Source organism: Streptococcus phocae (genome assembly GCF_001302265.1).
GTDB classification, from domain to species: domain Bacteria; phylum Bacillota; class Bacilli; order Lactobacillales; family Streptococcaceae; genus Streptococcus; species Streptococcus phocae.
On sequence record NZ_LHQM01000005.1, the window covers coordinates 1 to 55048 of the forward strand.

The 55048-nt window shown below is 38.4% G+C and carries 60 protein-coding genes, 1 tRNA gene and 2 pseudogenes; 30 read left to right on the forward strand and 33 right to left on the reverse strand.

Going from position 1 to position 55048, the window contains the following annotated elements; all coding sequences use genetic code 11:
* Together AKK44_RS01150 and AKK44_RS01155 are read left to right on the forward strand one after the other, a co-directional pair.
* Positions 1-338, forward strand: a 338-nt coding sequence (locus tag AKK44_RS01150; RefSeq protein ID WP_236686635.1) for a DUF2089 family protein, incomplete at its 5' end; no start/stop codon positions are given.
* Between the two features lie 4 nt (positions 339-342).
* Positions 343-615, forward strand: a complete 273-nt coding sequence (locus AKK44_RS01155; protein ID WP_054278154.1) for a hypothetical protein — start codon at positions 343-345, stop codon at positions 613-615.
* 328 nt (positions 616-943) lie between these two features.
* Here AKK44_RS01155 and rpmG read toward each other — a convergent pair whose 3' ends face one another.
* Positions 944-1093, reverse strand: a complete 150-nt coding sequence (gene rpmG / locus AKK44_RS01160; protein ID WP_002982147.1) for a 50S ribosomal protein L33 — start codon at positions 1091-1093, stop codon at positions 944-946.
* A 15-nt stretch (positions 1094-1108) separates the two neighbouring features.
* Positions 1109-1291: a 50S ribosomal protein L32 gene (gene rpmF / locus AKK44_RS01165; RefSeq protein ID WP_037594970.1), complete on the reverse strand. Its 183-nt coding sequence runs from the start codon at positions 1289-1291 to the stop codon at positions 1109-1111.
* Between the two features lie 230 nt (positions 1292-1521).
* Between rpmF and hisS the strand changes: the two genes are divergently transcribed.
* The 5 genes from hisS to AKK44_RS01190 all read left to right on the forward strand — a co-directional run bounded on the left by hisS (position 1522) and on the right by AKK44_RS01190 (position 7560).
* Entirely contained in the window at positions 1522-2799 is a 1278-nt protein-coding gene (gene hisS, locus AKK44_RS01170) for a histidine--tRNA ligase (RefSeq protein WP_054278215.1), read from the forward strand.
* A 212-nt stretch (positions 2800-3011) separates the two neighbouring features.
* Positions 3012-4760 carry an aspartate--tRNA ligase gene (gene aspS, locus AKK44_RS01175; protein ID WP_054278155.1) on the forward strand — a complete coding sequence of 583 codons (1749 nt, stop codon included), beginning with the start codon at positions 3012-3014 and terminating at the stop codon, positions 4758-4760.
* Positions 4753-5694: a YitT family protein gene (locus AKK44_RS01180; protein ID WP_037596150.1), complete on the forward strand. Its 942-nt coding sequence runs from the start codon at positions 4753-4755 to the stop codon at positions 5692-5694. The genes aspS and AKK44_RS01180 overlap by 8 nt, the downstream gene beginning before the upstream one ends.
* A gap of 17 nt (positions 5695-5711) precedes the next feature.
* Positions 5712-6593 (forward strand): YitT family protein, encoded by an 882-nt coding sequence (locus AKK44_RS01185; protein WP_054278156.1) that lies wholly within the window; start codon positions 5712-5714, stop codon positions 6591-6593.
* A gap of 55 nt (positions 6594-6648) precedes the next feature.
* Positions 6649-7560 carry a YitT family protein gene (locus AKK44_RS01190; protein ID WP_037596152.1) on the forward strand — a complete coding sequence of 304 codons (912 nt, stop codon included), beginning with the start codon at positions 6649-6651 and terminating at the stop codon, positions 7558-7560.
* Positions 7561-7625: 65 nt separating this feature from the next.
* Here AKK44_RS01190 and argS read toward each other — a convergent pair whose 3' ends face one another.
* Positions 7626-9317, reverse strand: coding sequence for an arginine--tRNA ligase (gene argS, locus AKK44_RS01195; protein ID WP_054278157.1), 1692 nt, complete (start codon positions 9315-9317; stop codon positions 7626-7628).
* A gap of 266 nt (positions 9318-9583) precedes the next feature.
* On the opposite strand from argS, the gene argR reads away from it, so the two are divergent.
* The 3 genes from argR to mutS are packed head-to-tail and all read left to right on the forward strand — an operon-like array spanning position 9584 to position 12925.
* Positions 9584-10021: an arginine repressor gene (argR, locus tag AKK44_RS01200; RefSeq protein WP_054278158.1), complete on the forward strand. Its 438-nt coding sequence runs from the start codon at positions 9584-9586 to the stop codon at positions 10019-10021.
* Positions 10018-10368 carry a YlbF family regulator gene (locus AKK44_RS01205; protein WP_054278159.1) on the forward strand — a complete coding sequence of 117 codons (351 nt, stop codon included), beginning with the start codon at positions 10018-10020 and terminating at the stop codon, positions 10366-10368. Before argR ends, AKK44_RS01205 begins: the two co-directional genes overlap by 4 nt.
* Positions 10355-12925 (forward strand): DNA mismatch repair protein MutS, encoded by a 2571-nt coding sequence (mutS, locus tag AKK44_RS01210; protein WP_054278160.1) that lies wholly within the window; start codon positions 10355-10357, stop codon positions 12923-12925. Before AKK44_RS01205 ends, mutS begins: the two co-directional genes overlap by 14 nt.
* Positions 12926-13017: 92 nt before the next feature.
* Here the strand turns inward: mutS and AKK44_RS01215 are convergent, their stop codons facing one another.
* On the reverse strand, positions 13018-13221 hold the full coding sequence (locus AKK44_RS01215; RefSeq protein WP_037596162.1) for a cold-shock protein: 204 nt from the start codon (positions 13219-13221) through the stop codon (positions 13018-13020).
* A 349-nt stretch (positions 13222-13570) separates the two neighbouring features.
* On the opposite strand from AKK44_RS01215, the gene AKK44_RS01220 reads away from it, so the two are divergent.
* Complete coding sequence (locus AKK44_RS01220) at positions 13571-13819, forward strand: hypothetical protein (RefSeq protein WP_054278161.1); 249 nt, start codon at positions 13571-13573, stop codon at positions 13817-13819.
* A 255-nt stretch (positions 13820-14074) separates the two neighbouring features.
* On the opposite strand, the gene AKK44_RS09175 is transcribed toward AKK44_RS01220, so the two are convergent.
* From AKK44_RS09175 to AKK44_RS01315, 20 genes are all read right to left on the reverse strand, one after another.
* Positions 14075-15793, reverse strand: a complete 1719-nt coding sequence (locus AKK44_RS09175; protein WP_236686636.1) for a serum opacification factor — start codon at positions 15791-15793, stop codon at positions 14075-14077.
* The gene (locus AKK44_RS09180) at positions 15780-16436 is read right to left on the reverse strand and encodes a vWA domain-containing protein (protein ID WP_236686639.1); all 657 of its coding nucleotides are present in this window, start codon (positions 16434-16436) and stop codon (positions 15780-15782) included. Before AKK44_RS09180 ends, AKK44_RS09175 begins: the two co-directional genes overlap by 14 nt.
* Before the next feature lie 101 nt (positions 16437-16537).
* Positions 16538-17056 carry a hypothetical protein gene (locus tag AKK44_RS09185; protein ID WP_054278163.1) on the reverse strand — a complete coding sequence of 173 codons (519 nt, stop codon included), beginning with the start codon at positions 17054-17056 and terminating at the stop codon, positions 16538-16540.
* Between the two features lie 798 nt (positions 17057-17854).
* Positions 17855-18583, reverse strand: coding sequence for a hypothetical protein (locus tag AKK44_RS01240; protein WP_054278164.1), 729 nt, complete (start codon positions 18581-18583; stop codon positions 17855-17857).
* Between the two features lie 98 nt (positions 18584-18681).
* Positions 18682-19059 (reverse strand): ArpU family phage packaging/lysis transcriptional regulator, encoded by a 378-nt coding sequence (locus AKK44_RS01245; RefSeq protein ID WP_054278165.1) that lies wholly within the window; start codon positions 19057-19059, stop codon positions 18682-18684.
* On the reverse strand, positions 19034-19396 hold the full coding sequence (locus AKK44_RS01250; protein WP_054278166.1) for a sigma factor-like helix-turn-helix DNA-binding protein: 363 nt from the start codon (positions 19394-19396) through the stop codon (positions 19034-19036). The genes AKK44_RS01245 and AKK44_RS01250 overlap by 26 nt, the downstream gene beginning before the upstream one ends.
* Positions 19397-19779: 383 nt before the next feature.
* Positions 19780-20268, reverse strand: coding sequence for a hypothetical protein (locus AKK44_RS01255; RefSeq protein ID WP_054278167.1), 489 nt, complete (start codon positions 20266-20268; stop codon positions 19780-19782).
* Positions 20269-20342: 74 nt separating this feature from the next.
* On the reverse strand, positions 20343-20900 hold the full coding sequence (locus AKK44_RS01260) for a hypothetical protein (RefSeq protein ID WP_054278168.1): 558 nt from the start codon (positions 20898-20900) through the stop codon (positions 20343-20345).
* A gap of 1 nt (position 20901) precedes the next feature.
* Positions 20902-21075, reverse strand: a complete 174-nt coding sequence (locus tag AKK44_RS09060) for a hypothetical protein (RefSeq protein WP_169750798.1) — start codon at positions 21073-21075, stop codon at positions 20902-20904.
* 7 nt (positions 21076-21082) lie between these two features.
* On the reverse strand, positions 21083-21256 hold the full coding sequence (locus AKK44_RS08575; RefSeq protein WP_082385496.1) for a DUF2758 domain-containing protein: 174 nt from the start codon (positions 21254-21256) through the stop codon (positions 21083-21085).
* A 296-nt stretch (positions 21257-21552) separates the two neighbouring features.
* Positions 21553-23244 (reverse strand): DNA primase family protein, encoded by a 1692-nt coding sequence (locus AKK44_RS01270; RefSeq protein WP_054278170.1) that lies wholly within the window; start codon positions 23242-23244, stop codon positions 21553-21555.
* The gene (locus tag AKK44_RS01275; RefSeq protein ID WP_054278171.1) at positions 23213-24073 is read right to left on the reverse strand and encodes a primase alpha helix C-terminal domain-containing protein; all 861 of its coding nucleotides are present in this window, start codon (positions 24071-24073) and stop codon (positions 23213-23215) included. The genes AKK44_RS01270 and AKK44_RS01275 overlap by 32 nt, the downstream gene beginning before the upstream one ends.
* A complete protein-coding gene (locus AKK44_RS01280; protein WP_054278172.1) occupies positions 24074-24346 on the reverse strand; it encodes a hypothetical protein in 273 nt (90 codons plus the stop codon).
* A 2-nt stretch (positions 24347-24348) separates the two neighbouring features.
* A complete protein-coding gene (locus AKK44_RS01285; RefSeq protein ID WP_054278173.1) occupies positions 24349-24681 on the reverse strand; it encodes a hypothetical protein in 333 nt (110 codons plus the stop codon).
* 11 nt (positions 24682-24692) lie between these two features.
* Positions 24693-24887, reverse strand: a complete 195-nt coding sequence (locus AKK44_RS01290; protein WP_054278174.1) for a hypothetical protein — start codon at positions 24885-24887, stop codon at positions 24693-24695.
* Positions 24884-25216: a hypothetical protein gene (locus AKK44_RS01295; RefSeq protein ID WP_054278175.1), complete on the reverse strand. Its 333-nt coding sequence runs from the start codon at positions 25214-25216 to the stop codon at positions 24884-24886. Before AKK44_RS01295 ends, AKK44_RS01290 begins: the two co-directional genes overlap by 4 nt.
* A gap of 215 nt (positions 25217-25431) precedes the next feature.
* Positions 25432-26070, reverse strand: a complete 639-nt coding sequence (locus tag AKK44_RS01300; RefSeq protein WP_082385497.1) for a Rha family transcriptional regulator — start codon at positions 26068-26070, stop codon at positions 25432-25434.
* Between the two features lie 12 nt (positions 26071-26082).
* On the reverse strand, positions 26083-26490 hold the full coding sequence (locus AKK44_RS01305; protein WP_054278176.1) for a hypothetical protein: 408 nt from the start codon (positions 26488-26490) through the stop codon (positions 26083-26085).
* 20 nt (positions 26491-26510) lie between these two features.
* Entirely contained in the window at positions 26511-27116 is a 606-nt protein-coding gene (locus AKK44_RS01310) for a BRO-N domain-containing protein (protein ID WP_054278177.1), read from the reverse strand.
* 46 nt (positions 27117-27162) lie between these two features.
* Entirely contained in the window at positions 27163-27369 is a 207-nt protein-coding gene (locus AKK44_RS01315) for a helix-turn-helix transcriptional regulator (protein ID WP_082385498.1), read from the reverse strand.
* Positions 27370-27491: 122 nt separating this feature from the next.
* Here AKK44_RS01315 and AKK44_RS09370 point away from each other — a divergent pair.
* A pseudogene (locus AKK44_RS09370) lies at positions 27492-27704 on the forward strand (helix-turn-helix domain-containing protein); the annotation flags it as partial.
* A gap of 1032 nt (positions 27705-28736) precedes the next feature.
* On the opposite strand, the pseudogene AKK44_RS01325 reads toward AKK44_RS09370, so the two are convergent.
* Positions 28737-28877: pseudogene (locus AKK44_RS01325) on the reverse strand (DUF3102 domain-containing protein); the annotation flags it as partial.
* Between the two features lie 457 nt (positions 28878-29334).
* Between AKK44_RS01325 and AKK44_RS01330 the strand changes: the two are divergent.
* The 15 genes from AKK44_RS01330 (at position 29335) to nrdG (ending at position 43981) form a co-directional block, all read left to right on the forward strand.
* A complete protein-coding gene (locus tag AKK44_RS01330; RefSeq protein ID WP_054278179.1) occupies positions 29335-30480 on the forward strand; it encodes a tyrosine-type recombinase/integrase in 1146 nt (381 codons plus the stop codon).
* Between the two features lie 94 nt (positions 30481-30574).
* Positions 30575-32515, forward strand: a complete 1941-nt coding sequence (gene mutL / locus AKK44_RS01335) for a DNA mismatch repair endonuclease MutL (protein WP_054278217.1) — start codon at positions 30575-30577, stop codon at positions 32513-32515.
* 74 nt (positions 32516-32589) lie between these two features.
* A complete protein-coding gene (ruvA, locus tag AKK44_RS01340) occupies positions 32590-33183 on the forward strand; it encodes a Holliday junction branch migration protein RuvA (protein WP_054278180.1) in 594 nt (197 codons plus the stop codon).
* A gap of 149 nt (positions 33184-33332) precedes the next feature.
* Positions 33333-34604, forward strand: coding sequence for a competence/damage-inducible protein A (locus AKK44_RS01345; RefSeq protein WP_054278181.1), 1272 nt, complete (start codon positions 33333-33335; stop codon positions 34602-34604).
* A gap of 112 nt (positions 34605-34716) precedes the next feature.
* Positions 34717-35850 carry a recombinase RecA gene (recA, locus tag AKK44_RS01350; protein ID WP_054278182.1) on the forward strand — a complete coding sequence of 378 codons (1134 nt, stop codon included), beginning with the start codon at positions 34717-34719 and terminating at the stop codon, positions 35848-35850.
* Positions 35851-36117: 267 nt separating this feature from the next.
* Positions 36118-36516, forward strand: a complete 399-nt coding sequence (spx, locus tag AKK44_RS01355) for a transcriptional regulator Spx (protein ID WP_037596172.1) — start codon at positions 36118-36120, stop codon at positions 36514-36516.
* 115 nt (positions 36517-36631) lie between these two features.
* A complete protein-coding gene (locus AKK44_RS01360) occupies positions 36632-36901 on the forward strand; it encodes an IreB family regulatory phosphoprotein (protein WP_037596174.1) in 270 nt (89 codons plus the stop codon).
* Positions 36898-37317, forward strand: a complete 420-nt coding sequence (gene ruvX / locus AKK44_RS01365; protein ID WP_054278183.1) for a Holliday junction resolvase RuvX — start codon at positions 36898-36900, stop codon at positions 37315-37317. Before AKK44_RS01360 ends, ruvX begins: the two co-directional genes overlap by 4 nt.
* Positions 37318-37327: 10 nt before the next feature.
* Positions 37328-37627, forward strand: coding sequence for a DUF1292 domain-containing protein (locus AKK44_RS01370; protein ID WP_054278184.1), 300 nt, complete (start codon positions 37328-37330; stop codon positions 37625-37627).
* A gap of 90 nt (positions 37628-37717) precedes the next feature.
* Positions 37718-39277, forward strand: a complete 1560-nt coding sequence (locus AKK44_RS01375) for a glycosyltransferase family protein (protein WP_054278185.1) — start codon at positions 37718-37720, stop codon at positions 39275-39277.
* Between the two features lie 134 nt (positions 39278-39411).
* Complete coding sequence (gene nrdD, locus AKK44_RS01380) at positions 39412-41610, forward strand: anaerobic ribonucleoside-triphosphate reductase (RefSeq protein WP_054278186.1); 2199 nt, start codon at positions 39412-39414, stop codon at positions 41608-41610.
* Positions 41611-41741: 131 nt separating this feature from the next.
* Positions 41742-41891, forward strand: a complete 150-nt coding sequence (locus AKK44_RS09065; protein ID WP_162832925.1) for a hypothetical protein — start codon at positions 41742-41744, stop codon at positions 41889-41891.
* 22 nt (positions 41892-41913) lie between these two features.
* Positions 41914-42855 (forward strand): Gfo/Idh/MocA family protein, encoded by a 942-nt coding sequence (locus tag AKK44_RS01385; protein ID WP_054278187.1) that lies wholly within the window; start codon positions 41914-41916, stop codon positions 42853-42855.
* Between the two features lie 2 nt (positions 42856-42857).
* Entirely contained in the window at positions 42858-43352 is a 495-nt protein-coding gene (locus tag AKK44_RS01390; RefSeq protein ID WP_054278188.1) for a GNAT family N-acetyltransferase, read from the forward strand.
* A 14-nt stretch (positions 43353-43366) separates the two neighbouring features.
* Positions 43367-43981, forward strand: a complete 615-nt coding sequence (gene nrdG / locus AKK44_RS01395; RefSeq protein WP_054278189.1) for an anaerobic ribonucleoside-triphosphate reductase activating protein — start codon at positions 43367-43369, stop codon at positions 43979-43981.
* Positions 43982-44159: 178 nt separating this feature from the next.
* Here nrdG and yaaA read toward each other — a convergent pair whose 3' ends face one another.
* Positions 44160-44891: a peroxide stress protein YaaA gene (gene yaaA, locus AKK44_RS01400; RefSeq protein WP_054278190.1), complete on the reverse strand. Its 732-nt coding sequence runs from the start codon at positions 44889-44891 to the stop codon at positions 44160-44162.
* A gap of 466 nt (positions 44892-45357) precedes the next feature.
* On the opposite strand from yaaA, the gene AKK44_RS01405 reads away from it, so the two are divergent.
* Entirely contained in the window at positions 45358-47253 is a 1896-nt protein-coding gene (locus AKK44_RS01405) for a M13 family metallopeptidase (protein WP_054278191.1), read from the forward strand.
* 103 nt (positions 47254-47356) lie between these two features.
* Here the strand turns inward: AKK44_RS01405 and tsf are convergent, their stop codons facing one another.
* From tsf to ahpC, 4 genes are all read right to left on the reverse strand, one after another.
* Positions 47357-48397 carry a translation elongation factor Ts gene (gene tsf / locus AKK44_RS01410; protein ID WP_037594092.1) on the reverse strand — a complete coding sequence of 347 codons (1041 nt, stop codon included), beginning with the start codon at positions 48395-48397 and terminating at the stop codon, positions 47357-47359.
* Positions 48398-48577: 180 nt separating this feature from the next.
* Positions 48578-49348, reverse strand: coding sequence for a 30S ribosomal protein S2 (gene rpsB / locus AKK44_RS01415; protein ID WP_037594094.1), 771 nt, complete (start codon positions 49346-49348; stop codon positions 48578-48580).
* A 260-nt stretch (positions 49349-49608) separates the two neighbouring features.
* Positions 49609-51141 carry an alkyl hydroperoxide reductase subunit F gene (ahpF, locus tag AKK44_RS01420; protein ID WP_054278192.1) on the reverse strand — a complete coding sequence of 511 codons (1533 nt, stop codon included), beginning with the start codon at positions 51139-51141 and terminating at the stop codon, positions 49609-49611.
* A 24-nt stretch (positions 51142-51165) separates the two neighbouring features.
* A complete protein-coding gene (ahpC, locus tag AKK44_RS01425) occupies positions 51166-51726 on the reverse strand; it encodes an alkyl hydroperoxide reductase subunit C (protein WP_037594097.1) in 561 nt (186 codons plus the stop codon).
* A gap of 294 nt (positions 51727-52020) precedes the next feature.
* On the opposite strand from ahpC, the gene AKK44_RS01430 reads away from it, so the two are divergent.
* Positions 52021-52091: transfer RNA gene (locus tag AKK44_RS01430), tRNA-Cys, on the forward strand.
* A 106-nt stretch (positions 52092-52197) separates the two neighbouring features.
* Here AKK44_RS01430 and AKK44_RS01435 read toward each other — a convergent pair.
* From AKK44_RS01435 to AKK44_RS01445, 3 genes are all read right to left on the reverse strand, one after another.
* Positions 52198-53271 (reverse strand): site-specific integrase, encoded by a 1074-nt coding sequence (locus tag AKK44_RS01435; protein ID WP_054278193.1) that lies wholly within the window; start codon positions 53269-53271, stop codon positions 52198-52200.
* A 119-nt stretch (positions 53272-53390) separates the two neighbouring features.
* Complete coding sequence (locus AKK44_RS01440; RefSeq protein ID WP_054278194.1) at positions 53391-53858, reverse strand: hypothetical protein; 468 nt, start codon at positions 53856-53858, stop codon at positions 53391-53393.
* A 1-nt stretch (position 53859) separates the two neighbouring features.
* A complete protein-coding gene (locus AKK44_RS01445; RefSeq protein ID WP_054278195.1) occupies positions 53860-54627 on the reverse strand; it encodes a LexA family transcriptional regulator in 768 nt (255 codons plus the stop codon).
* Between the two features lie 173 nt (positions 54628-54800).
* Here AKK44_RS01445 and AKK44_RS01450 point away from each other — a divergent pair, with 173 nt between their 5' ends.
* Positions 54801-55019: a helix-turn-helix domain-containing protein gene (locus AKK44_RS01450; protein ID WP_054278196.1), complete on the forward strand. Its 219-nt coding sequence runs from the start codon at positions 54801-54803 to the stop codon at positions 55017-55019.
* Positions 55020-55048 lie beyond the last annotated feature (29 nt).

Genomic DNA, 55048 nt, shown 5'->3' on the forward strand with positions numbered 1-55048 from the left:
TAATATTATTTAGGTTTATAATAATTTATAGAAAGAAGGTGATTGCTATAGTTGAGGAAAATCATCCAAAATGGTTAAACTTGCTAAGTCAAGAAGACTTTGAATTTATAAGACAATTTATTCTTAATTCAGGCTCTTTGAAGAACATGGCAACATACTATAATATTTCTTATCCTACCATTCGTTCACGTCTAGATAAATTAATTGAGAAACTTTCTATTGTGTCAGAAGAAAGGGATAACTTTATTGCTTTGATTAAGCGTCTAGCACTTGAAGGTGAAATGAGCTATGAAGTTGCTAAAATCCTTATTAATACTTATAAAGAAGAAAAGAGGTAATATTATGAAAATAATTATTTTACTCCCATCCTTATTGTTATTTTTACTAGAGTGGTTCATCATACGGCATACAAGTATCAAGAGTTATGTTCCGATTTTGATAACATTTTTAATTGGTTTACCGATCGGTTTATTTTATGGATTACATTTAGTTGCCTTTCCAATGTTCGTTGTTCTAATAGCGTGTCTACTCTGCAAGATTGAAGATGAGGTAAAAAAATACTTTAATCGTAAAGGAATGACTGAAGAAGAAAAAGCTATGTTAAAAGATTTGTAGTAAAAATAAGTTTTGTAACCTAAAGTGGACGAAATACATCTTTGAAAAATAAAGCCTGGAAATATTGATTTCTCAGGTTTTTTACTATATTTAATTCATGACAGTTTACAATTTTAAACGGCTAAAAAATGTTAACCTTTCATAACAATCTCAGTTTGATGTCAATTGATAGTAACTCCCATTTTTCAGAGTAAGTCTTGATAGTTTCAACTGAATATAGAATGATGAAGTGAGGGAAATCTTAATCAGACAAAAATCAGACGAAACCACATTTTAAGCAAGCAAAAAAGCCTAGAAATTTTAATTTCACAGGCTTTTCTTATCTCAATTATTTTACTTCTGTAAATGTTACGTGCTTACGTAATTTTGGTGAGTATTTTTTCAATTGAAGACGGTCTGGGGTGTTACGTTTGTTTTTTGAAGTAAGGTACAAGCGTTCACCAGATTCTTTGTGTTCAAGTGTAATATTTACGCGCATGGTATCTCCCTTCTATTATTTAGCTTCGTTAGCTTTGGCGATTTTACGTCCTTTATAGTATCCTTTAAGTGATACACGGTGAGAACGTGAGTAATCTCCAGTAGTTTCGTCGAATTGTACAGATGGAGCTGTTAATTTGTAATGCGTACGACGTTTGTTCTTTTTAGATTTTGACGTGTGACGTGCAGGAACTGCCATTTTTTCTATCCTCCGATTATATTCAAATATACTTGATTTTCATCAACTTAAATATAGTATCATATCTTTTTTGTAAAGTAAAGTTACTTGACAGTTTTTTTAGAAAAAAGCGTCGCAGTTCTACAAAAATGGTCCTAAAAATGATAGAATGGTAGAAACTATTGAGAAAAAGAGAGGAAGGAGGGTTAATGAGAGCTCTACGAAGTTCGTCTAAACCCTTTATATCTACTATGAAACTTCAAAAACCAAAAGGAACACAGGATATTTTACCTGCTGACAGTGCCAAATGGCAATATGTTGAGAGCGTTGCACGTGATACCTTTAAGCAGTATCATTATGGGGAGATCCGCACCCCTCTATTTGAGCACTATGAGGTGATTTCACGCTCAGTGGGTGACACGACAGATATCGTTACCAAAGAGATGTACGATTTCTATGATAAAGGAGACCGTCATATTACGCTACGTCCAGAAGGAACTGCTCCTGTGGTTCGATCGTATGTCGAAAACAAGCTGTTTGCCCCAGAGGTGCAAAAGCCAGTTAAACTGTATTATATTGGCTCTATGTTTCGTTATGAGCGTCCTCAGGCTGGGCGCTTGCGCGAGTTTCATCAAATTGGGGTAGAATGTTTTGGTGCAGCTAATCCAGCAATTGATGTTGAGACGATTGCAATGGCCTATCACTTATTTGAAAAACTGGGGATCAAAGATGTGACCCTACATTTAAACAGCCTAGGGAGCTCAGCTAGCCGAATGGCTTATCGTCAGGCCTTGATTGACTATCTGTCGCCAATGCGTGACCAGTTATCCAAGGATAGTCAGCGTCGTTTAGATGAGAATCCCTTGCGTGTTCTTGATTCTAAGGAAAAAGAAGATAAAATTGCTGTTGCCAATGCGCCATCTATTTTAGATTATCTCGCTGCAGAGAGTCAAGCTCATTTTGATGCCGTACGCCATATGCTTGAAGCTCTCCACATTCCTTATGTTATTGATACTAACATGGTTCGAGGTCTGGATTATTACAACCACACCATCTTTGAATTTGTCACAACTGTGGATCAGTCTGAGCTGACGGTATGTGCGGGAGGTCGTTATGACGGTCTGGTTGAGTATTTTGGTGGCCCGGAAACAGCAGGATTTGGATTTGGCCTCGGTATTGAGCGTTTGCTGATGATTTTAGAAAAGCAGGGCGTTGAACTTCCTATTGAAACAGAAATGGATGTTTATATTGCTGTTTTAGGAGATGGTGCTAATAGCAAAGCTCTAGAATTGGTGCAAGCCATTCGTCGTCAAGGCTTTACCGCAGAGAGGGATTATCTGGGGCGTAAGATTAAGGCGCAATTCAAATCTGCAGATGCCTTTAAAGCCAAAGTTGTGATTACTTTGGGAGAAAGTGAAGTTGAAGCTGGTCAAGTTGTACTGAAAAACAACCAGACACGAGAGGAACTCATGGCAAGTTTCGATGAAATTTCAACTCAATTTGCAGAATTATTGGATAAAATCCGTTAAAAAAATAGTAAATCAAAATAAAATAGGAACATTTTCCTTTTTTATTTTGAACATTTCTGCCTGTTAAAAATTGGTGACTGTAGGATTTCCCAAAATCGATAAGTCAAAAGATGCCAAGCTCAATATTTGCTAAAAACTCCATCCAATAGGTGGGGTTTTGCTTTGCTTTTTGCTATAATAGTAAAGACTATAAAAAGTAACGGAGATATAAAATGAAACGTAGCATGTATGTGGGACGTGTTCGTAAGGAGCACATCGGAGAAAAGCTAACGCTGAAAGGTTGGGTTAGCCGTCGTCGCGATTTGGGCGGTTTGATTTTTATTGACTTGCGTGACCGCGAAGGAATTATGCAGCTGGTTATTAATCCCGAAGAAGTGTCAAGTAAGTTGATGGCCAAGGCAGAAAGCTTACGTAGCGAATATGTTATTGCTGTTGAAGGAATTGTCGAAGCACGCCAACAAGCTAATGACAAACTAGCAACTGGTGCGGTCGAGTTAAAGGTTTCTGATCTAACCATTTTAAACACCTCAAAAACACCACCATTTGAAATTAAAGACGGCGTTGAGGTTAGCGATGATACTCGTTTGCGCTACCGTTATTTAGATTTACGTCGCCCTGAGATGTTAGAGAACTTCAAATTACGTGCTAAGGTTACTCACTCCATTCGCAACTATCTTGATGAGCTTGAATTTATTGATGTGGAAACTCCAATGCTTGCCAAATCAACACCAGAAGGAGCGCGTGATTATTTGGTGCCAAGTCGCATGAGTAAAGGTCATTTTTACGCTCTGCCACAAAGCCCTCAAATCACAAAACAATTATTGATGAATGCTGGTTTTGACCGCTATTATCAAATTGTTAAATGCTTCCGCGATGAAGATTTACGTGGAGATCGTCAACCTGAGTTTACACAAGTTGACTTGGAAACCTCTTTCTTATCAGAACAAGATATCCAAGATATTGTTGAGGGCATGATTGCTAAGGTCATGAAAGATACCAAAGGAATCGAGGTATCATTGCCTTTCCCACGCATGTCCTATGATGACGCGATGAACCTTTACGGTTCAGATAAGCCTGACACACGCTTTGACATGCTTTTAAAAGACTTGACAGATGTTGTCAAGAATGTTGATTTCAAGGTCTTCTCAGAAGCAAGTGCTGTTAAAGCTATTGTGGTTAAAGGTCAGGCAGATAACTACTCTCGTAAAGATATTGATAAATTGACAGAGTTTGCTAAGCAGTTTGGTGCCAAAGGCTTGGCATGGGTTAAAGTGACAGATGGTCAGCTAGCAGGGCCAGTTGCGAAGTTCCTAACAATCATTCAAAAAGAGTTGACAGATGCGTTACAGCTTTCAGAAAAAGACTTAGTCTTATTTGTAGCAGATGAGTTGGAAGTTGCCAATAATACACTTGGTGCCTTGCGTAACCGTATCGCAAAAGAGCTTGACATGATTGACACGTCTCGATTTAATTTCCTTTGGGTGGTTGATTGGCCGATGTTTGAGTGGTCTGAAGAAGAAGGTCGCTACATGTCAGCGCATCATCCATTCACACTTCCAACCACAGAGTCTGCTCACGAGCTTGACGGTGATTTAGCTAAAGTTCGTGCGGTAGCATACGATATTGTGTTGAATGGTTATGAGCTTGGTGGCGGTAGCCTTCGTATCAATCAAAAAGAGATGCAAGAGCGGATGTTTAAGGCTCTTGGATTTACTGCTGAAGAAGCTAATGATCAGTTTGGTTTCTTACTTGAAGCCATGGATTATGGCTTCCCACCACATGGAGGTTTGGCTATCGGATTGGACCGCTTTGTCATGTTACTAGCTGATAAGGATAATATCCGCGAGGTTATTGCCTTTCCTAAAAATAACAAAGCATCAGATCCAATGACTCAGGCTCCTAGCCACGTCTCTAGCCAGCAGTTAGAAGAACTTAGTCTTCAAATAGAAAGCTATGATTAAAAAAACAACTTACAAGAAAAAAGTTAAATATGTCATTAGTCGAGTTGCTAAAAAAATAGGTCTCCTTCATGCCCTAAGGAGCATTTCAAAAGAAAAATACGCAGAGAAGATTTCCGCTTCTCTGCTTTATGGCATCCTCTCAAGTATTGCAGTTAATTTTTTCTTTCAACCAGGACATGTCTACTCAAGTGGGGCGACTGGTTTTGCTCAGGTGATTTCTGCCATTAGTCACCGGTTATGGGGCTTTGATTTCCCAATCTCATTGGCGTTTTACCTGGTAAATATCCCACTTTTAGTGTTAGCTTGGTATAAAATCGGTCATAAATTTACCATTTTTACGTTTATTACTGTTAGCATGAGTTCCTTTTTTATCCATATCATGCCACAGATTACTTTAACAACCGACCCGCTCATAAATGCTATTTTCGGTGGATTGGTCATGGGTCTTGGGATTGGAACTGGTCTTAAATCTAGAATTTCAAGTGGTGGAACAGATATTATCAGCTTGACCCTTAGAAAAAGAACAGGCAGAGATGTTGGTAATATTTCCTTGATGGTTAATGGAGTCATCATGATTTTTGCGGGTTTGCTGTTTGGCTGGCAATACGCCCTTTATTCAATGGTTACGATTTTTGTATCGAGTCGTGTCACTGATGCGGTGTTTACAAAGCAAAAAAAAATGCAGGCCCTGATTGTCACTGGTTGTCCAGAGAAGGTCATTGCCATGATTCATAAAAAATTACATCGAGGCGTCACGAGTATTAATGACGCCGAAGGTACTTACAAGCACGAACAAAAAGCTGTTTTAATTACTATTTTGACACGTGAAGAGTATAGTGAGTTCAAGTATCTTATGTTAAAAACAGACCCCAAAGCTTTCGTTTCAGTATCAGAAAACGTTAGGATTATTGGTCGGTTTGTCGAAGAAGATTAAAGAAAATAGGTGTTAACATGTCGGCTGATCAGAGTTTAAAACTAAAAAATATTTGTTTCATCATACTTGGTGCAGCCATTTATGCCTTTGCCTTTGTTTATTTTTACATGGCAAATAGAATTGCAGCCAATGGATTAGCTGGATTGACACAGGTTGCTCAAGCCTTGTTTGGCATTAATCCATCTATTTCAGGTTATGTGATTAACCTCCCGCTGGTTATACTAGGGGCAAAGCTATTTGGTAAACGGGCCATGATATATACTGTTACGGGGATTTCTTCCTTGTACCTGTTTATCTGGGTTTTCCAGCAAATTCCTCTATTTGTTGATTTAAATAATGACAGTTTAGTGGTAGCCTTGATGGCTGGTATCTTTGGTGGTCTTGGCGGAGGAATTGTTTTCCGAAACGGAGGAACCATTGGAGGAGCAGATATTATCGCCAAACTCATCGAAGATAAATTTGGCTTGCAGCTTAACCAGGCTTTACTGGGGATTGATATCTTTGTTATGGTCGTTTCTTTAACCTATATCTCTATTCCACAGATGATGTATGCCTTAATTGCCAGCTTTATTTATGGGCAGATTGTACACCTCGTTCAAAATGGTGGTTATTCAGCGAGAGGAACCTTTATTATTTCAGATCATGCAGAAGCTATTTCTAAATTTATCATGGAAGAATTAGGACGAGGAGTGACCTATCTGAATGGAGAAGGTGCTTATTCAGGCAGAGAGAAACAAGTCATTTATGTTGCTTTAGGCAAGACAGATGTTCGAGAGCTGAAGGTCTTTATTTCTCAGGTTGATCCGAATGCTTTTGTCTCTTTCTTTGATGTTGATGAAGTCAACAGTCCAGAGTTTATCGCCATTAAAAGCAAGTACCATAAAAAGAAAAAAAGATAACTCGTTTGCTTCAGGGTGAAGCAACACGTTTCTTGAAGAATAGTGAGGGAAGCAGATGACAAAATACGCTACATTAAGTCGCATCAGAAAATTGACGCTCATCGCCTTGGGTGTGGCAATCTATACATTTGGTTTTGTAAACTTTAATATGGCTAATGCCTTGGCTGAAGGTGGTGTCGCAGGAATTACCCTTATTTTACATGCTCATTTTGGCATTAATCCTGCCTATTCTTCCTTGCTGTTTAACCTGCCACTTTTTGTCTTAGGTGCAAGAATATTTGGGAAGCGCTCATTGGCGCTCACTATTTATGGCACCGTTTTGATGTCTGCTTTTATCTGGATGTGGCAAAAAATTCCAATGGCTTTAGGCCTAGAAAATGACATGATGCTTGTTGCTGTTGTGGCTGGGCTGTTTTCTGGTATTGGTAGTGGCCTTGTTTTTCGTTATGGTGCCACAACAGGTGGAACAGACATTATTGCTCGAATTGCTGAGGAAAAATTTGGCGCGAAGTTAGGGCAAACCTTGTTATTTATTGATGCACTGGTGTTGACAGCCTCTCTGACCTATGTTGATTTAAAACACATGCTCTATACCCTTGTGGCGAGTTTTGTCTTTAGCCAAATGATTACAGTGGTTCAAAATGGTGGGTATACTATCCGTGGGATGCTCATTATTACAAAACACTCAGACGCTGCAGCTCAAGCTATTTTGACAGAAATCAATCGAGGGGTGACTTATTTAAAAGGTCAAGGTGCTTACTCAGGCAATGAGTACAATATCATGTATGTGACCCTCAATCCAACTGAGGTGCGTGAGGTTAAACGTATTTTAAGCGAATTAGATCCCGATGCCTTTATCTCGATTATTGATGTTGATGAGGTAATTAGTTCTGACTTTAAGATTCGGCGCAAAAACTTTGACAAGCCTATTGAAAAAGCATTGCAGAAAAAACCGAAACTTAAATAGATTGATTAAATTTTGTCAAAAAAGCCTTTCCTCAAAAACAGAGGAAAGGCTTTTTTAGTTCGTCATTACATTTCATTTGGCGCTTCAACACCAAGTAAACGAAGAGCTTCTTTTAGAACAACTGCTGTTGCGGAGCAAAGTGCCAAGCGGTTGTCACGATTAGAATCGTCTTCGAGGATACGGTTATGAGCATAGTATTTGTTGAAATTTTGTGCTAGGTTGATGGCAAATTTTGCCAAAATAGAAGGTTCAAAGAGATCAGCAGTACGCTTAATAATCCGAGGGAAGTCTTGGATAAGCTTGATAATTTCCCAACTTTCCGCATCGGTTAAGCTGTAATCAGTTTCTTCAGATGGAACGAAGTTAGCTTTGCGCAGAATTGATTGGATTCGAGCGTGTGCGTATTGCACGTAAGGACCAGTTTCGCCTTCGAAGGAAACCATAGCCTCAAGGTCAAAGTCGTAGCCGTTCATCCGGTCTGTTTTCAGGTCGTAAAACTTGATGGCACCAACTCCAACGGCGTGTGCGACAGCGTCTTTATCAGGCAAATTAGGGTTTTTAGCTTCAATTTGACTTGCGGCACGATTGATAGCTTCAGTAACCGTTGGTTCAAGTAAGATAACATTACCTTTACGAGTAGATAATTTAGCACCACCCTTGGTAACCAGACCAAAAGCCACGTGAGTCATGTCATCTGACCAATGGTATCCCATTTCTTTTAGCACCGCTTTGAGTTGTTTAAAGTGGGCGGCCTGTTCGTTTCCGACAACGTAAACAGCTTTGGCAAAATCATAAGTACGTTTGCGGTAAAGAGCAGCGGCTAAGTCACGTGTAATGTAGAGGGTTGCACCATCTGATTTTTTGATTAATGCAGGGTGTTCAATCCCATACTTTTCAAGGTTAACGACTTGGGCACCTTTTGATTCGACCAACAATTCTTTAGCTTCAAGAAGCTCTACGACTTCATCCATTTTATCGTTGTAAAACGCTTCGCCATTGTAGCTATCAAAGGTAACATTCATTTGCTCATACAAGCGATTAAATTCTAATAAGCTTTCGTCGCGGAACCATTGCCATAAAGATCTTGCCTCAGGGTCAGCATTTTCTAGTTTGCGGAACCAATCACGCGCTTCCTCATCAACCGTTGGATCAGTTTCTGCTTCTGCATTGATACGAACGTATAGTTTTAGGAGCTCATCAACTGGATGTTCTTGAACAGCTTTTTCGTCACCCCATTTTTTATAGGCAACAATAAGCATACCAAATTGTTTTCCCCAGTCACCAAGGTGATTGATTTTTACAGGGGTATAGCCCATTTTAGCAAAGACATGAGCTAGGCTATCACCAATAACTGTCGAGCGCAAATGACCAATCGAAAAAGGTTTTGCAATGTTGGGGCTAGACATATCGATGGCGACATTTTGGCCGTTTCCTTCGTTTTGCAGCGCATAATCGCAACCATCAGCAATAACCTGTCCAAGGACTTGGGATGAGATGCTTGCTTTGTCTAAAAAGAAATTAATATAAGGACCTACTGCAACGACTTTTTCAAAAGCACTACTGTCTATTTTATCAGCTAAATCACTAGCAATCATTTGAGGTGCTTTGCGAAGCACTTTTGCCAAGCTAAACGCTGGAAAGGCAAGGTCTCCCATATCAGAATTTTTTGGGGTTTCAAGCAAGTTTAAAATGGCATTTTGTTCCAACTCGGGAACAATCTCAGAAATCTTACTTGCAATTAGAGTTTTAGTATCCATTTGCTTCTCCTAAAAATAGTTTGTCACTTTATTCTAACATATTTCTTTCAAATAAACGAGAAGACGGCTGAGAAAACCTAGTAGCGTTACATTCCCTACAAGGCTGTTGCTCTGTGATTCTATAGGCTAGGGAGTGATTGATGTGGATTCTTGTCATTAAGGTCTAAACTTGCTAAAAATCAGCTAAAACAGTAGAAGTCAGGTGAAATTATAGCAAATTTTTGTTATAATCTTGAGAGGATAATTATACAGTTGGGAGAGACAACATGAATAAAATGGAGAGACAAAATCAGATTAAACGGATTATTCAAGCAGAGCCTATTGGAACACAAGAAGAAATTAAACAACTGCTTCAAAAAGAAGGTATCGTGGTGACCCAAGCGACCCTATCACGAGATTTAAGAGAAATTGGGCTCTTAAAATTAAGAAATGACCAAGGAAAGCTTTACTATAGCCTTTCAGAGCCTGTCGTGACGCCTTTTAGTCCAGATGCCCGCTTCTACGTCCAAAAGGTTGACCGTGCAGGCTTTATGTTAGTCCTTCACACACAACTCGGCGAGGCGGATGTTCTGGCGAACCTTATCGATAGTAATCAGATTGATGATGTTGTAGGCACAATTGCGGGGGCAGACACCTTATTAGTGATTTGCCGTGACGAAATCATTGCCAAGCGCTTTGAAAAAGATTTGGCTGCAGGCCTATGACAAGCTATCAAACGACATTAAATCAGTTGATAGAGGCTATTTGCAAACATGACAGTATTATCGCTTATCAAAAGGCGCATGACCGTCTGATGCAGACCTCCTATCATCAAAAAGCTTATCAGATGAAGCGTCATCAACAAGACAGTCATCTTTTTCAAAAGATTGCCAAAAATCAAGCGGCTAAGCTATCTGAGACGAGTGCAAAAAACTTAGAAGCAGAGCTAAATAGCCTACCTTTAATTGTCGACTATCGTGATAAAATGCAAGATGCGAGTGATTTGCTCCAGTATATTACAAAAACGATTGAAAATAAGTTAAACAAGGAGATAACAAATGGCAACAGCTAAAATTTCTCCTGGAATGCAACAGTATCTGGATATTAAGAAATCCTATCCAGATGCTTTTTTGCTTTTTAGGATGGGTGATTTTTACGAGTTATTTTACGAAGACGCTGTCAAAGCAGCACAATTATTAGAAATTGGGCTAACAAGTCGCAATAAAAATGCAGAAAACCCTATTCCGATGGCAGGGGTGCCACATCACTCAGCACAACAATATATTGATATTTTGGTGACGCTTGGGTATAAAGTGGCCATTGCTGAGCAGATGGAGGATCCTAAAACATCTGTTGGAGTGGTGAAACGAGAAGTTGTCCAAGTGATTACACCAGGAACGGTGGTTGACTCTAGCAAACCCGATAGTTCCAACAACTTTCTGGTTGCCATTGATTATGATGGTAATAGGTATGGGCTTTCTTACATGGATGTGTCGACGGGAGAATTCTTTGTGACAGACTTGGCAGACTTTGCCAGTGTCAAAAGCGAGATTCAAAACCTCAAAGCAAAAGAAGTTCTCTTGGGCTTTGAGGTTTCAGAAGAAGAGCAGTCTGTACTAGCTAATCAGATGAATTTGTTATTATCAGTTGAAGACACAGCGATGACGGAGTCTGCGCTGATTGATAAACAGTTGACAGAAGTTGAGATTACGGCAGCTGGCAAACTATTAAACTATGTCCACAAAACCCAAATGCGAGAACTAAGTCACCTGCAACGATTGGTTCATTATGAAATAAAAGACTACTTGCAAATGTCTTATGCGACTAAATCGAGTTTAGATTTACTTGAAAATGCGCGAACCAATAAAAAACATGGGAGCCTATATTGGTTACTTGATGAAACCAGAACGGCTATGGGGATGCGGCTGTTACGAACATGGATTGATCGCCCACTTGTTCATCTTGAGACTATTTTAGAGCGTCAAGAAATTGTTCAGGTATTTTTAGATGCTTTTATTGAAAGAACTGATTTGAGTAATAGTTTAAAAGGTGTCTATGATATTGAACGCTTGGCTAGTCGCGTGTCATTTGGTAAGGCCAATCCAAAAGATTTATTACAATTAGGGCACACATTGGGTCAGGTGCCAGAGATTAAGGCGATTTTAAGCTCTTTCAACAATCAATATGTTGACAAGATTGTCAACGGCATTGACGCTTTGCCAGAACTAGAACATCTGATTAGCGCAGCAATCGATCCCGATGCGCCAGCCACTATTAGCGATGGCAATATTATCAGAACAGGATTTGATGAGCGACTAGACCATTATCGTACGGTTATGCGTGAGGGGATGGGCTGGATTGCTGAGATAGAAACCAAAGAGCGCCAAAATAGCGGGATTAACAATCTTAAAATCGATTACAATAAAAAAGATGGCTATTATTTTCATGTGACCAACTCCAATTTGAAAATGGTTCCAGATTACTTTTTCAGAAAAGCGACGCTGAAAAATTCAGAGCGTTATGGCACGGCAGAATTAGCTAAAATCGAAGGACAAATGTTAGAGGCTAGAGAGGAATCTTCTAGCTTGGAATATGATATTTTCATGCGCATTCGCACACAGGTTGAAGGATACATCGGTAGATTACAACGTTTGGCTAAGTTACTAGCAACTGTTGATGTTTTGCAAAGCTTGGCAGTTGTGGCTGAAAAAAATCATTACGCTCGTCCATGCTTTAATACTGATCAAAACATTAATGTTGTTAATGGTCGCCACGCAGTTGTTGAGAAAGTCATGGGCGTCCAGGAGTACATTCCAAATAGCATTGTCTTTGATGATCAAACAAGCATCCAACTGATCACAGGGCCTAACATGAGTGGTAAGTCAACCTACATGCGACAACTTGCCTTAACAGTCATCATGGCGCAAATAGGAGCGTTTGTTGCGGCAGAGATGGTCGATTTACCAATATTCGATGCTATTTTTACTCGTATTGGAGCAGCTGATGATTTGATTTCAGGACAGTCCACCTTTATGGTTGAGATGATGGAAGCCAATCATGCAATCAAGCGAGCAACCAACAAGTCACTTATCTTATTTGATGAGCTAGGACGAGGAACAGCCACCTATGATGGTATGGCTCTAGCACAATCTCTGATTGAGCATATTCATGATAAGGTCGGTGCAAAAACGATGTTTGCTACCCATTACCATGAGTTGACAGAACTGTCAACCTCGTTGACGAAGCTTGTCAATGTGCATGTAGCCACCTTAGAACAAGATGGCGACGTTACATTTTTGCATAAGATTTCTCAAGGGCCTGCCGACAAATCCTATGGAATCCATGTTGCTAAAATAGCGGGGCTACCAGAGGAGGTCTTGAACAGAGCCAGTCAGCTATTGACAAAACTAGAAAGTCAGTCGCATGTTTCGACCTCTATTTTATCAGCCTCTGAGGATCTCGATAATTCAGAAAGCGTGATAGAGCAGTTGACATTATTTGAGTCAGATTCGGACACGGGACAGATTATTCAACGCTTAGAGTCTATTGATGTATTGAATCTTACCCCAATTCAAGCAATGATGGCACTTCATGAGTTGAAAACCTTATTACCAAATCAAAAGAAATAGAATCGACAAAGAAAAAAGACTCTGACAGAGTCTTTTTTTAAGCACATTAAGTGCAAAATAAAAAGCTGTAGAGATTATCTACAGCTTTTTTGTTAGGCGATTTTAGTAATATTTGTTGCTTGAAGGCCACGTTGACCTTGCTCAACTTCAAATGAAACTTTTTGACCTTCGTCTAAAGATTTGAATCCACTTGATTGAATTTCTGAGAAATGGGCAAATACGTCTGCACCATCTTCTTGTGTGATAAAGCCGAAGCCTTTATCTGCGTTAAACCATTTTACTGTACCTTGTGTCATTTGAGTTACCTCTTATTATTTTATTTGTAAAAAAAACTTAAAGAGATAAAACATAGAATGAACTGATACTTTGACTCGAAAAACTTATTTACAATCCCTACTATAACAGTATAATCAACACAAGTCAATGAAAAAGTCTCTTTTGTGTTGATATTTATTTTTTAATGGCTGAATGTTATCTTTATTCCATTGTCAAAGCAAGAGTGATTAAGCCCTGAAAGCACGTGAATGCTGAGTTGTTAGACCGTCAGCAAAAAGAAAGTCCACAATCAAGAAGATAAGTGTCCTTTTTAGTAATATTTGTTATACTATGTTTAATAAAAGTTCAATGATATGAGAAAGGGACATTATGACAGAAAAGAAAATCGTACCAGTTATCAGTTTACTCTCAAGCAGTCTATCAATTTTAGATAGCACCACCTTATTTATGGCTAGTGGCTACTGGTTGTTGTTAGGCTTCGCCGTTACTACTGGTTTTGGGGGACTATTGATTAATAAAAACGGACCAAAACACATCTCAATGCTAGCTGTCCTACTATCAATTGCAGCTGTAGCTATTGCGGTTTACTGTTATACTAATCGTGCGGTACCTTATTAAAAGGTAAGGCTCATTAGATATCTCAAAAGTCCACAAAAAAGGCACCCAGAGAGGTGCCTTTTTTAATACTGTAAAATAGAGACAGATGAGCAACTATCCGTCAGATTGTTAGATTATTTGTTAGGATTTAGTGATTGCTTCTGGTTTCTTTACAATTTTTTGCGACTGTTATTCTTTAATAAGCTCCATAGAGCAACATAAAACAAGGACCATGCTAATATGACCTTGTTTTATGTTATTATAGATAACTAATAATTAGTCAATCTGATTTTCACGACGTTTTTTGCCTAACAAGCCAGCTGCTCCAATAACAGTTAATACTGTCACATTAAAGAACGTTTCTAGTTTGTCGCTATCTCCAGTTTGAGGTAGTTTGTTTTCTACTTTAGCGATATGGGATTGGACAATGGTTTGAGTGGTAGTAGTAGGCTCTTCATTATCAAAATGGAATTGCAATTTAGGCTGTGCAGATTCTTCGATAATAGTAGTATCGTTAAATCCAGACATACCAGGTTGTGTGTCCTCCATCATTTCCACAGGGTCACTTTGCCCACTAATAATGATTTCAGAACCCTTCGTATCCTCAGTAATAGTGATATCACCAGAATGTCCAGAGATTTCAGCTTGTGTGTCTTCCGTCATTTCCACAGGATCACTTTGTCCGTTAATGGTAATAACAGTTGAGTTTGCTTTTGTGTCTTCAACACTATCTTGATTATTTTCAGGAGAATTATGACCAGATTCAGTGTGTAAATCGTCGATGCTATCTTCTGTAAAGTCAATCACATTTCCGCTAACAGTGATGTCTGGTGACTCTGATTTGGTATCTTCCTCAATAGTTATTTGAGTATTAGGTGCATAATGACCGTGTTCCAAAGGTAATTGATGAATGGTTTCTTCCTCGAAATTCAAGTTAGGGCCATATTCACTAATAGAGTTGAACTTAGGCAAATCAAGTAACTGAGGTGGTTGAGGCTCGGTCACTTTTTCGTTAATTTCTGGTACAGGAACCATTTCTTTGGTGTACGTTAACATGACATCTTCAAGATTCTTACCATTTGCTGAGTTACTATTAATTTTGTAAGAAATAGTATTTGAAATGATTTTTTCGGTTAATTTATTATTTTTTTCTGTTGATATTGAACGTTTTTGTTTACGTTTTTCAAGGGTTTCTTTAAATTTTGAACTGTTGATGTTAAGTTTGTAAGTTAAAGTTAGCGGCTGAACAGTTTCAAAGGCTTTTTGTAACTGTTCTTTAGAGAGAGTCCAAGTGAGACTTGCATTGTTGCTTAGAAGTGAAATCCAGGATGTATTTGATGATTTTTTATATTCAACTTTATTTTCTGGTTCAGTGTTCCCCAAAGGAACTTTCCAAGAGTTTTCTTCAACAGTTACCATATCAGTAAATTCTTCTTTAATTATCACTTCGGACAAAATATCTTTGAATTTCTCAGTATTATTAACATCAGATAAAAATTGTTTATTATCTGACATTTCTTCTAAATATTTATCAAACTTATCGTTTCTTTCTTTTGCAGTTTTCTTAGCTTCTTCCGCTTTTTTCTTTAGATACTCTTGATATTCCTTACTATGGTTGTTAGGCTTAGATTCTTTTGTAGCACGGTTAGGATCAGTAACATCAAATGAATAGAAGACGATTCCTTCATCTCTTGCCATCTTAGCTTCTGCTTGAGCTGATAAGTTATGGTTATAGTAAATATAGTCACGTTTATAGAATAAATACTCTAGTGCTTTTAAAAGAACTTCTTTCTTAGCATTTTGATAGCTTTCAGTTAACGATAACATATCTAAAAACGAACCAAACCAAGGGATTGAAATTTTTTTGGATAAATCTTCTAGCTGATTCTCTATGGCTTTTTTAAATGGCAGTTCATCCGTTGTTCTTTCAGAAAAACTATAATGATGGTAGCCTTCGCCAACACGATTGTTATAATCAAAGTTATTTTGATCCAATGTATTTGAAATATATTCCTGAAGAGTTAAATATTCGGTTAAACTCCCCCCCTAACAAAATTCCTAAGATAGAGCTTCCGGTACTAGCCAACTTTAAAGTAGAATCTAGGTTAGACAGTTCTTCTATTCCTAATTCTTTACCAAGAGATGTCAAAATTTTAATATCATCAAGCATATCTCTATTTTTATTAGAATGATTTAGAATAGCTGGCCACGGTAAAAGAGGGTTGGAAGATGTAATCATATCCGTTAATCTTTGGGTCTTCTTTTTAGCTTCGTCAGTAAGTGCATAACTAAAGGTCGCTTCTCCTTGTGAAAAAAGAACGATATGTTGACGTTTTCCGGAGTTCTTTTCCGGATTTGAATTTAGGATTTCTCTAGCTTTATGAATGGCTCCTTGTAAATTTACTCCCCAATTCCATTTATCATAAGATTTTTTTCGCAATTCGTCGAGTTTTTTTCCGACTTCATTTGTAGGAAGACCTGACAAATCAATAGGTTCTCCTATTTCTCTGTAAAAATCAATTAGACGAACTGAGTTGCGATTATTGTGATTTGGAGACTCTTTGGTATTCGGGCTAGTTAAGGTAGTCACTAACTTTTGGATATTTTGTTTAGCAGTATTAAAGTCAGCGTCTGTCATCTTTTGAGAAGTGTCCAAAAGAATAATGACTTCTGCACCTTCATCAATTTGTTTTGGGGTTACTGTTAGTGCAACATCAATGGTATTGTCCTCATTAATTTTCACATCTCTAGAGACATCAAAAATTTCACGTTGTTTATCATCGCGGTTTTTAATGAGTTTTTCAGGATTATTTTTCTTATCTGTGATGCTAAGTTCTGTCTTTTCTTTATCAACGACAAATTTATCAACTTCCATAAGTTGTGGTTCATCTTTTTGTTCTGATGAATGACTAGCCTGTTGAGAGGTTTGAGTGTTTTCAGAAGTACCCTCTTGGCTACTTTCTGTAACTGTGAAGTTTTTTTATCCTCAGTTTGCTCACTATTAACTTTAGCACTAGCCAGATTGGACTGAGTGGCTAAGACCGGCTGAGTTTCTGTTGTTCTTGAAGAGTCAGTAAGCTCAGAAGTTTTAGTTGCTGTAGCATTAGGCTGACTATCAGCCGCTTTTCTAGCGAGGACTTCATTATTAATTGCTTGGTTAGCAACAACCTCCCCCATAACAGTTGTTGACATAAACATTGTTCCCACGGAAACAAGTCCTACAGATAGTTTCCGTAGTTTATATTTACAGTTAATCATTCCTAGCCTTCCTTTATTTTGTGACTTTTTAGGCTTCATTATAAGGTAAAAAAATGACATTTAAAACCATAAAAAAGCTTTTTTAACATAAAAATCCACTCAAGCATTAATTTTTTAATTTTTTAGAAACTAGATTAGGAAAGTTGATTTTGTAAACTTGGTAGATTTACAATATTTAGCATCTTCAAGGACAACTTTTTTAGTTTATGAATGACATTATTATTAATTATTCCTCAATAAAGCTACTTTTAAGGCCTGTGCGTTTGACAAGAAATCTCTTTACCTTTTCATAGCTCCCTTTCGTGACATACTTCGAGTTTTGATATACAATGTATTACAATAAAAGAAAAGAGATTAGACTATATGGTGTCGTACCAATAGGGCTAAATACAGCAGAACTATTGAGAAGCTACGCAGGACATACAGGAAAAACACCATCAGAGTTCTCAAAACAGGAATTACCGTTTTATGCAGTGTAAGCATACCAAAACAGTTGTGATATCAATGTTTAGAAAGTGTTAAAATAGAAATATGTCAAAAATTATTGGACTCTGTTCGGTAGTCTTTACAGAGTGTTGACAGACCTTAAGTCTTGATATTACTGTGTTTTTGAAAACATACAAGTTTTAAGTTTCCTTAGAATCTCCTCAAAAGTCCACAAAAAGGTGAACAAAAAAAGACCTTTACAGGTCCTTTACAACATGAGTTCAGCAGGCAAGAACTAGCACCCGTAAGAGGTGCTTTTTAGTTTAGCCTGTGACCCTGTTATAACATGTTTAGTCTTACTGAGAAATAGAATTATCCTCTCCACCAACTTGTAAAGTTTGCCCATTGATCCTGAACATTATCTCCAAATCGTTCGTACCAAGTTTTATGGTCATTTTCTCTAATTTGTTTAAGTACGCTATCTTCTAATAGTTTTTGTTCAACATATTTTCGTTCTTCGTCAATTTGTTTTTCTTCAGCTTCTTTTCGTTTTTCAGCTTCTTTTTCTTTAGCTAGAATTTTTGAATTTACAAAAACTGTACTACCTGCAAAGTAACCACCATCTGCTTTATATACTATAGTTAGCTTTTTATCTTCTTCTGAAGGAGCATCTACAGTAATGGTTATTGGCAACCCGGATTCCCCAAGGTTATCATTGTATATAGAACTCAACTGTAGTGTATTTGTATTATCTTTTCCATATATTGTTATCTTAGGACTAGTATTTTGCTTACCTGATACAGAGTTGCTGTCTTGTGTTCGAGGTGCTTGTCGATTATGATGTGTCTGGAGTGTTTCACCGTTTATTTGCTGTGGATTATAATTCTTACTATCTTTCTTTAACCATAAAGACCAACCTTTTGGTAACGTTACTGTTATTTTATTTTGGTTATCAATACTAACAGAAATTGGATTATTATTATCATCCACAGCCTGTTGATGGTTTGGGTCTCTCTCCCATTTTAGAGCTTCTTCAGCCTTAATGCTTTGTGAACTTACGGTAGCACAGAGTGCTAATACTAAAAATAATATCTTTTTCATTTCATACCTCTAATTTTATAATATGATATTAACTATAAGGTAAAAAAATGACATTTAAAACCTTAAAAAAAGATTTTTTAAAATAAAAATCACTGAAACTAGTTAATTCGTTCGAGCTCACCATCTCTATAGTGTCTCGAAAATTCAAGTAAAGCTCGTTTCTTGGTTTCATAATACCAGCTTTCAGAGCAATTCAGTTTCTTCATAAGTTCCTGATTGGATACGTTCTCATTAAGCAAGTAACACTCAATCAGTATCTGCCTGTATTCTATCTTAGACAGTTGATTGATGGCGTGTTTAATAGCATCTAGTTCCTCTAAGGCACATTCTCGGCTTATTTCAAGGCGTTTTCTGCGCGTGGAATGGTAATCTATATCAAACTGGTAAAGCTCGTTATAGGTCAAATCAAGACTATTGGCGATACGTTGCCATCTATGGAACTCTTTTAGTTTACGAATGGCATTCTTCTTGCTCATCTAATACCTTTAGCGCCTCTCTGTGTAATTTGAATACTGTATTCCTTGAATAACCAAACTGGTCGGGTATCTCATCCCATGATAGACCTTCCACATATCTAGCCTTAATAACAGCTATCTGTTTGTCATCTTGCAAAGTAGCAATCATGGCCAATCTTTTGTCACGTTTTTCCCCTAAATATAGGAGTTGTTTAGCTGTGCCTTCTTCAATGCCTTTGAGTAATTTGGGGTTACGAAAAGCATTCATTAGCTTAATGTCTTTGTCTCGTTGCTCTTCAAATAAAGCCATTAAGGCAAAAAGCGGTTTCAACTCTTTGAGTCTTTCTTTAGCAGTCATAAAAGCCCCCGTTGTGGTATAATATTATTAACAGATATAACCAAGGAGGCGTTCCATGTGGACGTCTTTTTTGTGTTTATTTGTCAGTTTTGTAGTATTCCACTTTGAGCTTCTAAAATCGTTTCTAAGCGCTTTTTAGAACTGGCAATATAAATCTCAACTTACCATATAAAAGCTCTAAGACTATGCTTAATTTTATTTTGAGAGGGTTATTCTTTGTGGTAGGGTTTTGAGCCAACTTTCTCTGTGAAACACTTTAGACTCAAGCTTTTAATTTTCGGTAAAAATTTCAAAAAGGGAATTTTTTGCACGGAAAAGGGCGCGTTCTTAAGTTTCCGAACAATATAGCCCCGTTCAAAAATTAAGGGGGTATATTCCGAATGTTATAGCCAGTACCCATCTCCCTTATCCATATAGTAATGGAAACTCTTCCAGTGATAAAGGTATTTGGCCATTCTCATGTATTTTGGACGTTTAGGAAAGTCATCATGACTATAATAACCATGTTTGTGTCTTGCTCTTGGATCTACTTTCAAACACTCTTTAAAGGCTAATTGCCAATAGTAACAACAGTCTGTCTTGCTTCGGTTGAGCGTTGTTTGATGAATCTTCTGACAAGAACCACAGGCAAAGGTATGAGAAACCTTGAATAGTTTCCGACAACGTCTTTCACAGTCAGGACACAAGAAGAAGTAGCGCTTACCACCATAGGTTCCTGGTATTGTTTCAAGTAATAAGTCTTGATTATTATAATGAATGACCAGGTTATCTAGGTCTATGCGGACAGGTTGGTCATCCATTGTGCCTGCAACTCTTGTCTTACCCTGTATCTTCATTGGTTTAATGATACTCTCAATAGATAGTTCTAGCATACTTTCTCCTTAAGATTCAAACAACCCAAAACTATTGGCTAAAACGACAAAAAGAGGGAAATCCCTCTGAATGTCTATTTAACGAGTAACTGACCTTCAATTGCCATATTATACAAATGGTTAAAGGCTTGACTGATAGACTCAAGGACAGCTCCTAAATCGTCTTGGCTCATCTCTTTATAATTCATAGAGAGATGTTCAGCCAGTTGGTCATGGTCTGAGATGAAAGCCATGAGTGTGTCTTGTTCATTGGCTTCCTCTTGGGTAATCTCAAATAAAGAAACCACGCGCTGATGATCAGGTTTTTCAACTTTCTTGCTTAATTCATTTTCCTGAACCAGATCATCCAGTTCCTCGTCCGTCATATCCTCAGGTTGATTGTAATAGTCCTTAAAGCTGTCACAGATGCGTTTAAATACTTTGTTTAGCTTTCTGTCCTCTGCATATTCTAAGGTTAACTGATTGGCATGACCTCCTTGATTATCATTGTGATAAGTTGCGTCAATCACTGGTTGCTCATAGGTGCCAGTCATATACCCTAAAATAGCATGACAAGCTACTTGTGCGGTATCAAAATCTTTAAAGGTATAGTTAAAAGTAAATGTTTTTGCGTTATCTGAAAATGTTCTCATGTTATTTCTCCTTTGTAATTGCTGTTATTTCTGATAAATTTATGATGGCAGAAGGACACGCTATCCAGTTAGGTTGCTTTCCAGATAGAAGGTATTTGACCAACTCATCATAAAGGGTGCGGTCACCTTGTATGGTTATGGCATTGCCACCTCGTGTGTGTAGTTTAAGTTTCATAATTAAGTTACCTGTATAAGACCAATAGACCAGTGCATGTATCCATGTCTTCATAATGACCATAAGTTGCTTCTTGGAATTTGATGTCTATCACCGATACCGACACCGTAAATAAGTTTACCCGATGTTCAAAGTCATCTAGTGATTCCTTGTATTTTCGATAAAATAGTTTGATTTTCATGATTTTTCTCCTAACTTTATACACTTAGCACTTTTTTTATACACTTGATTTTTTAAGTGTATAAAATTTAAAGTCAGTCATACCAAGGGTTTAGCTAGTATTTTATACACTTTATACAGTTTATACAGTAAAAATAAATTCTATATAGGGATATTTTAGCTTTAGTCTTTTCAATAGTCTTATATAGAAAATTTTAAAAAAACCGTATAAACCGTGTTAACCGTATAAAGTCCTTGATACAACTGGGCTCTTTTTTTATACACTTATTTTCCTACCGTATAAAGTGTATAAAATTTTTATTGTCTAGTCCTCTTCTTTTTGTTTCCTGACCAGTGATTGTAATACCCACGTTCATTCTTTGGTTTTTTCTGTTTTTCGGGAGTCGTTCTGCCATTAGAATAACTATGGTTTGCGAACGGTGGTAAGTCTTCTTTAGGAAAGAAACCTGTATGGAGTTGCCTTCCCGCAGGAATTACTTTTTGTCCAACAGTGAACCCTTCAGGAAGATTATTTTTTATCTCTTTGTGCAAACCAACCTCTGACTTGCTTTGTTTGATACTATAGTACTCTAAAAACCCTTTCCAAACATGGTAGACAAAGCTATTAGGAATAAATTCGCTAGTAAGTTCATCCGTGAAAAACTTAGAAACAAAGTCAATAACTGGATTCATGTCCTTGTGATGTTCTTCTAGTATATCAATAGATTTTTGAGGGTTAATATCCGCAAGTGGTGTTTCAATCGCTAACTTAACCAAATATTCGAGGACCTCTCTGCGATTGATGTAGTCTGTTTTAATAGCCTTATTGGGCTTACCTTTAAATTCCTTAGTAAAAGGTAAAATTCTAAAGCGCCTATCAATAGCGGACTTATCTCCATTCATTCGTGGTAAACCGTTAGAAGACTGTACTACAGTCATGTTTAAGCGTATACTATAGGGCCGTTTTCCTTTATCCTCAATAGTCATAATATCCCCTGTGGCCAGGCTAAACATATCGGATGTGTCTTTAATGATGGCATCTTTTTGCACATCATCACCAATAACAAGAGACTTTCCCAATAATATTGAGGTTGAAAATCTACTACTTGATAAACCTGTGATTTTTAGACTTGCCACGTTCTCCATGCCAACTAAATTAATTAATAATTGCTGAAATGTTCCCTTTCCTGTTCCGCCTTCACCGAATAGCCAGAAGATTTTCTGTAACGACTGACCTGTGATACTAGCTTTGATAATCTGAATAGCAAGGTTATAAAGTTCCTCGTCACCGTCAAACAATTCTAAGAGCCAAGTAGTAGGTTTCCATCCCTTTAACATGGGTTCTTTGGCTTTTTGATTGTAGCCTGTCTTAATTTTGCGCGTGACGGTTATATCTGGGGTTAATTCTTCAAATTGACCAGTTTTGTAATTGTAGAGCTGATTCCCGATAACTGTATATTCTCTTTGAATATCCTTCATTTGACTTTGCCTAGCAATTTTGTAAAGTGTATCAAAGGCTTGTTTTTCTGTCGTATTTGGAAAAATGACTGAAATGAGATCTTGTAAAAACTCATTATCCTCTAGCCAAACCCCGTGATCAGGATGATAAAAGTAAAGTGGTGCTTTTTGCCCTTGAGCTTCAGGTCTAATCCGAATAAAGCGGAGATACTGTTTAAGCATAATAGCCACACCCAAAGGTGTTTTAGGTAAGGCTTTTTCACTAGCTTCTTGTCCTTTTTCTTTAGCAAGTTCTTCATGTTGCACCTCGGTCAATCTACCCGCTTTTACGTTCTCAAGGTGTTTGCTATCAACTAGAACTTCATCATAGGCTTGTTGATAAGCTTTTTCCTTGGTTATTTGGCATTCCTTAATCAGTTGCCCTCTGACGCTTTTGAACGTTTTGAAATAGCTATCTTCCTGATCACGAGCTTCAACGATTTCCTTTTCTAAGTTTTTCAACTCTGCTTGTTCGATAATGTTATCCTCTCTTTCTAAATTCTGCTTTGGCAATACTGGTAAAGGTTCTATCTATTTCATCAATGGGTAATGGGTTAGTTGTCACACTGTTAGCTATTTGTACCAGCTCATAGGCCGTCTCTAAATCACAATCCACCCATTTGTTAAAGAGTAACCCCACAAAGCGCGTGAGTGCTACGTTACGTCCTCCCTCGTCTCCAAAACCATTAAATAAGGGATCAATGACCCTCATTGTGATGGAAGGTTGACCCTTTGGTCTGGATGTGTAAGTAGTAGTGAACGTCTGTCTGCTTGGTGTGCTACTATTTTTAGGAACAGGATAGTCTAGTCCACGTTCTACGATTTTCTGATAAGCTTCTGTATTACCTGTTGTGACTGGTAGGCCTTGTAACTGTGACCAAGTCAGACTAGCTAAATCAAAAGGCAGTCCTATTTTGTCCGCTATCTCCTTAACGACCTGCTTATAAATTTCCTCACTCATGACGTCACTAGGCTTCACGACAAGCCTATAGCGTGGCTTCTCGGGTGTGTGTTTGATTGTTGGGTAAATAATATAGGAGTAGCCATAAAGTGCCTGAGAAACGATTGTAGGGAAATCTATCCCCTTGTCAATGTCATCATAGTCAAGGAAAATCAAATCACGATAGATTAGACTAGCATTATTCCGCTTGTAGCTACCGTTTTTTTCTGAGGTCACTTTGCCACTCAAACAGTACGGGGCTTGTGTTCGTTTATACTCATCAATAGCCATGCCCTCAGGAGGTTTCAGAGGTTTAAACTGAGAGATATAATCAAACGGTTCTAATTGTCCTCTGTAGGGATACAGATAAGAACTAAACCCTTTTGTTTCATAAATAGCCATTTAAGCATCCACCCCCAAAAAGATAAGAATATCACTGACTTTATAATAATGTTTTCTCGTATCTTCTAGTGGTGGTTGGTATTTCCTTAATCCAGACCTTTCCCACCGTTTTAAGGTTTTGCCTTTGATGTTCAACTCCACTTTGACCTGTTCGGCTGTCATCAACCCTAGCAAACTTGGTTTAGGTTGCTGGTAGGCTTCTAAGAAGCGATTAACAGCGGTCAGGTTTTGTTCCAAGAGCTTTGCTTCATATTCTTGACTAAATAGGCTCATGTCTAACCTCCTTTGAGCAGTTCCTTGTAATTAGTTAGATCAGCATTTAATAAAATACTGAGGCGTTCTTGTTCTTTTTGAACTTGGTTGTAAAATGTTTTTGCGCCCTCTAACAATTCTTCTTTATTAGCTGGGATAAAATATCCACGGTTCAAGCCGTGTCTGATTCCGATGATGGGAACTTTATAGCGCGTGATTAAACTACTGATAATGTTTTGGACCGTTCTTTCTTCAAGCTTCAACATTAAACCAATCTCTGCCCCTGTGATAGGATTGTCAGCGCCTACCTTGATGACATTGAGGACACGTTTATAACTTTCAGGTAATGTAACCATTGGCCACTCTCCTAATTATAATAATGGTTCTGTGCTTGAATATAAGCACCATAGTTTGCGTTATACTGTTGTTTCTGTGCGGTTGTGCCTTCAGGTATATCAATAGATACATAGGTCTTAGAACGGATTAAAATGAGTAATAGGATGCCTGAGACAATTAATACAGCAATTATTTCTGTTGGTGTGAAATTAAGTTCTTGGATCATGCTGACACCTCACCTAAATAAGCTTCTAGTTCCCCTGTGTCTTTCTGCAAACAAGGTAAACCATTAACGGCTCTAAATACAATTTCCGTGGTTTTCTGATAGCCTAAAGCGTTCCACGCTTCTTCAAAGGCAGTCGCACTTTTTCTGAATGTAGTGATGTATTCTGTCATCACATTAGCAATAATTACCCAAGCGATATGCTGGCTATATAGCCTTGTGAAATAAGCCTCAGCCTTTTCTTTGCTGAGTTGGCGCTTTTGGAACATTTCTCGTTGTTCAGGAGTGTATCTATCTTTTGAAAAAGGGTTTGTTGTCATTTTGTGTTTCATTGTATTTTCCTCGTTTTTTATTTTCGCTTATTTCTTATACTAGTTTCATGCCAGCTTTAAGGGATAGCTCCCTGCGTATGGTCAAAATAGCTTCAATATGCTATAATTTAAGATATAAAACCCTTTTAATAATAGCTTGCCTGCTTTATTAATTGAGTTTGATGATTAATCAAAGGCTTAGAAGTTTGGTCGCTCGTAAAGCCTTTAATTTATGTTCACGCGCCTTGTGGTGCGTTTTCTTTTTGTCTGAATACCATGGTTTTGATGTCCTGGTAGTCAAAATTAAGATTAATGAGAGCCACTGCCATATCTTCTAAGGCTTGGAACTTGGCCAACTCGATACTGTTCAAGCAATCAATACCTGTTGAACCACCTCTTGCTTTCATGAGTTGGTTTTTATTATGTCCAGTGACACCTTTAAGCAGTAGATTGTAAATAGTGGGATAAGCCATCTTAGGTGCTTTCTCCCAACGATTGATGGCTTCATTCAGCGCTAAACGTTTTGAACGCTCAGAAGCTCGCTCTAGCTTGATTTTGGTTAGTTCGTCTCGCATAGCAAAGAAAGCTTGAACGAGCTTGGTTTTAAAGTTAAGAACTGGCTCGGTGTTTCCTAGATAAGTGACTAATAACGTTACTTGTTGCTCATTCAACCGGTAAACTTTTTTAGGTCGTCCGCCTAGCGAACCTTTTTCAAGTTTATGGATTTCAAATGACAAAACCCCAAAACTTTCTAGTCTTGTTTTATGTTTATCAATTAGTTTTCTAACTGAAGTACTCTCAACTTCAGCGCATTCAGCGATAATATCGTGTGTTGTATATGGTTCTTTCTTTCCGTCAATGTAAACTAGGTTCATGGTAACCCTCCTTTATCCATAGAGTTCCGTTAGTTCTTTAAAATACTGATCAGGAATTTCATCCATAGCCACTTGCTGTAACTGGATGGCCTTTAAACGATTGGTGTCGCTAGCAGTCGGTTTATTAATAATTTCAGCCGTTGCCTGTACTTGCTTGAAATACTCTTCTAACTTAAGTTGTCTCCCTGCGGAAACTTCTTCGGAAATAACTTTTTTATTATTGAGAATTTCAAAGGTATCAATTTCGCCATCTGCCATAGTGTAATCGATGGCTTTTCGATACCGCCAAGCCGATAACCTAAGTTTAATATCTTTTTCAGACCAATCAGGAAGTCGTTCAGCAATCAGCTCTAGACTCATTGTTCCTGTATCGTCAAATATCTGATGTAATAATTCTTGTGTAAATGGTGTTCTGGCCATTTTTTCTTTACCTGCCTTTCTTAATGTGTTGCTTTACTGTAAATAGCGTTTGAAACACTGATACTAAGGTCGAATTTATCCTTGATTACCATAAGTTCAACGGTATCATCTAGTAACTGCTCTCTATCTTTTAACATTTGTTCAGTCATTTGAGACTTGCTAATCATTTTTGGTAAACCATACTTATTAGATACTGCTTTATTAGCTATCGTGTTGGCTTTGATAAGGTCAGTCTGTTTAACCTGTTCTAAGCCATTAACCAGTTTATTCATTGCCTGTTTCTGATGTTCTTTATCCAGCATCCTAAAGACTTGGAAGCCCTCTAGACCTATGCTTTGACGTAACTGTTTGATAGCGTCAAATACCCACTCTTGGAAAGCTTCCGCCTCAGGTTTTCGACTTTTGAATACTAATTTGTAAATATCTTTTTCATTAATAATAGAAAGCTCTTGCTCCCCACCTTTTGTAAGGGTCTTACTTTTAGTAACCCCCTTTAGAGTTGATATAGCTCTTGACGGTTGTTTTAATCCCAAAGCATTTGTAATATCCTTGGCAACCGCCCACCATTCACCTTGGTGCTCTACAAATCTGATAGTGTATCCGTTCCAGTTTTCTGTTTTGTTCATAGCTTGATAGTTCGCTCCTTGGTAACTTTACTTTTGAATACTTTTGTTAAAAAAATATATCTTCTAGTGTAATATCAGGGAACAACGGCAGAAGTAGCTGTTTAAATTTCAACTTTTCATCATCACTGAAAGAGTTTTTGCCAACTTCTTTATTATGATAACTTTGTTTTGTCATTCCTAGCTTTTTGCCAAGTTGCTCCTGTGTCAAACCCAACATATTCCGATAACCTCGAATCTTGTCTTTTCTAGACACTCAATCACCTCCTTTACTTTTGCATACCAAGACTATAACACCTTTTTAAAAGTAAATCAATACTTTTATTTACTTTTTTTTAAAAAAAGTTTATTATGTAGTTATTAGGAGGTGTTTCCATTATGAATAATAATATTCAAGTCGGGGAAAGAATTAAGCAAATTCGCCTATCATTAGGTGAATCCATGGAAAAGTTCGGAGAACGCTTTGAAACTTCCAAAGGAACCGTTAATAACTGGGAGAAAGGTAGAAATTTACCTAATAAAGAAAACCTAAAAAAAATATCTGAACTTGGTCAAATGACTGTAAATGAACTTTTATACGGAAACGTTAATAATCTCATTGAGTCTGTATTGTTGAGTTTTGATTTCTATGAATTTGCTGATGAAATTAAGAAAAAACGTGTCTCAGAACTTGTACAAAAAGAAGTGAAAGACTTCCCGCATTTGCTTACCCCAGAATATAATGATGAACTCATAGAAAAAATTTCGGATATTGTTGTAGATATTATCAATGGATTAGATGGGACGAATGAATCAGCATTAAGGACGAGCTACGAAGCATTTAGTTTCTCAGAAATCGAAGATATGTTTTACAGAACAGTAACCACTAGCGAAACAGAAATTCGTTACAATTACAGTTTGATGATGTACCAAAAGCATTATAAAACTAAGAAAATACTTCGCGATGGCATGAATGAACAACTCTATTTTAAGTTGAAAGCTGTCCATGAACAGGCAGAAACCGAAGTCACTAAAATAGCTAAGGAACTAGACTACAAACTTCATAGCATCTATGAATCAAAAGAGGAAACAAAAAAACAAATATTAGATGCAATTAATAAGATTCAATCTATCGCCCCAAAACTATTTAGAACTAAAAAAATTAAACAAAATATCGATGTATGGGTACATAACAACATTAAAGAATTGATAGAATCTCCTGAAACTCTTTCCGAATTGATAACTACTGGAACATTAAAAAAAGTGTTGCTAGGAACTGTTGAACCAAGGTATATAGACATAACTCAATTCCATGAACCTAATGAAGACTAACCCCTCGCTATATATCCAAAACCATAGCATTAACTAGAAGCCAATCATATCAACAGTTTAAGTGTTTTTATCTTGGTTAAAAATTCACTATTTTCATATTGGGCACTCTGAAAAGTTAGTTTTTTATGGTTTAAAAATTCCACGATTTTCCACTAATTTGGAATATGTCTATATTTGTCTATACATATTCAGGCAAAGATGCTATCCAATACGAAAATATTCCACTAGACATTATCTTTCGTAACCTTTTAAGGTGTCCGAAAAGTCCGACTTTCTGAATACTATAAGCTAAAAATGTCAACATTTGTCAACTGATTTTAAGCGGTTGTTTTCTCGTTTGATTTCTTGCAACTCTCTGACAGTTGGATTATCACCATTTTCAATCCGTTCAAGCTGTTCTTGCTTTTGGTCATCTGGTAGAGTGGCGATGAAGTAGAGGGCTTTTGTCCCTAAATGTTGGTACGTGCCAACATTTTCCAACATTCCTAAATGCGATCATGTGTTCGTGTTTGGGAATAGTAGTCTACTATTCTCGGAGTTCAGCATTCTGCGCGTGATTAGTAGTTGCATAAAACATTGTAATAATTTGCATAAAATTATTTTTATTCATTCAGATAATGCTAATGAATGATAAGAGTGATAAAGGATATACTAAAGCATTCAAATTAATTCACGATACCTTGACCTAACCTTGACCTAGTTTTAAGACATGCAGAACTTCCCTGAAATAACCAAAAAAAGACCTCGCAAGTTTTCCACGCTCGCAAGGTCTCAAAAAAACTACTATTATATCACAATTTTCTTTTGTAATATTTCGAGTGACTACCCGATACCATTATTATACCATGATATGAACTAATCTAAAACCCTTTTGATAATAGCTTGCCTGCTGATGGAAAGGTTTATCATCATGAAAATAACAGAATACAAAAAGAAAAATGGCATGATCGTTTACCGTGCTAGCATCTATCTGGGTATTGACCAGATAACAGGTAAGAGGGTAAAAACAAGTATAACAGGGAGAACGAAAAAAGAAGTTAATCAAAAGGCAAAGCACGCGCAGTTTAATTTCCTGTCTAACGGGTCAACGATTAAACAAAGAGTTGAGATTAAAACATTTAAAGAACTCAGTCATTTATGGCTTGAAACTTACAAACTAACAGTAAAACCTCAAACTTATGATGCTACTGTTACTAGACTTAATCACCACGTTATACCAACTCTTGGTGATATGAAAGTTGATAAAATAACTGCTAGTGATGTTCAAATGCTGATTAATAGATTATCTAAATATTACGTTAATTATACTGCTGTACGCTCAATAATTCGAAAAGTTCTCCAACAGGGTGTATTGCTAGGTCTAGTAGATTATAACCCTGCAAGAGATATTATTTTACCAAGGAAGAAGCCGAATGGGAAACATAAGGTTAAATTTATTGACCCATCTGATTTAAAAGTTTTTTTAGAGCACTTAGAAAAGATTCAACACAGACGTTATAACCTTTATTTTGATAGTGTTCTTTATCAGCTCTTATTATCGACTGGTATAAGAATAGGTGAAGCCTGTGCGTTAGAATGGGGAGATATTGACCTAGAAAATGGTACAATAACTATTAATAAAACTTACAATAAAAATTTGAAGTTTTTGAGTACAACCAAAACACAGTCGGGAAATAGAATGATTAGTGTTGATCAAAAGACTGTTAGGAACTTAAGACTCTACCAAATGAGACAGCGACAATTATTCAATGATGTTGATGCGCGTGAGCCAGAAGTGGTATTTGCGACACCGACGAAAACCTATTTTAACGCATCTACTAGACAAAGCGCTTTAGATACTAGATGTAGGGAAGTGGGGATTGAACGCTTTACCTTTCACGCTTTTAGACACACTCATGCTAGTCTATTGCTTAATGCTGGTATTAGTTATAAGGAACTTCAGTATCGTTTAGGGCATGCTAACATTAGTATGACTTTAGATACTTATGGTCATCTTTCTAAGGAGAAAGAAAAAGAGGCTGTCTCATACTACGAAAAAGCAATGAATAGCTTGTGAGTCCACAAAAAAGTCCACAAATTAATATTTTGATAGGTGTAAACATAAAGAAAGCTTGTTATATCAACGTTTAGAAAGTGTTAAAAACAAAATTATGACAAACATTATTGAATTGCCTGAAGTTTTAGCCAATCAGATTGCAGCTGGTGAGGTCGTTGAGAGGCCAGCAAGTGTCGTTAAAGAATTGGTTGAAAACGCCATTGATGCTAAAAGTAGTCAGATTACAATAGAGATTGAAGAATCTGGATTAAAGATGATTCAAATTACTGATAATGGTCAAGGAATGTCTCAAGAAGACCTTCCCTTAAGTTTGCGACGTCATGCGACTAGTAAAATTAAAACCCAAAGTGATCTTTTTAGGATTCGCACGCTAGGCTTTCGTGGGGAAGCCTTGCCGTCGATAGCCTCTATCAGTAAAATTACCATCAAAACAGCAGTAGAGGGAGCACCTCATGGCTCAGTACTAACTGCTTCTGGTGGGAAAATCGATCGCTTAGAGCCTGCGTCAACTCCGACAGGGACCAAAATAAAGGTAGAAAGCTTGTTTTATAACACGCCAGCCCGCCTCAAGTATATGAAAAGTTTGCAGTCTGAATTAGCGCATATTGTAGATGTGACTAATCGTCTCAGCCTAGCTCATCCAGAAATTGCTTTCACGTTGATTAGTGATGGTAAACCTTTAACCCAAACATCTGGGACAGGAGACCTCAAACGTGCCATTGCTGGGATTTATGGTTTGACAACTGCAAAAAAAATGATTAGCATTTCAAATGCGGACTTGGATTTTGAGGTGGGAGGTTTTGTTAGCTTGCCTGAGTTAACGAGGGCAAACCGGAATTACATCACCATTTTGATAAATGGCCGATATATCAAAAACTTCTTATTGAATAGGGCTATCCTTGATGGTTATGGTTCTAAATTGATGGTTGGTCGATTTCCAATTGTTGTCCTTGATATCCAAATTGACCCTTATTTGGCAGATGTTAACGTCCATCCGACCAAGCAAGAAGTTAGAATCTCTAAAGAGAAGGAGCTCATGAGCTTAATCAGCTCAGCTATCTCAGATAGTCTGCAAGAGCAGTCCTTGATTCCAGATGCTTTAGAAAATCTGGCAAAATCTAGCACGAGAAGTTCATTCAAGCCTGAGCAGACAAGTTTGACGCTACAATCCTATCAAACCTATGACCCGTTTTCTCCAAATGATCAGACCGTTACAACAACAGAAGTCTCAGAGAGCAGCCAGTTAGATTTTCAGTCGCTAGACAATCAGCAGGTCTCTACTGCGCAAGAAGCAAGGGTCAAGCATGCTGTTCGTCCTGAAGGAGAAGTTAACCATCAAGAGCATCCTGATATTGACGTGACCAACAAGCAAAAACTATCGCAAATGCTTGAGCGATTGGATCAAGAAGAGCAGTCTGTTTTTCCAGAGTTGGATTATTTTGGGCAAATGCACGGAACGTATCTCTTTGCTCAAGGTAAAGATGGGCTCTTTATCATCGATCAGCACGCGGCTCAAGAGCGAGTCAAGTATGAATATTATCGAGATAAAATTGGAGAAGTTGACAATAGTTTACAGCAGTTGTTAATGCCTTACTTGTTTGAATTTTCAGGGTCAGATTTTTTGAACCTCCAAGAAAAGATGCAGTTGTTAAATGATGTTGGCATTTATCTAGAACCGTATGGGGAAAATACGTTTATTCTCAGAGAGCACCCAGTTTGGATGGCAGAAAGTGAAATTGAGTCTGGGGTATATGAGATGTGTGATATGTTGCTTTTAACAAATGATGTTTCTGTTAAAACCTATCGGGCAGAATTAGCGATTATGATGAGTTGTAAACGGTCGATTAAAGCGAACCATCGGCTAGATGATTATTCAGCTAGGCACTTGCTGATGCAATTAGCCCAATGTAAAAACCCTTATAATTGCCCTCATGGTAGACCAGTTTTGATTAATTTTAGCAAGGCTGACATGGAAAAAATGTTTCGTCGCATCCAAGAAAATCATACCAGTTTGAGAGATTTGGGCAAATATTAAGAGAGTTACTAGATATCAGTGGATGAAACGTTTGTTGACGTTCAGCGTTTCTAGAGATAATGAAAAGAGGAAGCATGTACGATTACATCAAAGGCCGATTGGCTAAGATTACCGCAAAGCATATTGTGGTTGAAACATATGGGATAGGGTACGTGATCAATGTTGCGAATCCCTATAGCTTTACAGATAGTGTCAACCAAGATGTTATTATTTACCTACACCAAGTCATCCGAGAAGATGCTCAACTATTGTTTGGTTTTCACACAGAAGACGAAAAAGAAATCTTTTTGAAGCTCATTTCAGTATCTGGGATAGGTCCAATGACAGCGTTGGCCATTGTGGCTGTTGATGACAATCAAGGTCTTGTCAACGCTATTGACACTAGTGATATTAAATACCTGATGAAATTTCCAAAGATTGGGAAAAAAACGGCCCAGCAAATGGTGCTTGATTTAGCAGGAAAATTTGTCGAAGCCCCTAAAAGTGCAGGCAAGGAAACCAAAGCCAAAGGTGGCTCTAATACCTCTCTTGATGAAGCCATCGAAGCTTTACTAGCTTTGGGCTATAAGGCAGCTGAGTTGAAAAAAATTCGAGCTTTCTTTGAAGGGACTAATGAGACCGCTGAGCAGTACATCAAATCTGCCCTCAAGATGCTTATGAAAGGATAGGTGTTCCACATGAAACGCCTTTGGCTTTATTGACCTGTCAATAGGATGGGGCAAACACAAGTATTGCCAAAATTCTCTAATTCTTCGTGAATTGGGGATTTTTTTGTTAAAATATAATCAGGATTACGAATAGATAAGTAGGTGGCAAAATGAAAGCTGAACTAATTGCGGTAGGTACAGAGATTTTGACGGGTCAGATTGTGAACACCAATGCTCAATTTTTATCTGAGAAAATGGCAGAGCTAGGGATTGATGTTTACTTTCAAACAGCTGTTGGTGATAACGAGGAGCGTTTAATGTCAGTGATTGACATCGCTAGCCAGCGAAGTGATTTGGTTATTTTATGTGGGGGACTCGGCCCAACACAGGATGACTTGACTAAACAAACCTTATCTAAATACTTAGGAAAAGACTTGGTTTTTGACCCGCAGGCTATGCAACGTTTGGACGGTTTCTTTGCTAGTCGACAGCAAACGTCTCGAACACCTAATAACGAACGTCAGGCTCAGGTAATCGATGGTTCAACCCCTCTGCAAAATAAAACAGGGCTTGCAGTTGGTAGCATGATAACTGTTGATGATGTGACCTATGTTGTTTTACCAGGACCACCAAATGAACTTAAACCAATGGTTAATGGTGAGTTGATACCTTTGCTATCAAAAAGTCAAACACAGTTATATTCGAGGGTTTTACGCTTGTTTGGCATTGGTGAAAGTCAACTAACAACTGTTTTAGCAGACATCATTGAAGGGCAGACAGATCCGACAATTGCTCCCTATGCTAAAACTGGTGAGGTCACCCTTCGGTTATCAACAAAAGCGTCGAATAGCAACCTTGCCAAAGAAAAGTTAGATCAGTTAGAAGCTAAGTTGCTAGCTAGGAAAAATCAAGATGGTCAGCTATTGGGTGACTTGCTCTACGGGTATGGTGAGGATAACTCACTAGCGCGTGAGACGGTAACTTTATTAAAGCAAGCAGGAAAGAGAATAACTGCAGCAGAAAGTTTGACTGCTGGGCTTTTTCAAGCGAATTTAGCGGATGTTGCAGGAGTGTCCCAAGTCTTTAGCGGTGGTTTTATCACGTATAGCATAGAAGAAAAAGCAAAAATGCTTGGTATTTCTATGCAAGATTTGCAAACGCATGGCGTCGTTAGTGCCTTTACAGCCGAGCAAATGGCTAGTCAAGCACGTCAACTGACCAATGCTGATATTGCGGTTAGTCTAACAGGTGTTGCTGGGCCAGACACATTAGAAGGTTATCCCGCAGGTACAGTTTTCATTGGTCTTGCCACGACACAAAAAGTAATGTCTTATAGGGTCAATATTGGTAGCCGTGGTCGCGCGGAAGTTCGCCATATTGCATGCTTACATGCCTTTAACTTGGTCCGAAAAACTTTATTAAACCCTGAAAATTTGCTATAATGGCAATACTGCAAATTAGGAAACAGACAGAGTCATCAAAATCCCTAGCACAGAGTTGAATCAGTGTGATGAGTCGCGATGCCCTGTTAGCCCTAACATAGAGGAGAAAATATTGGCAAAAAAGATTAGAAAAACAGAAGAAATTACAAAAAAATTTGGTGATGAACGCCGTAAAGCTTTGGATGATGCCCTAAAAATCATTGAAAAAGACTTTGGGAAAGGTGCAGTTATGCGCCTCGGTGAGCGTGCTGAGCAAAAAGTTCAAGTCATGAGCTCTGGCAGTTTAGCGCTAGATATTGCTTTGGGAGCAGGCGGTTATCCTAAAGGACGTATTGTCGAAATCTACGGACCAGAATCGTCAGGTAAAACAACCGTTGCCTTACATGCGGTTGCTCAGGCACAAAAAGAAGGTGGCGTAGCAGCTTTTATCGATGCAGAGCACGCTTTAGACCCTGCCTATGCGGCCTCTCTTGGTGTTGATATTGATGAATTATTGTTATCGCAACCAGATTCAGGTGAGCAAGGTCTAGAAATTGCTGGGAAACTAATTGATTCCGGTGCGGTTGACATGGTAGTTATTGACTCAGTAGCAGCTTTGGTACCTCGTGCGGAGATTGATGGAGACATCGGAGACAGTCACGTTGGGCTACAGGCACGTATGATGAGTCAAGCCATGCGCAAACTATCAGCTTCGATTAACAAGACCAAAACGATTGCAATCTTTATCAACCAGTTGCGTGAAAAAGTAGGGGTCATGTTTGGAAATCCTGAGACAACTCCAGGTGGTCGTGCTTTGAAATTCTACGCTTCTGTTCGACTAGATGTTCGTGGGAATACCCAAATCAAGGGCACAGGCGATCAAAAAGATAGCAGCATTGGTAAAGAGACTAAAATTAAGGTTGTTAAAAACAAAGTGGCTCCACCATTCAAAGTAGCCGAAGTGGAGATTATGTATGGTGAGGGTATCTCTCGTACAGGGGAACTTGTTAAGATAGCATCAGACCTTGATATTATCCAAAAAGCCGGCGCGTGGTTCTCATACAATGGTGAAAAAATCGGACAAGGATCTGAAAATGCTAAGAAATATTTGTCAGATCACCCAGAAATGTTTGAAGAGATTGACCACAAGGTTCGTGTCAAAGTTGGTCTGATTGAAGATACCACAGTGGCAAAGACAGAAACAGTCATTGAAGAGCCAGAAGAACTTGCTTTGGGACTTGATGCTACTATTGAAATTGAAGATTAAAAAAAGCAGTCATTAGGACTGCTTTTTATGAAATCGTCACAAAGGCATCACTTGTAACAGAAAGTACCCTCTAAAAATGTTAGGTATTTGAATAAAAAGCCTGGTGATAGAACAAAAATACTAGAGAAGTCATCAGAAAAGACTAACAAAAGCAACTTTTAGCCAAAAATAATAGGGAAAAACATAAATATAGGTCTTTGGACCTATATTTATTAGAGGTTAACTGTGTTACAATAGAGCTATCACGAGATAGAAAGTGAGAACAACATGATTAAAATTTATACGATTTCAAGTTGTACGAGCTGTAAAAAAGCCAAAACATGGCTTAATGCACACAAGCTCCCTTATAAAGAACAGAATTTAGGAAAAGAACCTCTTTCAAAAGAAGAAATTTTAGCAATCTTATCAAAAACAGAAAATGGTGTGGAGAGTATTGTTTCTTCTAAGAACCGTTACGCCAAAGCTCTAAACTGTGATATTGAAGACCTTAGTGTCAACGAAGTGATTGATTTGATTCAAGAAAATCCTCGTATTCTTAAAAGTCCTATATTGATTGATGATAAACGTTTACAAGTTGGTTATAAAGAAGACGATATTCGTGCCTTCTTGCCTCGTTCTATCCGTAACATCGAAAATACCGAGGCCCGCTTGCGCGCAGCCTTGTAAAAACAGAAGCTCTTTTTGAGCTTTTTTTCTTTTGTAGTGACCTGAATTCTTGTTTATTAGAAAAAAATAAGCTATAATAAAGCATAGCACTTAATGTTAGAAAGAAGGTGTAAGTATGGGATTTACAGATGAAACAGTCCGCTTTAATTTAGATGATGGTGACAAAAAGCAAATCAGTGAAACACTGACAGCGGTGTACCATTCTTTGGATGAAAAAGGCTATAATCCAATCAATCAAATCGTAGGTTATGTCTTGAGTGGGGACCCTGCTTATGTTCCTCGTTACAATGATGCTCGAAATCAAATCCGTAAGTATGAACGCGATGAAATCGTCGAAGAGCTCGTTCGCTATTATTTACAAGGAAATGGGATAGACGTTAAATGAGAATAATGGGACTGGATGTTGGCTCCAAAACGGTTGGTGTAGCCATTAGTGATCCACTTGGTTTTACTGCCCAAGGACTTGAAATTATCAAAATTGATGAAGAAAAAGAACAATTTGGTTTTGACAGATTAGCTGAACTTGTAAACCACTATCAGGTGACGACCTTTGTCGTTGGTTTGCCTAAAAACATGAACAACACTAGTGGACCGAGGGTAGAAGCAAGTAAGGCCTATGGTGAGAAGCTAGAAGCGCTTTTTAATCTGCCTGTTTACTATCAAGATGAACGTCTATCAACTGTTGAGGCTGAGCGGATGTTGATTGAACAAGCCGATATTAGTCGTGGCAAACGTAAAAAAGTTATTGATAAGTTGGCTGCACAGCTCATTTTGCAGAATTATTTAAACCGTAATTATTAAGGAGAAAAAAATGACACATAATCATGATCACGAACATGAAGTAATTACCCTAGTGGACGAACAAGGGAACGAAACATTATTCGAAATTTTATTAACCATCGATGGACGCGAAGAGTTTGGTAAAAACTATGTTTTATTAGTACCTGCTGGCTCAGAAGAAAGCGATGCAGGCGAAGTAGAAATTCAAGCCTATTCATTTACAGAAAATGAAGATGGTACTGAAGGAGACTTGCAACCAATCCCTGAGGACTCAGATGCTGAGTGGAATATGATTGAAGAAGTCTTTAATAGCTTTTTAGACGAAGAATAAGAGATAGCCTTAGGGGCTATTTTTTTGCATAAATTGACTAAACCCTAGATTTTGTTATACTGGTTGTATGACATTTCAAGGAGAAAACGAGTGAGTCCATTAAATGAAGACGTTGTTTTAGGAGAGGTAACCTATGTGTTAAATGATGGTCCTGTATCACACACGACCAAGCATGAGACAAAGATACCAGTTTTGCATAAGTGTTATCTCCTTTTTATCAGTATTGTAATCAGTTCGTTAACAGCTGCTGTGCCTTTTTTAATAGATGCTGCGAATGCATTTCAGTCACAAAATTTATATATTGGCATGATGTTGACTAAGGGAGAGTTCCCTTATAGCAATATCTTTACCACCCAAGGTTTGCTGTACTTTGGTCTGATTGCTCTTAGTTACCATTTAGGAACAACACTTTGGTTGGTATTGGTTCATATATTTTGCTACTATCTATCAGGGGTTTACCTTTACAAACTCGTCAATTATTTTACAAAGGAGCAAACCGTTGCCTTAGCCATGGCAACCTTATACTACATCTTATCAGCAATACTTGGTATGGGTGGTTTGTACGCGATGCAGTTTGCAACGCCATTTGTACTGATTTCAACTTGGTTTTTAACCAAGTATTTTGCAGGGGTAGTACAAGACGAGGCTTTTGTCCTTTTTGGGTTTCTTGGAGCCTTTTCTATGTTGCTTGAGCCAAAAGCTCTTGTTTTTTGGGTATTGGCTTGTGTGACCATTAGCATATATAATATCGTGAAAAAGCATATTGCTAGAGGTTTTTACCAGTTATTAGGAACTATTTTTGGGATGAACTTGGTGTTTTATACAGCGGGATACTTCATCTTATCTGCGCAAATATTAAATCCCTATTTGACCCAAGCGGTAGCCTATCCATTTAAACACTTAATGATTGGTCAGTTTTCAGGGCTCACTCAAATGATCTTGCCCTTATTGTTAGCGATTGGATTTGGTTTGTTAACAGGTCTCTTTGACCTCGCTTACCAGTCACGATCAGATGAGGATGCCGTGATAAAATGGTTCTTGTTTGCAGTTAGTTTTGTTTATCTTGCAACAGCTATTTTGATGCCAGATTTTCAGCTGTATCATTTGTTGCCATTACTGCCGTTTACTTTAGTGCTCTTGGCTATTCCATTAGCACGTCACTATGAGGCTGGCTTGGCAAAGATTAGTCATCGTCGTCGTCGCGGAAAAAATGGTCCACGCCGTGTCTTTTTCCTCTATTTTTCTAAGCATTTTTACATGCCATTACTACTGATGCTTCTAGCTGTGGGGTGGTTTGTTTATGACCGTACGCAAGTGATCAATATTAATCAGGAGCGTTTTCATATCGGTGCCTATTTTAAGAAAAAGTTAACCAAAGATCAAGCCATCTATGTTTGGGATGATAGTGCTAAAATCTATCTTGAGTCACGAGCTAAGTCAGCATCACAATTTCCGACACCAACCTTAAATGTAGACACCATTGAACATCAAAAATTATTAGAAGATGAGTTGTTAGAAAACAAGGCTGTCTATATTATTGTTAACAAGAAGCAAACCTTGCCTAAAAGCATAAAAACAATTTTAAGAACTAAATATAAGCCTTACCATGCCATTAGAACAAAGGGATTTACCATATACAAACAGAAATAAGAATGGTTGGATTATTTTTTAATATCATTAATAAAAACAACATATTGTGTCAAATTTTGTCAAAAATTTAAAATTGGCACAATATGTTGTTTTTTTGGCTTATAATGGTATAATATTCAGATAAGGAGTTTGACATGATAAGACTAGAAAACGAAAAAATAACCATTCCTACTGACATAAAAGTTATAAAACGAGATGGACGTTTGGTCACCTTTGATGCTACCAAAATCTACCAAGCACTGTTGAAAGCAAGTATGGCAGTGACAAACATGTCCCCTCTTCTTGAAACAAAATTAGAAGCAATCTCTGAACGTGTGATTCGAGAAATCACCGCACGATTTTCCAAGAATATCAAAATTTATGAGATTCAAAACATTGTTGAGCATGAGCTGCTTGAGGCCAGCGAATACGCTATTGCTCAGGAATATATTCGATATAGGACACAGCGCGATTTTGCACGGTCACAGGCCACAGACATCAATTTTTCTATTGATAAATTGATTAATAAAGACCAAACGGTTGTTAATGAAAATGCCAATAAAGATAGCGATGTGTTTAATACTCAGCGTGATTTGACTGCAGGAATAGTTGGAAAGTCCATTGGTCTAAAGATGTTACCTTCTCATGTTGCCAATGCGCATCAAAAAGGAGATATTCATTACCATGACCTGGATTATAGTCCGTATACCCCAATGACGAATTGTTGTTTGATTGATTTTAAAGGGATGTTGGCTAATGGCTTTAAAATTGGTAATGCAGAAGTTGAAAGTCCTAAATCGATTCAGACAGCGACTGCTCAGATTTCACAAATTATTGCGAATGTTGCCTCTAGTCAGTATGGGGGCTGTACAGCAGATCGGATTGATGAGCTTTTGGCACCGTATGCGGAGCTTAATTTTAAAAAGCATAAGGCTGACGCTGATAAATGGGTAGTCGCCGAACTGCGGGATAACTACGCTTTTGAAAAAACCAAGAAAGATATCTATGATGCCATGCAATCGTTAGAGTATGAAATCAATACCTTGTTTACCTCTAACGGGCAGACGCCATTTACGTCTTTAGGATTTGGCTTAGGGACATCTTGGTTTGAACGCGAGATTCAAAAAGCTATTTTGACCATCAGAATTGCAGGATTGGGGAGTGAACACCGCACGGCTATCTTTCCCAAATTAATTTTCACGGTCAAGCGAGGACTCAATTTAGAGCCAGACTCGCCAAACTACGACATCAAAACCTTAGCTCTAGAGTGTGCAACCAAACGCATGTACCCAGATATGTTGTCATATGATAAAATCATTGAGTTGACAGGTTCTTTTAAATCTCCGATGGGCTGTCGCTCTTTCTTACAAGGATGGAAAGATGAACTAGGTCAAGATGTGACCTCGGGTCGGATGAATCTTGGTGTGGTAACACTCAACTTACCACGTATTGCTATGGAATCTGAAGGCGATATGGAGAAGTTTTGGAACTTATTTGATGAACGATTGACCATTGGTAAAGATGCACTGGTTTACCGTGTTGAACGTGTCAAAGAAGCCACACCAGCAAATGCTCCTATCCTTTATCAGTATGGCGCTTTTGGGAAACGCTTGGACAAAACAGGAAATGTTGATGACTTATTTAAAAATCGTCGTGCGACCGTTTCACTAGGCTATATTGGTCTTTACGAAGTGGCTTCTGTTTTTTACGGCGGTCACTGGGAAGACAATCAAGAAGCCAAGGCTTTTACATTAGCTATTGTGAAGGCAATGAAAAAAGCGTGTGAGGCTTGGTCTGACGAATATGATTACCATTTCTCTGTTTACTCAACACCATCAGAGAGTTTAACAGATCGGTTCTGCAGATTAGATGCTGAAAAATTTGGCATTGTGCCTGATATTACAGATAAAGAATATTACACAAATTCTTTCCATTATGATGTTCGCAAAAACCCGACACCTTTTGAAAAGCTTGATTTTGAAAAAGACTATCCTGCAGCAGGTGCTTCAGGAGGATTTATTCATTATTGTGAGTACCCAGTTTTGCAGCAAAATCCAAAAGCTCTTGAAGCCGTTTGGGACTATGCTTATGATCGTGTGGGTTATTTGGGAACCAATACTCCGATTGACAAGTGCTATAAATGTCAGTTTGAAGGAGACTTTACGCCAACAGAGCGAGGATTTACCTGCCCTAATTGCGGCAATAATGATCCCAAAACAGTAGACGTGGTTAAGCGAACATGCGGTTATCTGGGGAATCCCCAGGCCCGTCCAATGGTGAATGGCCGTCATAAAGAGATTGCAGCGCGTGTCAAACACATGAATGGTTCAACCATAACATATCCTGGCACCTAAGCTAAAATGGATGTTTTTGAGTAAAATATGATATGCTTAAAAGGTTGCTTGATGCAAGCAATCTTTTAGTTCTTGTAACTAACAGATACATTAAATAAGATAATGATTCATAGAATCAGAAAGGTAAGACAATGGGAAAATTTCAATTAGACTATAAAGGCATGCAACAAGTGGAGAAATTTCACGAAAAGCATTCGACAAAAAAACCAACAAAGCAAACACGAGTACAAGAGCTTAGAGCACAGTTTTTAGAAAAGGCAAAAAAACAATCCAAATCATAAGTTTTTATAACAGGAGGTAGTCATGTTAAATATTGGTATCATAGGCATAGGGCATATTGCGCAAAAAGTTTATCTTCCTTATATGCGACAACTTCAAGGGATTTGTTGGCATCTCTCAACACGAAATGCTTCTATTAGACAAGAAGTAAGCGAGAGCTTTGGTCAAGCCGAAGTTTACAACAGTGTCAATGATTTGGCAGAAGTCGATTTAGATGGTGTGTTTATTCACGCAGCCACCTCGGTACACGCTGAAATCGCTAGTCTTTTTCTTAAAAAAGGCATACCAGTTTACATGGATAAACCAGTAACAGAAAGCTTTGCTTCGACCTTTGAACTTTATCAATTGGCGCAAAAGCACCAGACGTTTTTAATGACTGGCTTTAATAGGCGATTTGCTCCACGTGTCAAGGAGTTGTCAACAGTGTCAAACGCACGCACTATCAGAGTTGAGAAAAATGATATCAATCGTCCTGGACCACTAACAGCAAAGTTATTTGATTTCTTCATTCATCCTTTGGACACGGCATTATTTTTAAGCAAAGAACCGTTGATAAGGGGTCACTTTGACTACCATCAAGAAGACGGTCTGTTAAGTCATGTAAGGGTTTTTCTAGTGACTGAATCGACCAGTCTATCTGTTTCAATGAACTTGCAGTCAGGTAGTAGACGCGAGGTGATGGAGATTCAGACGCCAGAAGTAACCTATGAGTTGGAAAATTTGGACAGTCTATACCTCTATAGAGGAAATCAACAAGAACAGGTTAGTTTTGGCTCTTGGGATACCACCTTATATAAAAGAGGTTTCGAGACCATTATTGATGCCTTTCTAGAGGCTGTAAAGAACGGTGTCAATCCTGTCAATCCAACGTCAAGTTTATTGAGCCATTGGATTTGTGAGCAAATTAATTCTTCACAACAGCCTTATGGAGAGCTTACCTTTGATTGGTTTGAGCCAAAGGAGTGATGATGAGAATAAGACGACCTTTACCACAAGATGAAGCCGCTGTTATGGCAATGATTGAGGAATTTTTAGCACACGATAGCAAGACAGATGGTCTATGGAATTTTCAAGCAGGCCAGATGACCTATATGGAGTGGTTGGATGCGAATCGTGTTCAAGAAATGGGACTCGCAAAAGAGCTCACTCCTGCTATTCAATGCGTTGCTTTTGATGATGACCAACAAGCATTAGGTTTTTTGAGCCTTCGTTTGCGCCTGACAGATAGTTTGTTGCAAAAAGGTGGGCATATTGGTTATTCCGTTAGGCCGACAAAGAGGGGGCAAGGGCTAGCTAAAGAAATGCTAAAGCAGGCACTTGCTTTAGCCAAAACGAAAAATATTCATAAAGCATTAGTGACTTGCGATCAGACTAACCTTGCTAGCAGATCTGTCATTTTGGCGAATGGAGGCATCTTAGAAGATGTCCGAGGTGGCTGTGAGCGCTATTGGATTGAGACTTAACGAGGCAAGATTTAATGACGACTAACTCTTGGAATACTCCAAAACCAAAAGAATGGCAATCAGAAAACCTAAGTCAGGGACGTGTTATTGACTACAAAGCTTTTAACTTTGTTGATGGAGAAGGTGTTCGAAACTCTTTGTATGTGTCGGGATGTTTATTTCATTGTAAAGGATGCTATAATGCGGCAACGTGGTCTTTTAAGGCAGGTGTCCCTTATACCAAGGAACTTGAAGAGCAAATCATGGCAGATTTAGCCCAACCTTACGTTCAAGGATTGACTTTGTTAGGTGGAGAGCCTTTTTTGAATACAGGATTTTTAATTCCTCTTATCAAGCGTATCCGAAAAGAGCTTCCTAATAAGGATATTTGGTCTTGGACTGGCTACACTTGGGAAGAGTTGATGGATGAGACTGATGATAAACTAGAGATGTTGGCACTTATTGATATTTTAGTGGATGGGCGTTTCGACATTCGCAAAAAAAATATGATGCTCCAATTTCGAGGCTCTAGTAATCAGCGTATTATTGACGTCCAGAAATCACTGGCGGCAAACCAAGTGGTTATTTGGGAGAAATTGAATGATGGACAAGAAACTTTTGAACCCGTCCAACGAGATGATTTCTTGTAACCTGTCAAAAAGTTATCAACATGTGTCTTGAAAAAAGGAGCTCCCAAAAGCCCTGTATCTAGGACAAAATGACAAAGTTTGGACGATCTATAAAAGGTTTTCCCCACATTTTCCCCACACTTATCCACAGGTTGTGCATAAGTCCTTAGATTGTGGATAAATCAAATAAAAAAGAGGCTTAGGCCTCTTTTTTGATGTAAACATAAGTGGTATCAGTTGAGCGATGGTTATCGTAGCAAAAGCCTGAAAAGACAAGCTTTTTCAGGTCTTCTTTGGTCTGGCATTGCTGGGTAATACAGGCGGTTAAAAAATCACCTCTAGCTTTTTTAGAAATGGTAGCATGTGTTTTGAGTTGTCCTTCTTTTTCCTCCATAAAAACAGGACTTATCCACAAGCTTTTCAGATGTTTTGAGAAAACAGATTCAAACTCACTAGATAAAAGAGAGACAATAGTGGTGTGTTCTTGGGCAAACTGATCGTATTTGGGGCGCCAATATTGTTTCAAGCTAGTGTTGGCGATACGAACTTTGGTCTGAAAATCAAGTCGGTGCTCGGCAATGGGATAATTTACAGGGATGATGCCATAAAAGGATGAGGCAATGTAAACCCGTTGTAGGAAGTAGTCTCTTTGCGCCTGAGTTAGGTTACGAGTCAGGATGTGGCGGTACATAAGTCCATTAAAGAGCTGGTAAGCAGGATAGGCAGGGCTAGTTCCTTCAGCAATAGCAGTTAGCCGTTGGGCTTCTCTTTGAGCAGCCTCTGGCTTGATTTTATAGGCTTTAGCCAATTCCTCAGTGGAAAGCTGTGTCAGAGCCTGTAAGATGGGCTCACTTTCAGGAGAAAGCTGGTGCGTGTAGCTGGTATCAGCTGGTTTCATGTCTTTAGCAGTAGGGATTAAAAAGATTAACATGGTTCTATTTTAGTAAAAAGCAGAGACTTCTGTCAAGTAGGCAATCAGGGACTTTTATAACCTAATGAGACAGGTAAAAACAGAGATATATTACAATTTGATGACAAATGCTAAATTTAAGCCAAAAAAGCTTGCCTCTTATCTCGGAATATGATAATATATACTCAAGTCTGTTTGAGAAAACAGAAGCTCAGGTCAAGTAAGTTTTCACTTACAATAACACAGTTGATGATGGGGAAACTCAAAGTCAAGAAGAAAAAAGACACCTGCCAATTGATTGGCAGGTGTCTTTTTATGAACTCTTCAAGATTATTGTAAAAAAGCTATGTTAGTTTTAGCCAATTTTTGGCTCAGGAGATAAATTCTGATGAGCCTTTTCACTGGATTTTTGGTACAATGTAAGGTATTAGGTGATAAAATAGGTATTATGAACAGATGATAGCCTACATACGAAAAGGAGTTATTCATGAAAACGTATCAAGAAGACTTTTACCAAGCCGTTAATGGTAAATGGGCAGAGACTGCTGTGATTCCAGAAGATAAGCCCAGAACAGGTGGATTTTCTGATTTGTCAGATGAGATAGAGAAATTAATGTTGGAAACGACAGATGCTTGGTTAGCTGGAAAGAACCTTCCAGATGACGCCATTTTGAACAACTTTATCAAATTCCATAAATTGGTGGCTGACGATCAGCAACGTGAAAAACTTGGGGTGACTCCGGTTCTTCCTTTGATTGAAGAGTATCAGTCATTAAGCTCATTTGAAGAGTTTACAAGCAAGGTAGTTGATTATGCCATGTCAGGCAAGCCTAGTGAATTGCCATTTAGCGTAGCACCAGACTTTATGAATGCTCAGCTAAATGTGTTATGGGCTGAAGCACCAAGCATTATTTTGCCAGACACCACTTATTATGCTCCAGGACATGAAAAGGGTCAAGAACTGCTTACTATATGGCGTGAGATGCAAGAAAAGCTCCTGTCAATTTTTGGCTTTTCTGCAGATGTTATCACAGATCTTTTAGACAAGGTCATAACACTGGATAAAAAAGTTGCAGGCTACGTCTTGTCTCGAGAAGAAGCGTCTGAGTATGCTAAACTTTACCATCCCTATACTTGGGACGAGTTCACTAAATTAGCACCAGAGCTACCATTAGACACAATCTTCAAGGATATTCTAGGAGAACTTCCAGATAAACTCATCGTTCCAGAAGAACGTTTTTGGAAAGAGTTTGCGGCAGAGTATTATTCTGAAAAGAACTGGGAATTGCTAAAGGCGGTATTGGTTGTAAGTGCAGTCAATTCTTATAATGCTTATTTGACAGAAGAAATTCGTGTCTTGTCTGGAACTTATGGACGTGCCCTTTCTGGAACGCCACAAGCTATGGATAAGAAAAAAGCTGCTTTCTACTTGGCTCAAGGGCCGTTTAATCAAGCCCTTGGTTTGTGGTATGCGGGACAAAAGTTTTCACCAGAGGCTAAGGCTGACGTTGAAAGTAAAGTCGCTCGCATGATTGAAGTCTATAAATCTCGATTGGAAACCGCAAAATGGCTAGCTCCAGAGACACGCCAAAAAGCGATTACCAAACTCAACGTTATCACTCCACATATTGGCTATCCAGAAACATTACCAGAGACTTATGCTCAAAAAGTGATTGATTCAGAAAAATCCCTGATTGATAATGCACAACGTCTAGCTGAAATTTCGATTGCGCACCATTGGAGCGAATGGAACAAGCCTGTTGATAACAGCAAATGGCATATGCCAGCTCACATGGTCAATGCCTATTATTCACCACAACAAAATAAGATTGTCTTTCCAGCAGCTATTTTGCAGGCGCCTTTTTACTCCATAGAGCAAAGCTCTTCAGCGAACTATGGTGGTATTGGAGCAGTTATTGCGCACGAGATTTCTCATGCCTTTGACACGAATGGGGCCTCATTTGATGAATATGGAAGTTTAAACAACTGGTGGACCGAAGCTGACTACGCAGCATTCAAAGAGCGTACAGACAAGGTGGTGGCACAATTTGATGGCTTGAAATCACATGGAGCTACAGTGAGTGGTAAATTAACCGTATCAGAAAACGTGGCTGATTTAGGAGGTGTTGCTTGCGCATTAGAAGCAGCACAAGCCGAAGCAGACTTTTCTGCGAAAGATTTCTTTATCAATTTTGCGACCATTTGGCGCATGAAAGCTCGTGAGGAGTATATGCAAATGTTGGCCAGCATTGATGTGCACGCTCCAGCAGAGTTACGCACAAATGTGACTCTTACCAATTTTGAAGAGTTTCATCAAACCTTTGACATTAAGGCGGGAGATCCCATGTGGCGTGATCCGAAAGATCGTGTCATCATTTGGTGAGAAAATAGAAAATAAGATAGCGACAAGGACTCAATCCTTGTCGCTATTGTTGTTATGTAAAAAGCGGGTCAGCTTAGCTGACCTGCTTTTTTGAATGTGATGATTAGTTGTTAAGGGCAGCAGCCATAGTTGCTGCAACTTCTGATTCAAAATCATTAGCTTTTTTCTCAATTCCTTCACCAACTTCGAAACGAGCAAAGGCAATTGCTTTTGCGTTTACTGAATCTAGGTAAGCTTCAACAGTTTTGCTGTCGTCCATGATGTAGACTTGAGAAAGAAGAGTGTAAGCTTGGTCAACTTTAGTGTTGTCAAGCATGAAGCGATCCATTTTACCTGGGATAATTTTGTCCCAGATTTTTTCTGGTTTACCTTCAGCAGCAAGTTCAGCTTTGATAGCTTCTTCGGCTTCAGCAATAACTTCATCTGAAAGTTGTGCTTTTGATCCGTAAGCTAAGAATGGAAGTGCTGGTTTGTCAACCAAGGCACGAGACTCATTGTCAAGTTCGATAGCGTGGTTTAATTGTGCTAATTCGTCTTTGATGAATTGAGGGTCAAGTTCTGTGTATGATAGAACAGTTGGTTTCATCGCTGCAACGTGCATAGACACTTGTTTTGCAAGAGTGTCGTCGCCACCTTCGATAACTGTGATAACACCGATACGGCCACCGTTATGTTGGTAAGCACCGAAGTGTTGGCTATCTGTTTTTTCAATCAATGCAAAGCGACGGAAAGAAATTTTTTCACCGATAGTAGCAGTAGCGTTAACATAAGCTTCAGCAAGTGTTTTACCTGAAGGCATTACAAGTGCAAGAGCTTCTTCGTTGTTAGCAGGTTTGCCTTCTGCAATGACTTTAGCAGTTTCGTTAACCAATTCAACGAATTGTGCATTTTTGGCAACAAAGTCAGTTTCAGCGTTAACTTCAACAACAGCACCAAAGTTACCGTTAACAAAAACGCCAGTTAGACCTTCAGCGGCAACACGGTCAGCTTTTTTAGCAGCCTTAGCCATACCTTTTTCACGAAGTAATTCGATAGCTTTATCGATGTCACCATCTGTTTCAACAAGTGCTTTTTTAGCGTCCATAACGCCGGCACCAGATTTTTCACGCAATTCTTTTACAAGTTTAGCTGTAATTTCTGCCATTTTTGAGTCCTCCAAAATTAAGATAGGTCATGATTTTGCTGCGCTAGCAGTTGAAAAGGTCTTGACCGTAATGAGTAATAATAAAAATAACGAGACAGAGCGGAATGCTTTGCCCCGTTAAAACGATTCATAGGTAGCTGATAAAAGATATGAGTTTATTAGCTATACCTGAAAACTAAATTATGCTTCGTTTGAACCTTCAACGACTTCAACGATTTCTTCGATTGAGTCAGCTTGAGTTTCAGTTTCAAAAGCAACTTCTGCATCTTCACCTTGGCGGCCTTCGATAACAGCATCTGCTAATTTAGCAGTGATTAATTTGACAGCGCGGATAGCGTCATCGTTAGCTGGGATGATAACATCGATATCATCTGGATCAGCATTTGTATCAACCATAGCTACAACTGGGATACCAAGTTTTTTAGCTTCTTTGACAGCGATTTGTTCTTTATGTGGGTCAACAACGTACATAACATCTGGGATGCGAGGCATGTCTTCGATACCACCCAAGAATTTTTCAAGACGAGTACGTTGTTTGTTAAGAAGTGCAACTTCTTTCTTAGGAAGAAGTTCGAATGTTCCTTCTTCTTCCATGCGTTTGATTTCTTTCAAACGAGCGATACGTTTTTGAATTGTACCCCAGTTTGTAAGTGTTCCACCCAACCAACGGTGGTTGATGAAGTATTGACCTGCACGAGTTGCTTCGTCAGCAACAGCTTCAGCAGCTTGTTTTTTAGTACCAACGAACAAGATAACAGCGTCGTTTGCTGCTGCGTCACGAACGAATTCGTAAGCTTGGTCAGCCAATTTTACTGTTTGTTGCAAGTCGATAACGTGGATGCCGTTACGTTCTGTAAAGATGTATTTAGCCATCTTAGGGTTCCAGCGACGAGTTTGGTGACCAAAGTGAACACCAGCCTCAAGAAGTTGTTTCATTGAAATTACTGCCATGAGTAGTTTCTCCTTTTATAATGTTTTTTCCTCTCTCAAACGTTGACTTGCAATTCCACCTTGCGGCAACAGAATCACAATCGGTTTAAGATGAGTATTTGTTGCTTGCGCAACTACAACAGTATACCAAAAAAGGCAGGTCATAGCAAGCAAAAATCCACTAAATAAGACTAAAAAAAGCCGTCAGCCATCTGTATTATGAGATGAGCCGAAGGCTTTTTAGAATTTGTGTTGTTTTGATAACAATGATTTGTGCTTTTTTACTGACGAATCAGGTAATCAAAAGCCCCAATTGCAGCAGTTGCTCCAGACCCCATTGAAATGATGATTTGCTTATAAGCAGAGTCTGTACAATCTCCAGCAGCAAAAATACCAGGGATATTTGTAGAACCGTGTTTATCGACAACAATTTCGCCACGGTCAGTCAGTGCAATGCCACTGTCTTTGAGCCAAGCAGTGTTTGGAACAAGACCAATCTGTACAAAGACACCTTCAAGGTCAATGTGTTGTTCCATGCCACTGTCTCGGTCGGTGTAGTTGAGACCCGTAACGTGGCTATCGCCGACAATGTCTTTGGTTGCTACATTTTTAAGAATGGTCATGTTGCTAGTTTCAGAGGCACGATCTTGTAAGACCTTATCAGCTTTGAGCTCTGGCAAGAACTCAAGAACGTAGACATGTTTTGCTAGACCAGCTAGGTCAAGAGCTGCCTCTAGGCCAGAGTTTCCACCACCAATAACGGCAACATCTTTGCCCTCAAAGAGCGGTCCGTCACAGTGAGGGCAATAGGTTACGCCTTTGTTTCGGAAGGCATCCTCACCAGGGACATTGATGTTACGCCATTTAGCACCTAGTGCTAGAATGGCTGTTTTGGCCGTCAAGACAGCACCATTAGCCAGAGTGACTTCGATGTTGTCTTTTTTCTCAATACGAGTCGCTAATTGTGCTTTGATGATATCGACATCGTAGGATTTAGTATGCTCTTCGACTTGAGCCATGAGTTTTGGTCCTTCTGTGTAGAGGGTACCAATCATGTTTTCGATGCCTACAGTCTCCATGACTTGCCCACCAAAGGTTTCTGCTAAAAGACCAGTTTTTAAACCCTTGCGAGCGGCATAGATGGCTGCACTATTACCAGCAGGTCCACCGCCGATCACAAGCACATCATAGGTTCCTTTATCTGCAAAGGCTTCTTCGGAAAGTGGCCCTGCAATTTGCTCAAGGAGTTGTTCGATGGTTGCACGTCCAGAGGTAAACTCTTTGCCATCAAGAAAGACAGTAGGCACAGACATAATGCCTTTGTCCTTGACTTCTTCTTGGAACATGCCACCTTCAACCATGGTGTGTGAGATGTTGTCGTTGAGAACTGCCATGATATTGAGTGCTTGGACGACATCAGGACAGTTATGACAAGTGAGGCTAACGTATGTCTCAAATGACAAGGGGCGATCGATTGCTTTGATGCGATCAATGACATCTTGGTCAACTTTTGGTGCGCGACCAGATACTTGCAAGAGCGCTAGGATAAACGATGTAAATTCGTGTCCTAAAGGCAGTCCGGCAAAAGCGACGCCGCTATCTTGTCCTTTTTTAGCGATTTTAAAGCTTGGTAAACGATCTAAAACCTTGTGTTCAATAGTGATGCGATCTGACATTGAGGCAATTTCTTCGATGAACTCGTTGACTTTTTGAGAGTTATCGTCATCACCTAAGTACGCTTGTAAAACAAGATCTGATTCTAAAAGGCTAAGGTACTGGCCGAGTTGTTCTTTGATATCAGGACTTAATGCCATAGCTTTTCTCCTTGTTTCTAGTGATTAAATTTTACCAACAAGGTCAAGGCTAGGAGTTAGGGTTTCAGCCCCTTCTTTCCATTTTGCTGGGCAAACTTCACCTGGATGTGTGCGAACGTATTGAGCTGCACGGATTTTATCGATAAGACTGCTTGCGTCACGTCCGATACCATCAGCGTTAACTTCCATCATTTGGATAACCCCTTCTGGGTCAATGATGAAAGTACCACGTTGTGCGAGACCGTCTTCGCCAAGAACATCAAAGGCTTCTGAAATAGCATGAGATGGGTCACCAATCATTGCATAAGTGATGCTGCTAATAGCTTCTGAGTGGTCGTGCCATGCTTTGTGGACGAAGTGTGTATCTGTGGAAACAGAGTAAACCTCAACCCCAAGTGATTGGAGTGTTTCGTATTGTTCTTGTAAGTCACTAAGTTCTGTTGGACAAACGAAAGTGAAGTCAGCTGGGTAGAAGCAGACAACGGCCCACTTACCTTTAAGGTCTTCACTTGTAACAGTGATGAATTTTCCGTTTTGGAAGGCTTGTGCTGAAAATTCAGCGATTTCTTTTCCTACTAAAGACATATGATGTCCTCCTTATTAATGTTTTATATCTGTATTATATGATAAGTAGCAGATAATGTCCACTTGAAAACCGTTGATTTGCTTGGGTTTTTAATGACTTTTTCAGATAATTCAACTGTGAAAAGAATCACATTATTTAAAACCATTCTAAATAGCGGAGCAAAGTCAAATGATATTGTCAGATAATAAATGTGGGATTAGGTTTTGGCTTTAAAGCGCCACAAGGTTTATGCAAGCGATTGATAAATTTGTCTTGACGGATGGTATAAATTAGGGTAAAATAATCTATGTTATGGCGGTATAGCCAAGTGGTAAGGCACGGCTCTGCAAAAGCTTGATCGTCGGTTCAAATCCGTCTACCGCCTTTTATATACAAAATAAACCTTGATTAACTTCTTAAAAACGTTGTTAAATCAAGGTTTTTATTTTTAATGACAGGATAAAAAAAGAGAAAAAAAGAAATAAAGTCGGTCAAAAATCGGTCAAATTTCCGAAGATGTTTTTTATCGCCTGATTGTTTTTCTCTTTGAGTTTATCTAGCTGATGAGCATATACCTTAAGCGTAATATTCAAATTCTCGTGCCCGAGTAACTGAGATATAGATATCAAGTCAACGCCCTTTAAAATCAAAAAAGATGCGTAAGTATGACGTAGAGAGTGATTGCGCACAGGTCGTCCAACGATTTTTTTAACTAATCTATTGCATAGGGAGTTAGAAGCTCCGTAGAGCACCCTATTTAGTCTATTTTCTTTATAATAGTTTTCTTTAAACTCTTTGAGTAACTTTATAGTCTGTCGATCAATAGGAATTTGTCTTTTTGATTGCTCGTTTTTTGTTTCTTTGAATTGCTGAGTTTTTGAATAATCAAACGATTTATTAATATCTATAAACCCCTTCTCAAAGTCTATGTCTCCCCAAGTTATTCCGGTTGCCTCAGCAAATCGCAATCCAGTTACTGCTATGATGTATAAAGTAAAATAGGAAACATACTGGTATTTCTCGTAAGTGACTTTGATTAGATTAAGATATTCATCTTCTTCAAGGAAATCAAACTCTTTTGCTCTAGCTTCTTTTTGAGATTTTACAATCGCACCTTCAGCAAAATTTGTCTTAATCAAACCATCGCGAACGGCAACATTAACAGCTCCTTTAATTTGATAGTGAAATTTTTCAAGCGTCTCTTGGGCATATTTACTTGCGAATTCGTTTATTTTCATTTGGTAAAAGGTGTGTGTCACTTTGGTAAGTTTTATGTTACCAAAATATTTTTTGATATGCTTAAGGTTTTTAGTGTAAGTTTCCCAAGTTTTATCGACGACGTGTGGGCGTTTGTAAATTTCTGCCCAATCCTTGCAAAAATCATAAAGTGACATATCATCAATATTAATATCTTTATTTAGTTCAGCTTCGGCTTTGATTGCGGCTGCAGTAGCCAAAGCTTTTGTCTTGAAACCACCTTTGGTTTTTTCTCTCTTTTCACCTTGAGTATCTGTGTAGTAAATACGGTAAGACCATTTACTCCCACGCTTTCTAAATTTCGCCATTGTAAAATACCTCATTTCTATGTTAAAATGGGTATAAGAAAACGAGCCTTTTAATGCTTTTTTCTTATACGATTTTGCCTCACGCTCTCCTCTACCAAAATTTGAGCGTGGGGCTTTTTTTATTTGTCTACAGTAAGCGTTCCATCTTCACTTTCTGTAACATAAGCTTTATTGGTCTTATCTTTTATTACCAGTAAAGGGGGTTTGAGATTTTCGTTTGTTGTTGTATAAGTCTCATGCACGTTATCCCTGATTTCTTGAACTTTTTTAGCTACCTGCAAAAGTCCATCTTCCGACGTATTAGAAAGCTCGGCATCTATAGTAACTATAAGTTTTTCGCCTTTAGCATCTATAACTGATGTCGCTCCCACGTTTTTAGGGTAGTTTAGCCACTTTTGTACCGTTTGGGCAAACTCTATCAATACAGGATAATCTTTATCTTTTTTTGGGGAAGCGTTGTCTTTTTTAGCTTTGATCGTTGAAGATTTTACTTCTTTAGGCTTTTGAGTATCCGTGTTATTTTTAGTGCATGAAACCAAAAATAATGCTGCTAATAAAATAACTCCTGATTTAAGTATTCTTTTCATATCAACTCTTCCTGTAAATATCTACGACTTCCCCGATCGTGCGGATGTCGTCGTTCTCTGAAAGATAAATTTCCTCATAACTCTTATTTAAACTTTGCAAGTACCAAGCGCCGTCATAATCACGTTTGAGTTTTTTTACAAAGTTTTTTCCATTGACTTGGAATATCCCTATATCATTCATATAGACTTGACTAGATACCTTAATGAATAGCAAATCGTTGTCTTGAATAAGTGGTTCCATTGAATCGCCAGCTACTTTTGCAATAGTATCATATTCTTCAGGAACATCACTAGCACGCAATCTAACTTCCATATGTAGGTTGTCTTCTTGAAAAGTACCGTTACCTGCCGCAACAAGACCCTCGACATAATCATTGATATAATCCTCTTCCTCAAGCTTTTTATCGAACATAGAAACAACTTTATTTTGTTCTTCTAATTGTTCGTTAGCGAAGTTGAGGACTTTTTCTTGTCTAGGTTGTTCTAGTTTTTCATATATAGAAACGATTTCAGGTTGATTAGATATTTCTGTCGTAGTGATTTTATCTTCGCTATTAATAGGTTGTACCCCTAGTAAAAATTCAGGAGTTACTCCTAGAACTTTAGCGAAATCGTTCGCTCTATCAAGGGGGAATCCCCTTGTCCTATTGAAATATCTTGATAGTCCAGACTTAGCCATCCCTACCTGTCTTGCTAACTCGCTGATAGATAGCCTCTTTTCTTTTCTTAGTTCATCAATAATTGTGATGATTTCTTCATTAGTTCGCATATTTCACTCCTTAAAAGAATTATACCACCGTTCCCTAAAAAGCACAACAAAAACCCCTGAAAAAACTTTTTAAACTTTTTTTGATTTATTTGTTGACAATAAAGAACAAAAGTTGTAAACTAAAATTGTTCACTTGAGAGAACAAATCGCAATACAATGAGAGGAGGATTTTTATGGGAGTTGACTATTTACGAGTTAAAGCCGAAAGAATAGCAAAAGGTTATACCCAAGACTATATGGCTGAGCAGATGGGTTGGTCTGATAGGGCACGTTATGCGAAACGTGAAAATGGAATTGTTTCATTTGATGCTGACGAATTGGCGAAAGTAGTTCACATCTTAGGATTTTCAAAAGATCAAATAGGAATTTTTTTTACAGATAGTGTTCACTAAAGAGAACGAAACTAACGAAGGGAGAAAAA

What these genes read in the sequence shown, in the direction of transcription:
- AKK44_RS01155 (WP_054278154.1), top strand. Translation starts at nt 343, where the DNA reads ATGAAAATAATTATTTTACTCCCATCCTTATTGTTATTTTTACTAGAG.
- rpmG (WP_002982147.1), bottom strand. Translation starts at nt 1,093, where the DNA reads ATGCGCGTAAATATTACACTTGAACACAAAGAATCTGGTGAACGCTTG.
- rpmF (WP_037594970.1), bottom strand. Translation starts at nt 1,291, where the DNA reads ATGGCAGTTCCTGCACGTCACACGTCAAAATCTAAAAAGAACAAACGT.
- hisS (WP_054278215.1), top strand. Translation starts at nt 1,522, where the DNA reads ATGAAACTTCAAAAACCAAAAGGAACACAGGATATTTTACCTGCTGAC.
- aspS (WP_054278155.1), top strand. Translation starts at nt 3,012, where the DNA reads ATGAAACGTAGCATGTATGTGGGACGTGTTCGTAAGGAGCACATCGGA.
- AKK44_RS01180 (WP_037596150.1), top strand. Translation starts at nt 4,753, where the DNA reads ATGATTAAAAAAACAACTTACAAGAAAAAAGTTAAATATGTCATTAGT.
- AKK44_RS01185 (WP_054278156.1), top strand. Translation starts at nt 5,712, where the DNA reads ATGTCGGCTGATCAGAGTTTAAAACTAAAAAATATTTGTTTCATCATA.
- AKK44_RS01190 (WP_037596152.1), top strand. Translation starts at nt 6,649, where the DNA reads ATGACAAAATACGCTACATTAAGTCGCATCAGAAAATTGACGCTCATC.
- argS (WP_054278157.1), bottom strand. Translation starts at nt 9,317, where the DNA reads ATGGATACTAAAACTCTAATTGCAAGTAAGATTTCTGAGATTGTTCCC.
- argR (WP_054278158.1), top strand. Translation starts at nt 9,584, where the DNA reads ATGAATAAAATGGAGAGACAAAATCAGATTAAACGGATTATTCAAGCA.
- AKK44_RS01205 (WP_054278159.1), top strand. Translation starts at nt 10,018, where the DNA reads ATGACAAGCTATCAAACGACATTAAATCAGTTGATAGAGGCTATTTGC.
- mutS (WP_054278160.1), top strand. Translation starts at nt 10,355, where the DNA reads ATGGCAACAGCTAAAATTTCTCCTGGAATGCAACAGTATCTGGATATT.
- AKK44_RS01215 (WP_037596162.1), bottom strand. Translation starts at nt 13,221, where the DNA reads ATGACACAAGGTACAGTAAAATGGTTTAACGCAGATAAAGGCTTCGGC.
- AKK44_RS01220 (WP_054278161.1), top strand. Translation starts at nt 13,571, where the DNA reads ATGACAGAAAAGAAAATCGTACCAGTTATCAGTTTACTCTCAAGCAGT.
- AKK44_RS09180 (WP_236686639.1), bottom strand. Translation starts at nt 16,436, where the DNA reads ATGACAGACGCTGACTTTAATACTGCTAAACAAAATATCCAAAAGTTA.
- AKK44_RS09185 (WP_054278163.1), bottom strand. Translation starts at nt 17,056, where the DNA reads ATGATTAACTGTAAATATAAACTACGGAAACTATCTGTAGGACTTGTT.
- AKK44_RS01240 (WP_054278164.1), bottom strand. Translation starts at nt 18,583, where the DNA reads ATGAAAAAGATATTATTTTTAGTATTAGCACTCTGTGCTACCGTAAGT.
- AKK44_RS01245 (WP_054278165.1), bottom strand. Translation starts at nt 19,059, where the DNA reads ATGAGCAAGAAGAATGCCATTCGTAAACTAAAAGAGTTCCATAGATGG.
- AKK44_RS01250 (WP_054278166.1), bottom strand. Translation starts at nt 19,396, where the DNA reads ATGACTGCTAAAGAAAGACTCAAAGAGTTGAAACCGCTTTTTGCCTTA.
- AKK44_RS01255 (WP_054278167.1), bottom strand. Translation starts at nt 20,268, where the DNA reads ATGCTAGAACTATCTATTGAGAGTATCATTAAACCAATGAAGATACAG.
- AKK44_RS01260 (WP_054278168.1), bottom strand. Translation starts at nt 20,900, where the DNA reads ATGAGAACATTTTCAGATAACGCAAAAACATTTACTTTTAACTATACC.
- AKK44_RS09060 (WP_169750798.1), bottom strand. Translation starts at nt 21,075, where the DNA reads ATGAAACTTAAACTACACACACGAGGTGGCAATGCCATAACCATACAA.
- AKK44_RS08575 (WP_082385496.1), bottom strand. Translation starts at nt 21,256, where the DNA reads ATGAAAATCAAACTATTTTATCGAAAATACAAGGAATCACTAGATGAC.
- AKK44_RS01275 (WP_054278171.1), bottom strand. Translation starts at nt 24,073, where the DNA reads ATGGCTATTTATGAAACAAAAGGGTTTAGTTCTTATCTGTATCCCTAC.
- AKK44_RS01280 (WP_054278172.1), bottom strand. Translation starts at nt 24,346, where the DNA reads ATGAGCCTATTTAGTCAAGAATATGAAGCAAAGCTCTTGGAACAAAAC.
- AKK44_RS01285 (WP_054278173.1), bottom strand. Translation starts at nt 24,681, where the DNA reads ATGGTTACATTACCTGAAAGTTATAAACGTGTCCTCAATGTCATCAAG.
- AKK44_RS01290 (WP_054278174.1), bottom strand. Translation starts at nt 24,887, where the DNA reads ATGATCCAAGAACTTAATTTCACACCAACAGAAATAATTGCTGTATTA.
- AKK44_RS01295 (WP_054278175.1), bottom strand. Translation starts at nt 25,216, where the DNA reads ATGAAACACAAAATGACAACAAACCCTTTTTCAAAAGATAGATACACT.
- AKK44_RS01300 (WP_082385497.1), bottom strand. Translation starts at nt 26,070, where the DNA reads ATGAACCTAGTTTACATTGACGGAAAGAAAGAACCATATACAACACAC.
- AKK44_RS01305 (WP_054278176.1), bottom strand. Translation starts at nt 26,490, where the DNA reads ATGGCCAGAACACCATTTACACAAGAATTATTACATCAGATATTTGAC.
- AKK44_RS01310 (WP_054278177.1), bottom strand. Translation starts at nt 27,116, where the DNA reads ATGAACAAAACAGAAAACTGGAACGGATACACTATCAGATTTGTAGAG.
- AKK44_RS01330 (WP_054278179.1), top strand. Translation starts at nt 29,335, where the DNA reads ATGAAAATAACAGAATACAAAAAGAAAAATGGCATGATCGTTTACCGT.
- mutL (WP_054278217.1), top strand. Translation starts at nt 30,575, where the DNA reads ATGACAAACATTATTGAATTGCCTGAAGTTTTAGCCAATCAGATTGCA.
- ruvA (WP_054278180.1), top strand. Translation starts at nt 32,590, where the DNA reads ATGTACGATTACATCAAAGGCCGATTGGCTAAGATTACCGCAAAGCAT.
- AKK44_RS01345 (WP_054278181.1), top strand. Translation starts at nt 33,333, where the DNA reads ATGAAAGCTGAACTAATTGCGGTAGGTACAGAGATTTTGACGGGTCAG.
- spx (WP_037596172.1), top strand. Translation starts at nt 36,118, where the DNA reads ATGATTAAAATTTATACGATTTCAAGTTGTACGAGCTGTAAAAAAGCC.
- AKK44_RS01360 (WP_037596174.1), top strand. Translation starts at nt 36,632, where the DNA reads ATGGGATTTACAGATGAAACAGTCCGCTTTAATTTAGATGATGGTGAC.
- ruvX (WP_054278183.1), top strand. Translation starts at nt 36,898, where the DNA reads ATGAGAATAATGGGACTGGATGTTGGCTCCAAAACGGTTGGTGTAGCC.
- AKK44_RS01370 (WP_054278184.1), top strand. Translation starts at nt 37,328, where the DNA reads ATGACACATAATCATGATCACGAACATGAAGTAATTACCCTAGTGGAC.
- nrdD (WP_054278186.1), top strand. Translation starts at nt 39,412, where the DNA reads ATGATAAGACTAGAAAACGAAAAAATAACCATTCCTACTGACATAAAA.
- AKK44_RS09065 (WP_162832925.1), top strand. Translation starts at nt 41,742, where the DNA reads ATGGGAAAATTTCAATTAGACTATAAAGGCATGCAACAAGTGGAGAAA.
- AKK44_RS01385 (WP_054278187.1), top strand. Translation starts at nt 41,914, where the DNA reads ATGTTAAATATTGGTATCATAGGCATAGGGCATATTGCGCAAAAAGTT.
- AKK44_RS01390 (WP_054278188.1), top strand. Translation starts at nt 42,858, where the DNA reads ATGAGAATAAGACGACCTTTACCACAAGATGAAGCCGCTGTTATGGCA.
- nrdG (WP_054278189.1), top strand. Translation starts at nt 43,367, where the DNA reads ATGACGACTAACTCTTGGAATACTCCAAAACCAAAAGAATGGCAATCA.
- yaaA (WP_054278190.1), bottom strand. Translation starts at nt 44,891, where the DNA reads ATGTTAATCTTTTTAATCCCTACTGCTAAAGACATGAAACCAGCTGAT.
- AKK44_RS01405 (WP_054278191.1), top strand. Translation starts at nt 45,358, where the DNA reads ATGAAAACGTATCAAGAAGACTTTTACCAAGCCGTTAATGGTAAATGG.
- tsf (WP_037594092.1), bottom strand. Translation starts at nt 48,397, where the DNA reads ATGGCAGAAATTACAGCTAAACTTGTAAAAGAATTGCGTGAAAAATCT.
- rpsB (WP_037594094.1), bottom strand. Translation starts at nt 49,348, where the DNA reads ATGGCAGTAATTTCAATGAAACAACTTCTTGAGGCTGGTGTTCACTTT.
- ahpF (WP_054278192.1), bottom strand. Translation starts at nt 51,141, where the DNA reads ATGGCATTAAGTCCTGATATCAAAGAACAACTCGGCCAGTACCTTAGC.
- ahpC (WP_037594097.1), bottom strand. Translation starts at nt 51,726, where the DNA reads ATGTCTTTAGTAGGAAAAGAAATCGCTGAATTTTCAGCACAAGCCTTC.
- AKK44_RS01435 (WP_054278193.1), bottom strand. Translation starts at nt 53,271, where the DNA reads ATGGCGAAATTTAGAAAGCGTGGGAGTAAATGGTCTTACCGTATTTAC.
- AKK44_RS01440 (WP_054278194.1), bottom strand. Translation starts at nt 53,858, where the DNA reads ATGAAAAGAATACTTAAATCAGGAGTTATTTTATTAGCAGCATTATTT.
- AKK44_RS01445 (WP_054278195.1), bottom strand. Translation starts at nt 54,627, where the DNA reads ATGCGAACTAATGAAGAAATCATCACAATTATTGATGAACTAAGAAAA.
- AKK44_RS01450 (WP_054278196.1), top strand. Translation starts at nt 54,801, where the DNA reads ATGGGAGTTGACTATTTACGAGTTAAAGCCGAAAGAATAGCAAAAGGT.